This is a genomic window from Pseudomonas sp. MF08817 (assembly GCF_059862705.1).
Genome location: NZ_JCBCUY010000028.1, coordinates 1 through 56191, shown reverse-complemented (window position 1 = coordinate 56191; position 56191 = coordinate 1). Strand labels below are relative to the sequence as shown.

Sequence of the window (56191 nt, the reverse complement as noted above, 5' to 3'; positions counted from 1 at the left end):
CACCTGCGCCGTGGGCTGTTTGTCAGCCTGCTGGCCGCCGTGCCGCTGGCGTCCACCCTGGCCGTGGCCGCGTCGGCCCAGGCCGGGGAGGCGCGCCAATACAACATCCCGGCGGGTAACCTCGACCAGGCCCTGAACCGCTTTGCCAGCACGGCGGGCATTTTGCTGTCGGTGGACGCGCAATTGACCGCCGGCAAGCGCAGCCCCGGCCTGCAAGGGCGCTACGACACGGCCCAGGGCCTGGAGCAATTGTTGGCCGGCAGTGGCCTGCTGGCGCTCGAATCCCAAGGCAGTTGGTCGCTGCAAGCCGTGCCCCAGAGCGGTTCGCTGCAACTGGGCGCCACCCGTATCAACGCCGCCGAGGCCGCGGAAAGTGCCTGGGGCCCGGTCGAAGGCATCGTCGCCAAGCGCAGCGCCACCGGCAGCAAGACCGACGCCGCGCTGACGGAAATCCCCCAGACCATCAACGTCGTTACCGCCGCCGAGATCAAGTCCCGGGGCGCGCAAAGCATCGTCGAAGCCCTGCGCTATACGCCCGGCATCACCGGCGGTGGCTTTGACGACCGGGTGAAGTTCTTCGACGAACCGACTTCGCGCGGTATTTCTCCTACACCTCTTTACCTCGACGGCTTGCACCTGCCCTACGGCGGCGGCAGCACCGGTGGTGCGTTGCAGATCGAACCCTATTCCCTGGAGCGCATCGAGGTGCTCAAGGGGCCGGCCTCGGTGCTCTACGGGCAGAACCAGCCTGGCGGCATCGTCAACATGGTCAGCAAACGCCCAACCGAAACCGCCGTGCGCCAAGTGGTGTTGGAGGCAGGCAGCTACGACCATAAAAGCGTCGCCGTTGACCTCGGCGGGCCGCTGGACGAGGAGGGCAAGTTCCTCTATCGCCTCACCGGCCTGGCCAACGACTCCAATGGCGAGATCGACTACTTCGAGCAGAAGCGCCAGTTCCTCGCCCCCAGCTTTACCTGGAACGCCAGCGACGACACGCGCCTGACCGTGTTCGCCCAGTACCAGAAGGACGACGGCGTGCCCGAGGCCCAGGGCCTGCCGGCCTCCGGCACCCTGTTCCACAACCCCAACGGCAAGATCGACCGCGACGTGTTCATCGGCGAGCCGGGCATCAACAAGTACAACCGCGAGCAGTACGTGCTGGGCTACGAGTTGTCCCATCGCCTCAACGACGTCTGGACCCTCAAGCAAAACGCCCGTTACGCCACGGTCGACGACCACTACCGCGCGCCGTTGCACGGCTACCGCTTCGTCACCAACCCCCTCACCGGGGCCAACGACCAGCGTTACCAATCGCGCTTCGGGGTCAACTGGAAGCAGGAAAACCAGGTGTTTGGCGTGGACAACATCGCCCAGGCCGAATTCGACACCGGCGCCCTGAACCACACCGTGATCCTGGGCGTGGACTACTACCACTCCAACTCCGACTTCCACGGTTTGTATGACCGCAACGGCGCGGCCATCGACCTGTTCACCCCCACCTACGGCCAACGCATGAACTGGAGCGGGCCGCAGAGCTGGGACCGCACCATCGACCAGACAGGCTTCTACGCCCAGGACCAGATCAAGCTCGACCGTTGGGTGTTCGTCATCGGCGGGCGCTACGACCTGGCCAAGGGCGACAACTACCAGACCCTGTCGGCGGTGGAAACCCACAGCACCACCCGCGACGAAAAATTCAGCGGCCGGGGCGGCATCGTCTACCTGTTCGATAACGGCATCGCGCCGTTTGTCAGCTACAGCGAATCCTTCCTGCCGCAACTGGGCACTGGCGTGGGCGAAAAACCCTTTGAGCCGACCACCGGCAAGCAATACGAAGCGGGCGTGAAGTACCAACCGCCGGGGCAGAACAGCTTCGTGCAGATCTCGGCCTACCAGATCGACCAGGAAAACATGCTCACCCCAGACCTGGCCAACCCCGGCCATAGCAAACAGGTCGGCGCGCTGCGTTCCAAGGGCATCGAGCTGGAAGCCAAGGGCGAAATCAGCGAAGCCTTCAACGTGATCGCCTCGGTGTCGCGCAACGACGTCAAGTACACCAAGGACAACGACGGCCGCGAAGGCCGCCACCCGGCCAACCGCCCACCCGTGACCGCCGCGTTGTGGCTTAACTACACCCTGCTGGGCGACACCCCATTGGCCGGCCTGGGCGCGGGCATCGGCGCACGCTACGTGCGCGGCAACTACGGCGACGACTACGACGGCGCGTTCCAGATCCCGTCCTACACCGTCTACGACGCCAACATGAGCTACGACCTGAGCCAATCGCCGCTCAAACTCAAAGGCGTGAAACTGGGCCTGACCGTGCAAAACCTGGGCGACAAAACCTACGTCGCCAGTTGCGGGAGTTCGGTGGACTGCTACTACGGCGAAGGCCGCACCGTGGTGTCGAACTTGACGTATGACTGGTAAGGGCCACCCGCGCCGGGCGTGATGGCGGGCGCCTTGCCCGTGGCAACCCGTAACGCAAACTGACGCGCCTGGGGCACCTCGTGGTTGACCAGGCGCCGCCTCCAGCCAACGGGGCGGGTGGCGGGTGTTTGAATTCGGGGCAGTGCAGGCCAGGCGGGTTCGCCTGGCCTGCATTTAACGATCAAAGTGTTGGCCTGGACTGGTCCGGGCTCCAGAGCCAGAAGGTGTAACCGTAGTCGCCTTCCAATTTGGGAAAAATCGCCCCGTCGCGAAAATACTGCCGCGAACCTTCACGGGCGGGGCTGAACCACCAACCGGCGTGGGGGCACGGCTCGCCGCTGGCTTTGCGCGGCGGGTGCTGCGGTTCGCTACCCGGCGCGTCGGCCATGGCGTCGGGGTCGCTGTCTTCAAACTCACCTTCGAGAAGTTCGACGAAGTACCACTTGCAGGGGCGGTAAGTGAAGGAGTCGGATTGCACTTGATAACGAGCCGAAAAAATGGGGTCCGTAAAAACACCCTTATATTGGTTTTGTGCAATAAATTTCGAAAAACCGTCCTCATCGCCCCACAAGCCTGCGCGGCCCAAGGTTTTCAAGACATCCAGACCTAATTCATTGAATGTTTGACATTCTTCCAGTGTCTTCCACATCCCTTCGCCGCCTCCGGTCCAGGCAAATTGCAGGGCACCCAGAGGATCATCTTGAGACACATAGACGCCAGTACGTGGCGGAACTTCCCCGGTTTTACCTTCAATATCCATATGCACTTTGAATTTTGGCAACCGCGGAAACTGTCCTTTGATTTGCTGCCAAATTGACCAAAATGTCATATCGCTCCAGTCCCGCTCCATAACACCGTCAATCTTGTAACCGTACGAGAACACCTCATGGGCCCGTTCGCGAAACTCGTTTTCCTGTTCTGCAGTGGCCCATTGCATTGAAAACTCGCCCAGCATATGGGCGCATTGATTGGTTCCCGTGATGCCGTAGCACTGGTCGGCGCGTTTGGCCATATGCCACATGGTGCTTTGCCTGTAGGCAATCAAGGCTGGAAAACCACCGGTGCTCCAGTTGGCTGCGGTATCGCGCACGCCCCAGCGTTCGCTGACCATCAGGGGGTCGAGAATCGAACGGCGTTCTAAAAGCATCTCGGCCATAACGATCAGCTCCTCGATCTTCGGCAACAACGCATCCAAGTAACTTTGCGACGAGTAGTAATAGAGCATCGCCGCTTGGCGTTTTTGCCACAGGGACAGGTGATAAGTCGGGGTCATAGGATAAAGAGCGTTCATGTTGTGTGCCCGGACAGTGCAGGCCAGGCGGGTTCGCTTGGCCTGCATTTAACGATCAAAGTGCTGGCCTGGACTGGTCCGGGCTCCAGAGCCAGAAGGTGTAGCCGTAGTCGCCTTCCAGCTTGGGAAAAATTGCGCCATCGCGAAAATACTGCCGCGAACCTTCACGGGCGGGGCTGAACCACCAACCGGCGTGGGGGCACGGCTCGCCGCTGGCTTTGCGCGGCGGGTGCTGCGGCTCGCTACCCGGCGCGTCGGCCATGGCGTCGGGGTCGCTGTCTTCGAACTCGCCTTCGAGAAGTTCGACGAAGTACCACTTGCAGGGGCGTTCGGTGAAAGAGTGAACTTGTACTCGGGTACGAGCGTAGAAGTACGACTCTTTAAAGACGCCTTTATAGGGCGATTGCTCAATGAACCTTGCAAGTCCGTTTTCATCGCCCCACAAGCCTGCGCGTCCCAAGGTTTTCAAAGCGTCCAGGCCTATATCATTGAACGTTTTGCATTCTTCCAGCGTTTTCCACATACCTTCGCCGCCTCCGGTCCAGGCAAATTGCAGGGCACCCAGAGGATCATCCTGAGAGACATAAACACCGGTACGTGGCGGAACTTTCCCGGTTTCACCTTCAATATCCATATGTACTTTAAATTTCGGCAAACGAGGAAATTGTTCTTTGAGGTCCCGCCAAATAATCCAAAAAGTTAAATCACTCCAGTCCCGTTCCATGACACCGTCAATATTTCCTGCGTACTTAAATACGTCCTCTGCTTGATCGCGGAATACCTTTTCCTGTTCAGCCGTAGTCCATTGCATCGCATACTCTCGAAGCATGCGGGCACATTGGTTGGCGCCCGTAATGCCGTAGCATTGGTCGGCGCGCTTGGCGATATCCCACATTGTGTTTTCCCTGAACTCGATCAGGGCCGGAAACCCACCAGTGCTCCAGTTGGCTGCGGTATCGCGCACGCCCCAGCGTTCGCTGACCATCAGGGGGTCGAGAATCGAACGGCGCTCCAAAAGCATCTCAGCCATAACGATCAACTCGTCGATCTTCGGCAACAACGCGTCCAAGTAACTTTGCGACGAGTAGTAATAGAGCATCGCCGCTTGGCGTTTTTGCCAAAGCGACAGGTGATAAGTTGGGGTCATCGGATAAAGCGGATTCATTTTTTAAACTCCGTTACTTGGCCGGGCAAGTTGGGCAGACCGAGGCGCACATTGCTGAGTTGGGTATCAAAGTCGGTCATGCCCCAGGCGGTATCAAAGGGACCGCTGATGGCGGGGTGATTGATTTTTTCGCGCAGGCCTTCGTAGAACTCTTTTTCTCCTGGCGACATTTTGTTGTAGCGGTCGTAGGTCATTTCGGGGGCTGGCTCCATGCGGCCGGTCTGACGATCCACGCGGTAATAGGTCATCGTGTCGAATGCGCCTCCAATGCTTTCGCCGGTAGCATTTCGTACCTGACTGGCATCGAACTTGACCTGCTCCCAACCGCCCTCCAGATACCGATCAGGTAGGCCCTCCCGCGGCAATTTAACTTGAGATGCCGCGGGGCCTTTCCAGACCTTGAGGGTTTCCCCGGCCTTGAGTTCGTACACCACGAACTGGCCATTGACGTTCCAGTCCGGCCACACCGCCAGGTACTTGCGCCAGGCAGACTTGGGGTTGGCTGAATCCATGATTTGCTTGAACACGGCTTCCGTGACCCAGTCCTGGGCACTGGCGACACTGCCGGGGCTTATGATGCGGTAAAGGCGTAGGGGGCCTTTTAGAACAACCGCTTCCATTCCTTTTGCAAAGCTTGAAATTTGATCGTTATCAAGGCGGGGAAAGCCTAGGACGGCTCTTTTGTTGACCTCGTCTATGTAGTCTCCCGGTTTCAACGGCTTAAACTCCCTCGGCTTCCCCCGACTCAACCACCCCGGCAACGGCTTCGCATCCCGCATCAATTTCACCGCCCGCGCCTCGGGCAATCCGCCGTGAAAGTGCACATTCACCGTGTTCAGGATCGCCCGATGCTGCATCAGGTCTTCCATCTCCAACCGGCGGATCACGATGTCGAGGGCGTCGCGTATCGGTTGCAGGGCTTTGCCGATATGGGCGTTGGCTTGCAAACGCACGGCCTTGACCATGTTCAGGGTTTGCTCGGCCTTGGCGGCGGCCCCAGGGACGTATTTGACTTTGCCCAGCAAAGTGTTGAGCAGGGCAATGCCCCGGTCGAAGGCGTGCAGCAACCTCAAGACGTCTATTTGGTTGCGCACCTTTTTGATGGCGTCGGCCAGTGTCTGGAACACCTGGCCCCATTTCATGCCACGCCAGTACTTCACCACTTCCTTTTTACGCAGCAGGGTGATGACCCAGGTCATCGCCTCGTCCACGGCCTGCTCCACGGCATGGCCCCCCGAGCGGCGGATAAACAGGAAGAAGATTTTCAGCACGCCCTTGACCAGGGAACCGAGCACCGGAAACAGGCCGATCAGGGTCAGGCACAGGCCGACCCAGGCCCAGGTGTTGCTGTGGTCTTTTTGCAGTTCGCGGCAGTTGGCGACCAAGTCGCGCATGTCGCAGACCTGGTCCACCAAGGGCACCATGGAGACCGCCGCGTCGAAGGCGATTTGCCCGGTGCTGCGGTCTTGGTTGAAGTCCCCCTGGATCGCCTCCCACACCCAAAGGGCGGTATCGACACTGGCGTCGAAGAGTTTTTCCGGGGCGCCGGTGATGTACGCCAGGGCGACGCGCATGTTGTCGGCGGGGACAGTGGGTTCTGGGGTAGAGGATGGCGGCATGGCACGCACTCGCGCAGGACAAAACGCGATGCTAGCGAGGCAATTTATTGCGCGAAATCAGACCAAACGGACGCGATTGGTGGGAATCGGCCTACGACAATTCGTAACGCTGGCCGTGGTTATTGCGAACAGGCTCGTACACAAGGGGCCCCTTGGCGATGAGTACAAGGGCGAAAGCCTCCAGGGCCCCAGGCTGAGCTACTCCCCCCGTGCCAACGCCAACAACTGCTCGCGCCACCGCGCGTTGGCCGGCAGGGCCAGGAAGGAGCCGTTGAGCAGGGTGGCACGGGCCGGGTAGCAGAAGGGCGCGCCGTCGAGGTCGAGCACTTCACCGCCCGCGCCTTCGAGCACGCCTTGGGCGGCGGCGGTGTCCCATTGCGAGGTGGGCGCCAGGCGCGGATAGCAATCGGCCGCGCCTTCGGCCAGCAGGCAGAATTTCAGCGAGCTACCGATATTGGCCAGGTGCAGTTCACCCAGGCTGGCGCCCAGGCCTGCGAGCAGGCGTTCCTGCTCGGGGCTGGAGTGGCGGCGGCTGGCGACCACGGTGAACGGCTGTGCGGGCGGTGGTGTGTCGCGCACCCGGATCGGTTGCGCCTCGGCGCCCGGTTCTGCACGCCAGGCGCCTAGGCCCGTACCGCCGAAGTAGCAGCGGCCGTTGCTGGGCATCGACACCACGCCAAACACCACGCGGCCCTGTTCGATCAGGGCGATGTTGACGGTGAATTCCTCGCTGCCGCTGATGAACTCCTTGGTGCCGTCCAACGGGTCCACCAGCCACCAGCGCTGCCACGTGGCGCGCACGTTTTGGGGGATATCGGCGTCCTCTTCGGACAGTACCGGGATGCTTGGGTCCAGCGCCGTCAGGCCGGCGAGGATCAGGTGATGGGCGGCGAGGTCGGCGGCGGTTACCGGCGAGTCATCGGCCTTGGCGGTAACGGCCACATCGGCACGCCAGAACGGCAGGATCGCTTCGCCCGCCTGGTGCGCGAGCTCAATCACCGGGGCCAGCAACGGGTGGGGGAAATGTGGGCTCATGGCTGGAACACTCCGCGTTCGATCAGCAGGTCGCGGGCCAGGTACAGCGCGGCGAGGGCGCGGCCTTCGGTGAAGTCGGGGTTTTGCGCCAGGGCCGAGAGTTCGCGCAGGTTGACCCGGTCAACGCGCATCGGCTCCGGCTCGTCGCCTTCGAGGCGCTCGGGGTACAACTCGGTGGCCAGTACCACCTGGATTTTCTGGCTCATGTAGCCGGGCGACAGCGACAGCTCGGTCAGGTGCTCCAGTTGATGGGCGCCAAAACCGGCCTCTTCCTTCAACTCGCGCACCGCAGCGGCGAGGATGTCTTCGCCCGGCTCGATCAGGCCCTTGGGCAGCGACAATTCGTACTCGCCCGTGCCGCCGCAGTACTCCTCCACTAGCACCGCGTGCTCGTCGTCCACCATTGCCACGATCATCACCGCGCCATACCCGACCCCTTTGCTGACCAGCCGCTCATAGGTGCGTTCCACGCCGTTGGAGAAGCGCAACTGCAACTCTTCGACGCAAAACAGGCGGGTGGTGGCGACAACTTCGCGGGCGAGGACGGTGGGTTTCTGGCGCATGGCGGCTCCTATACATGAACGCGGTACTATACCCCGGCTTTTGTGAATGTCTGTGCCCCGTCTACCGTGCGAGAACCTCCCCATGCCCTTATTGCCCTGGCGCGACATCGATACCGTTCTGCTGGATATGGACGGCACGCTGTTGGACCTGCACTACGACAACCACTTTTGGATGGAACACCTGCCCGAGCGCTACGCCCAGCTGCATGGTGTGAGCCGGGCCATGGCCGAGTTGGAGTTGCAGCCGTTGTTCGAGCGCAACGCCGGGCAGTTGCAGTGGTATTGCCTGGATTTTTGGAGTGCGGAACTGAAACTGCCGGTGCGCGAACTGAAGCTGGAAACTGCCCACCTGATCGCCCTGCGCCCGGACGCCGACACCTTCCTGGCGGCCCTGCGCCGGGCCGGCAAGCGTGTGGTGCTGATTACCAACGCGCACCGCGACTCGCTGTCGCTGAAGCTGGAAAAGGTCGAGCTGGCGCCGTATTTCGAGCGGCTTATCAGCTCCCACGACTACGGCTTCGCCAAGGAGAGCCCGCACTTTTGGGATGCTTTGCACGCCGACATCGGTTTTGACCCGGCCCGCAGCCTGTTTATCGACGACACCTTGCCCATTCTGCGCAGTGCTCGGGACTACGGCGTGGCGCACTTGCTGGCGGTCAGCCAACCCGACAGCCGCAAAGGCCCCAAGGACACCGCCGAGTTCGCGGCGGTGGGGGATTATCGGGAATTGATCGAGGGTTTGTAGGCCGCAAGGGCCTAGCCAAAAACACTGTGGGAGCAGGCCCGCTCCCACAGGTTCAGATCTGCTTCAAGTGCAGGTTTATGCCTTACTGCGGCGGAATCCGCAGGCTCTGGCCCGGGTAGATTTTGTCCGGGTGCGAGAGCATCGGTTTGTTGGCTTCGAAGATTTTGTTGTAGAGGTTGGCGTCGCCGTAAACGGTCTTGGAGATCGCGCTCAGGGTGTCGCCTTTTTTCACCACGACAAAACGGGTGGCGGCCACGATGGGGGCGGCGCTGGTGACGGTGATCTGGTCATCGACCGTTTCCACGCCGGCAATGTTGCCCACGGCCAGCAGGACTTTCTCTTTCTCTTCCTGGGTGGCGACTTCGCCGGTGAGGGTGACGGTGCTGCCATCGACCTCAGCGTGCACGTTGGGGTTGCCCAGCCCGACCTTGCTGATGTGCTCTTTCAACTGCTCGCTGGCGTTGGCATTGCCGGGGGTCAGCAGGTCGATCAGTTTTTCGCCGGCTTCTTTCACAAAGCTGAAAAGACTCATGGTCACGCTCCTTAGGTTGAGGTCCGGGGTTGTTGCCCAGTCGCAGAAGACTAGACCAGCGGCGCGGGGCTAAGTTGCGATCCGACCAAATGCCTCGCTCACCTCCCAAGCGCGCTAGAATCCCGGGCCACTCGCGCCCAGGAAGTGAAGATGGACATCAAGCAGCTCAAATTCCTCATCGCCCTCGACGAAACCCGGCATTTCGGCCAGGCCGCAGCGCGGTGCCATATCACCCAGCCCACCCTGTCGATGCGCCTGCGCAGCCTGGAAGAAGAATTGGAGCTGCCGCTGGTCAATCGCGGCCAGCGCTTTGAAGGCTTTACCGCGCCGGGCGAGCGCGTGCTGGCCTGGGCGCGCACGGTGCTGGCGGCCTACGACGGTTTGCAGGCCGAGGCGGCGGCGTGTCGCGGCAACCTGGTGGGCACCTTGCGCCTGGGCGTGGTGCCGCTGTCGAGCTTCGACCCGCTATCGCTGATGCAGCGCCTGCACGCCGAGCACCCGAGCTTGCGTTTCGAGCTGTCGGCCTTGAGTTCGGAGCAGATCCTGGAGCAACTGGCGAGCAATCGCCTGGACCTGGGCGTGTCGTACCTCGAGCGCCTGGATACCGAGCGTTTCGATGCGCTGGCCCTGGGCGAAACCCGCATGGGCCTGCTTTACGATCAGCGGTTTTTCAGCTTCGGCGAAGCGCCGCTGAGCTGGGAAGCGCTGATCGAACTGCCCCTGGGCATGCTCACCAGCGGCATGCACTTTCGCCAATCCATCGACCACAACTTCCACAGCCGTGGCCTCAACCCGCAGCCGCTGCTGCAAACCGACGCCGTCCATCAGTTGCTGCAAGCGGTACACGGTGGCCTGTGTTGCGCAGTGATGCCGCTGGACGGCGGCCTCGAAGCGCTGACCGACCACCTGCGCCTGCAACCGATCGAACAGGCCAAGACCCTGGCGCGCCTGGGCCTGATTATGCGGCGCGGGGCGCCACGCTCGGCGTTGGCGGAAGCCTGTTTTGCGCTTTACGGGAAATCGGACGAGGCTGTTTGATCGACCGGATCTATCGGCACATCGGTAGTAGCAATTAGACGCGACACTTTGACGCGCCTAGGCTTACCGCTACTTAACCTGCCGGTACGCCCCCCATGAACGCCAAGCGCCCGGTTTGCGCGGCGCCCGCCCTGCCTGTGGCCGCGCCCGCCGCCAGCCAGCCCTACCAGTACAGCGACATTACCCAACACCACCAGGCCGGCACCGACCTGGCCGAAGAAGTGGCGCTGGCCATCGCCTACAACGGCATCAGCCAGGCCGTGATGCTGGTCACGCCCACCGACCTTGAAGACTTTATCGTCGGTTTCAGCCTCGGCAGCGGCATCGTCGAAGACGTTCACGACATCTATGACCTGCAACTGAGCGGCGACGGCTCCGCCCGCTACGCCCAGGTGCAGATCGCCAGCCGTGCCTTCTGGAACCTCAAGCAACAACGCCGGCAATTGGCCGGCACCAGCGGTTGCGGCCTGTGCGGCGTGGAAGCGGTCGAGCAGGCGCTGCCCGACCTCGCCGTGCTGCCCGGCGCACCGTTGCCACCGGCCCATTGGCTTGAAGGCTTGCGCCAACGCATCGGCCAATTCCAGCCCCTGGGCCAGCACTGCGGCGCGGTGCACGCGGCGGTGTTCATGGACGGCCAGGGCCAGTTGCTGTTGGGCCGCGAAGACATCGGCCGGCACAACGCCCTGGACAAACTTATCGGCGCCTTGGTGCGCCAGAACATTCCCATGGCCGGGGGGCTGGCGATTGTCACCAGCCGCTGCAGCCTGGAATTGATCCAAAAAGTGCTGCGCGCGGGCATCCAAACCCTCGTCAGCCTGTCGTCGCCCACAGGCCTTGCCGTGCAATGGGCGCGCCGACATCAGCTCAACCTCATCCATTTGCCGCAAAAAAGCGCACCGCGGGTGTACAGCCCCGCGCAGGAGACGCCCGCGTGAGCAATCATCACCAAGCCGATATTCCCCCCACCCCGCGCTACAAGCCCTACAAGGGTGCCGCCGGCGGCTGGGGCGCGTTGGTCAGCGTGGCGCAAGCCTGGTTGACCAGCGACAACGCTCTGAAAAACCTGCGCATGATGCTCAAGACCAACCAGAACGGCGGTTTCGACTGCCCCGGTTGTGCCTGGGGCGACTCGCCGGAAAGCGGCGTGGTCAAGTTCTGCGAAAACGGCGCCAAAGCCGTCAACTGGGAAGCCACCAAGCGTCGGGTCGATGCCGCGTTCTTCGCCAAACACAGCGTCAGCGCCTTGCTGGAGCAGAGCGACTATTGGCTTGAATACCAGGGCCGCCTCACCGAGCCGATGCGCTACGACGCCGCCACCGACCGCTACGTGCCCATCACCTGGGACGCGGCGTTCGCCCTGATCGGCAAGCACCTGCTCAACCTCGACAGCCCCAACCAGGCCGAGTTCTACACCTCGGGCCGGGCCAGTAACGAGGCGGCGTACCTCTACCAGTTGTTCGTGCGTGCCTTTGGCACCAACAACTTCCCGGACTGCTCCAACATGTGCCACGAGGCCAGCGGCGTGGCCCTGGCGCAGAGTGTCGGGGTGGGCAAGGGCACGGTGACCTTCGATGACTTCGAGCACGCCGACGCAATTTTCGTCCTGGGGCAAAACCCCGGCACCAACCACCCGCGCATGCTCGAACCGCTGCGCGAAGCGGTGAAGCGCGGCGCCCAGGTGGTGTGCGTCAACCCGCTCAAGGAGCGCGGCCTGGAACGCTTCCAGCACCCGCAGCACCCCATCGAGATGCTGACCAACGGCGACAAGCCCACCAACACCGCCTACTTTCGCCCGGCGTTGGGCGGCGACATGGCGCTGCTGCGCGGCATGGCCAAGTTCCTCCTGCAATGGGAGCGCGAGGCGCAGTTGGCCAACGCCCCGGCGGTGCTCGACCACGACTTTCTCAACGCCCACACCGCCGGCGTGCTGGAGTACCTGGCGGTGGTCGATGCCACGTCCTGGGAGGCGATTGTCGAGCAGTCCGGCCTGAGCCTGGCGGACATCGAGCAAGCGGCGCGCATGTACGCCAAAGGCAAGAACGTGATTATGTGCTGGGCCATGGGCATCACCCAGCACCGCCATTCGGTGCCGACCATCCAGGAAATCGCCAACCTCATGCTTGTGCGCGGCAACCTCGGCCGCCCGGGCGCGGGCCTGTGCCCGGTGCGCGGCCACAGCAACGTGCAGGGCGACCGCACCATGGGCATCAACGAGCGCCCGCCGGCGTTCTTTCTCGATGCCCTGGAGCGGCGCTTTGAGTTCAAGGTGCCGCGCCAACACGGCCACAACGTGGTCGAAGCCATCCACGCCATGCTCGATGGGCGCGCCAAGGTGTTTATCGGCCTGGGCGGCAACTTCGCCCAAGCCACGCCGGACAGCCCGCGCACCTTCCAGGCCCTGGGCAATTGCGATTTGACGGTGCAGATCAGTACCAAGCTCAACCGCAGCCACCTGGCCCACGGCAAGGAGGCGCTGATTTTGCCGTGCCTGGGCCGTACCGATATCGACGTGCAGGCCCAAGGCCCGCAAGCGGTGACGGTGGAAGACTCGTTCAGCATGGTTCACGCCTCCAACGGCCAGTTGCAGCCGCTTTCAGCGCAGATGCGCTCGGAACCGGCGATCGTCGCCGGCATCGCCGCCGCCACGCTGGGCGCCCACCCGGTGGACTGGAATTGGTTGGTGGCCGACTACGGGCGCATCCGCGACCTGATCGCCGACACCATCCCAGGCTTCAAGGACTTCAACGAGCGGGTGCGCAACCCCGGTGGCTTCTACCTGGGCAATTCGGCCGGCGCGCGGCGCTGGAACACCCCGTCGGGGCGCGCCAACTTCCGCGCCAACGCCTTGCCGCTCGACTTGGTGGACGAACGTACCCGCGCCACAGGGGTGCTGCCGGACCTCATCATGCAGTCGATGCGCTCCCACGATCAGTACAACACCACCATTTATGGCCTGGACGACCGCTATCGCGGGGTCAAGGGCCAGCGCAAAGTGCTGTTCGTCAACGAAGCCGACATCATCCGCCTAGGCTTCAAGCCGGGGCAGAAGGCCGACATCGTGTCGATCTGGAACGATGGCCGCGAACGCCGGGTCAAGGGTTTTACCCTGCTGGCCTTCGACATCCCCGCCGGGCAGGCCGCTGCGTATTACCCGGAAGTGAACCCGTTGGTGCCCCTGGAAAGCACCGGCGACGGCAGCCACACCCCCACCTCGAAATTCGTCGCCATCCGTTTGGAAGCGGCGAGCGAGACGGGGTTGATAATGGCCAGGTCGGCTTAGGCGAGGGGAGGCGGCGGGTGATGGCGCTCTCAGGATCGCCATCGCGGGCGAGCCCGCTCCCACAAAAAAGGCCGCTTCCTGTAGGAAAGCGGCCTGTCGCAAGCAGTAAAAGACCGACTGAAAAGTATTAAGTTCCATAGTTAAAACAATAACTTAGTGAATTGTGTACAAGTCGTGCTACTCGTCGGATTTCGATTGTAAGCCCCCCGCCACAGCCTCAGGATCGCGCCGTCATTCCCTTGAGGTTTCCCTGATGAAGTTCTCCTCGATTCTCTTGTTGTCCCTTAGCCTGGCCAGTGGCGTCGCCGCTGCCGGTGGCACCACCGAAGCAGGCGTGGGCGGCGCATTGGGCGGGGTTTTAGGCTCGGTGGTCGGTCAGTCTTTGGGCGGCAACACCGGTTCGACCATCGGCGCGGCGCTGGGTGGCGCGGGCGGTAGTGCGGTGGGTGCGGACAAACGCAGCCGCGGCGAAGCGGCCATTGGCGGCGCCCTGGGCGCGGCCGGCGGCAACGTGGTCGGGCGCAGCGTAGGTGGCAGCACCGGCAGCCTGATCGGCGCAGCCGCTGGCGGCGGCGCGGGCGGTGCGTTGGGCAACTACATGGGCAACAAAAGCGATGACGACGACCGCCGCCACAGCAGCAGCCGTGGCCGTGATGACCGCCGTTACTACCGCGACGACCACCCCGGCCGCGGCCACGCCTATGGCCATCGCAAGCACAAGAAGCACTATCGTCATCGTTGAGGGCATAACTGCCTGCCACGCCCTTGTGGGAGCGAGCCTTGCTCGCGATGGCGGTATTTCATGACGGCCTGGTAGGCCGCCATCGCGAGCAGGCTCGCTCCCACCGGGGGGCGCCATGCCCCTCCTTAACAATCACCCCACCAACCGCTCCATCGCTTCGCGCAGGCGCGCCGGGATGGGCACCGGTTGGTTGCTGGCGCGGTCGACGAACACGTGGACAAAGCGCCCCGCCGCGCAGGCGTCGGTTTCGCCGGCCTTGAACACGGCCAATTCGTATTGCACTGAGCTGTTGCCCAACTTGCCCACCCGCAGGCCAACCTCGATGGGCTCGGGGAAGGCGATGGAGGCAAAGTAGTCGCAGGCCGAACTCACCACAAAGCCCACCACCTCACCGTCATGGATATCCAGCCCGCCCACTTCGATCAGGTAGGTGTTCACGGCCGTGTCGAAAAAGCTGTAGTAGGTGACGTTGTTCACATGGCCATAGGCATCGTTGTCGTGCCAGCGCGTGGTGATGGGCTGGAAGTGGCGGTAGTCGGCGCGTTGCGGCATGGAGTCGGGCATGGGCGTCTCGGCGAGGGAAGGTGGCCCAGCACATTCGCCGATTGCCCCGCGCAACTCAAGCGCGGCACTGCACCAGGGTCTGGCGTTGCCCGCCGTCGACCTGGTTGGCGTCCGCCAGCCAGCGCTCAAACCCGGCCCTTACCGTTGGCCATTCGCCGTCGATGATCGAGTACCACGCGGTGTCGCGGTTTTGCCCCTTGACCACCATGTGTTGGCGGAACACCCCCTCGAAGGTGAAGCCCAGGCGTTCGGCAGCCTGTTTGGAGCGGGCGTTGGCGTTGTTGCACTTCCATTCCAGGCGCCGGTAGCCCAGGGCGAAGGCCTCGCGGGCCAGCAGGTAGACCGCCTCGGTGCTCTTGGGCGAGCGCTGCATCGGCGCGCCGAAGGCGACGTGACCGATCTCGATGCGGCCCTGGGCCGGGACGATGGACATCAGGCTCAACAGGCCCTGCGCCTGACCACTGGCGCGCTCGACCACGGCGAAGCTGTACGGGTCGCTGCCCGCCGCGTGGTTGGCCAGCCAGGCATCGAACGCCGCGCGCTCGGCAAACGGGCCGTAAGGCAGGTAGTCCCACAGTTTCGGGTCGGCGCCGGGGCCTTGCAGGGCGCGCCACAGGTCATCGCCATGGCGCGCGGGGTCGAGTTTTTCCAGGCGGATAAAACGCCCATCCAACAGTTGGGCCGAGGGCGGCGGGGCGCCCTTGAAGTCAGCGGGTGAAGTGCTCATGCAACTCTCCTAGAGGGCGTGGCGGAACTGGATAAAGCCTGGGCGCTCGGCCATGCGTTCGTACAGCGCGATGGCGGTGGCGTTGCTCTCGTGGGTCAGCCAGTGAACCTTGGCGCAGCCTGCCGCGGCCGCCGTGGCGTAGACATGCTCGATCATCTGGCGGCCCACGCCGGTGCCGCGGGCGGCGGCGCTGACGAACAGGTCTTGCAGGTAGCACGAGTTGCCGATGCTCCAGTTGGAGCGATGGTAGATGAAGTGCACCAGCGCCAGTGCCTGCCCGTCGTGCCAGGCGAGGGCGGCGTGGGTCGGCTCGGCGGGGTCGAGCATACGCTGCCAGGTGCTGTGCATGACGGCCTCTTCGAGTTCGGTGTTGTAGAACTGCAAATAGGCCTGCCACAGGGGTAGCCACGCGGCGTGGTCGGCGGCGGTGACGGGGCGGATCTCAATGGGATGCATGTTGGCTCCTTAACGCATCAGGTGGGCGAGGCTGTGGTCACGTACATCGGTGCTGGCGCCTAGGCCTTCACGCACGCCGGCGATGTCGGCCGCGCTGCGCTGTTGGCCAAGCTTGCGCAGGCCCTTGAGGCGCTGGATGGGCAGGGCGAAACCGACGATGGCCTTGAGCATGCCATCGATGTACTCGGGCGGCGCGTCGCTTACCGCCCAGGGCTGGGCGCGGCCGCGTTCGTGGTGGTCGGTGAGGCGGCTGACCAGCGCCAGCAAACCGTGGCGGTCGCTGAACAGCTTGGCCTGGCCATGGGCGTGCACGGCGGTGAAGTTCCAGGTGGGCACCACTTTGCCGTGCTCGGCCTTGCTCGGGTAGAACGAGGGGCTGATGTAGGCGTCGGCACCGGGGAAGACCACCAGCACCGGATTGCCAGCGGCTAGGTCGCGGCTTTGCGGGTTGGCCTTGGCCAGGTGCCCGTGCAGCGTGCCGTGCTCGCCTTGGCTGGGCTCGAACAGCAGCGGCACATGGCTGGCGTGCAGGCCTTGCTCGCCGTGGGTGATGACGATCGCCAGGCGTGTGTCGTGGATGTGCTGGTGCAGGTGCGGCAGGTCGAACTCGGCGGCGTCGGGAGGCGTGGTCATGGAGAAACTCCTTGGCGAATGCCTGCATCCTAGGCAGGCTAATGGTCCGTTGTAAGAGCCACTTAGGCGCCATTTCATAGGTCCAATGCCATGAGCCAGCCACCGCTGTCCTTCAACCCCGCCGGGATCGAACTCGACCGCCGCCAGGGCCTGAGCCTTCAGCTTTACCAGGCATTGCGCCAGCGCGTGCTGGACGGGCGCTTGAGCAGCGGCACGCGGCTGCCGGCCAGCCGCGACCTGGCCCTGGCGTTGACGATTTCGCGCAACAGCGTGGTGCGTGCCTATGACCAGTTGTATGCCGAGGGCTTTATCGAGAGCCGGGTCGGTGATGGCACTTATGTGGCGCAACTGCCGCAACGGCTGAGCCCGGCGAACGTGTTATCCACAAAACTATCCACAGGGTTTTCAACAGGCTTATCCCCAGGGTTATCCACAAATACGGTGGATTTACCTGGGTTTTCGTCCAGTAAAGTTATCCACAGCAGTGCCCTGGAGCGCCTTGATCGGCACTATTTGCCCGCCCCGGCCAGTGGCGCGCCGAAGGCGTTTCGGGTGGGTGTGCCGGCCTTCGATCTGTTCCCGTTCGAGGTGTGGGCCAAGCTGAATGCGGCTTTCTGGCGCAACCCGGATCTAGAGCAACTGTGTTATGGCGACCCGGCGGGGGACATGCGCCTGCGGGAAATGATCGCCGCGTATTTGCGTAACTCCCGCGGTTTGCAGTGCCGCGCTGAGCAAATAGTAATCACCAGTGGCGCGCAGCAAGGCATTAGCCTTTGTGCACAGCTGCTGGTGGAGCCTGGCGCCGGGGTGGCTGTGGAAAACCCCGGCTACCGCGCCGCTGGCCATGCCTTCGCTATTGCCGGGGCGCGGCTGCACGGCGTGGCGGTGGACAGCGAAGGCCTCGATTGCGCGGCGCTGGCGCGTTTAAGCGATTGCCGCCTGGCCTACGTGACGCCGTCGCACCAGTACCCCACGGGGGTCATCATGAGCCTGGCCCGGCGCCTGGAGTTGCTGGCCTGGGCCGAGCGCAGCGGGGGCTGGATCGTGGAAGACGACTACGACGGCGAGTACCGCTTCAGCGGCGCGCCCTTGGCGCCTTTGGCGGCGCTGGATCGCCAGGGCCGGGTGCTGTACGTCGGCACGTTCGGCAAAGTGGCGTTCCCGGCGCTGCGCCTGGGTTACCTGGTGCTGCCGCCGACCCTGGTGGACGCCTTCTCCCGGCGCCGGGCGCTGGATGTGCGGCATTCGGAGGTCAGCACCCAAGCGGTGATGGCCGAGTTTATCGCCGCCGGGCATTTCCAGCGGCATATCCGGCGCATGCGCCGCGCCGCCCTGAGCCGGCGTAACGCCTTGCTGGCGGGGTGGCCGGCAGACATTCCCGGCGTCGCCAACCTGCCCAGCGTGGCGGCGGGGTTGCACGTGATGGTGCGGGTCCAGAGCCTGGCCCGCGAGCAAGAACTGTTGGCCCAAGCCGCCCGCGTGGGGGTGGAAATCAATGGCCTGAGCAGCTATTGCCTGGGGGACGGGCCGCCCCAGCACGCGGGGCTGGTGCTGGGGTTCGCGGCGGTGCCCGAGGCGGCCATCGCCGATGCGCTGGCGCGCCTGCGCCGGGCCTGGCGCTAGGGCATAACCGGTTACCGCTGGCGGGCGTGTGGGCAGGGCTAAGTTGGCGGCTCCTATCATTGACGGAGCCTGCCGATGGAGCAGCCTGAAACCGCTATACCGAACGCCCCTGTGGATAACGCCATCTACCTGTCTGCGCGCTTGCCCCTGGAGCGCACCTTTGCTGCGCGCCCGACTTTGGCCGATACCGCGCGGGCTTTTTTGCAGCAACAACTGGCCGAGGATTTCCCCGAGCTGAACATCGACGTCGCCAAGGCGCAGCTATTGCTGCCGCAATGGGGCCAGGAGCAGGGCCGCGCGGTTTTCCTGGGCTACACCACATTGACGTTGGTTGAGGTGCTGATCCAGCAGTTTCTCCAGGTGGCCCCTGCGACTTGGCCACCCGACAGCCTGTTGTCGTTGACGCCCATGCTGGAAGCCCCGGTCGGTGTCGCTGTCGACCTGGCCGACCTCAAGGCCTGCCTCCAAGAGTGGGCGCCCCTGTTGCTGGAGCACTACCAGCAACGCCTGGTGGATTACTGGGGCGAACCGATGGACGACGGCTTTAGCCCCTGGTTGTGGATGTCCAACCTGTTCAAAAGTGATGTGCAACAAGCCGCCGGGTTGCTCGACCCCCTGGGGCAGGAGACGGTCCAGGCTGTCCTGGACTTCCCCCTGGCCTCGGTGCGTCAGCAACAGCCTGGGCTGGAGACGAGCCAGGCGTACATCTGCCTGGTGGATAACGCCGACCGCGGCCCGGTGGGTACGGTCATGGGGCTGGTGTTGACGCGCACCTTTGGTGAGCATGAGCGGGTCTTGCTGTACACGCCGGTGGCCGGGCTCGAGGTGTTCGGCTCTCTTGAGGCGCTGGAGGACACCTGGCTGGGCCAGCCCAGTGACGCCGACCTGCGCTTGCACAATTACGAGACGCCGAACGACATTTTCGACACCCTCGCCTTGCAGTTGCTGGAGCGCCAGTTGCGCCTGATCGAGGCCATCGAACCCAGCCATTACGCCGACAGCGCCGCCCTGGGCCAAGTTTTGGCCGAGATCGGCAGCGTGGTGAGCCTGTTGGGCGGGTTTGGTGTTGGCCATCAGCCTGCGGGCGGGTCGATCCCGCCGTGGTTGAGGCAGGCCGAGCCGGGCGAGCGCCAGGCAGTCAGCCGCCAATTGACGGCGTTGGCGCAGATTGCCGAGCACTCGGGCGGGCAATCCTACCTGCGGGGCATTCCAAGCATTGGCGACTATGGCGCCAAAGCCCTGAAAACCGAGTTGCTCAAGCGTTATCCGGGGCAGGTGGACCTGCGCATCGATGACATCGAAATCACCCTGTACCACGTCGTCAACACGCCATTTGAGGCCATGGACCCGCCGTTCCCGCCAGTGCGTTATGAGCCGCGCACGTCGGGGCTGGTGGAACTGGCGCTGCACAGTGCCAGCGGCTTTCCCCAGGTACGCGCCAGCGTCCGCTATGGCGGTGGTGAAGCGCCGCCGTGGCTGACCTACGATTTTTTACGCGAGTGGGCGGTGGCGGCCGATATCGGCGCGCACTACCCGGCGTTGTTACAACAGCGCCTGTTGGACGATCCGGCCGAGCGGACCTGGCGCCAGCAAGTGTTCTGCGACCACATGCAGGTGTTGCTGCCGTTGCAGGCGCTGGAACTCAAGGCCAAGGGCCAGCTCACCCCTGCCCAGTACGAGGCCGTGGTAGCGGTGTTGCGGCCCGATGCGGCCCAGCGGCGAGTGGGTGGCGTGGAGCAAGTGGTGCGGCCTTTGGCCTTTGGCCTGTCGGGGCTTTCGCGGCGTGACGAGGTGCGCGCGACGTTTTTGGTCGGCCCCAGGGACGTGCGCCAAGGCCCGTGGGTGCTGTATCAAGCCGGCAACGGGGGCGCCATGCGGGGTTTCGCGGCACTGGGCCAAGTGCTCGATGCGCTGCGCGAGGAGCCGATGCTGGCGGCCAGTGTGCTGGCCGCCATGACGCCCGAGGGGCGGGTCGTTTATGGCAACGACGGTTTTCGTCAGCCGCACCTGGCGCGCCTGCTGGAGAGCGATTGGGAGGTGAGCATACAAGCGCCGCAGGTCGAGCTCGACACCACGCCCCTGGCGCAGGATTTCTGCACTTCGCTGTACCGGGATGTCGCGGTGAAACTGGTGGAACAGGCCCGCCAGAGCGCGCTCTCGAGTGCCGACGACCGTTGGCAGCGCTATGAAAACCTGGCCTGGACCCTGTTTGACCTGTTTTTGCCCCTGGCTACGGGTACACCGGCCCGCTTGGGGTTACTGACGCAACTGGCGGCCAGCCTGAAGGCCTCTACCGATCCGCAGATCGAGCAGGCCCAAGGCATTGGCATGACCGTCGGCGTGCTGCTCAACCTGGCGCTGTTGCTGAGCCACGAACACCCGGGCGGGGTGCTTGCCGAGGAAGTGCCGGCGATGCCCCCCAGGTTATCCGCAGCGCAATTGCGTGAGGGCTTGCCCGCCGTGCTGGCGCGGCATCCGGGGGGCCAGGGGCGGCTGCTCTACGAGTACACCCAAGACCAAGGAGTTGCTTCGCCACGCCAGTTGCTGAGCTTGAACACCTTCCGTGCGCCAGTGGGCCCGCGCACGGGAACACGGCTGGAGGAGGACGGGCTCAAAGGCCTTTACCGAGAAGGCACGCAACTGTTTGCCCAGGTCGATGGTTACTGGTTCTACGTGGTGTCCACGCCCAACGGGGTGGTAATGGCCGACGCGCTCAACGGTCATCGCCGGGGCCCTTACCTGCAAGCAGATACCGCTGGCCGCTGGACGCTGGCCTCCGTCCCGCGTTTGCTGGGTGGGGTGAGCCAGAGGCAGCGCCTGGTGAAGCGTCTCGATAGCCTGGAGTTAGAGGGGCGGAAATTGCTCGCCAGCGTGGACGGAGAGATGGACGAGGCCCAACGCCTGGCTGATGCCGGGCACCTGAGTGCCGATGTGCAAGACATCCTCACGAGTAAGGTAACGACCTTGCGCAGCAAGGCGACGGATCTTGAGTCACTCGTTCCCCGCCTGGGCGACAAGGTGCCCGTGGCCCTGATCGACGGGTTGCGCAAGGGGGCCGCCCGCCTCGAAACGCTGGCGCAGGATCTGGTGGTGAGCATGGCGTTGAGTCGCCCGCCGAGCATCGCTGCGCTGTTGCGGCTGGGGGAGCTGCACCAGATCCGGAGTGTGCGCAAAAAAGGCGAGCGGGTGGACCTGTCCCAAGGCTCGGTGGGCGACTTTTTACAGGAGTACGAAATTCGCCTGCCTCAAGGCGTGTGCTGGTATGCCCACTTTCACTATCGACAGCGTGATGCGAACGTGCAGGACTATTTCGCCGGGCATCTGAAAACCGCCGCGCAGCGAGGCCAGGGCGTGGAGTACCAACGGGCGCAGCAGGCACAGGGCCGGGTGGTGGAACCGATTCTGCGGGTGCCGATCAGCAATGACGTGGCCCAGCGTCTGATCTTCAATCCGGCGTCCGAGCCACGCTAGCCAGGCCCGGGGCGTGCGCGGCACGCCCCGGGTACCTCAACTCTTGACGTTGAAAAACAATCGGGTGGCCTGCTCTAGATTGATTTCACTGCGGTAGTAGGCGATCCGTTGTTGCTCATCCAGCCCCTGCAAGGGCTCGGGGGCTGGCACCCAGATGCGTTCGCTGGAGGCGATCAGACGTGCGGAAATGAAGGCCTTGGCCGGTGTCCACGAAGTGGAATAGCGAAAGTGCGCGTACCACAGGACTTGGTGGGTCTTGGCGTCGCTGATGCTGTATTCGTCGAGGAAGTCGGGCTGTGGCGCCTTGATATGGCGCCGGGTGACGTTTTTCTCAATGATGATCCGCCCTTGGTTGTTCAACCATTCGAGGTTGGCGATGGTCGGCGGTTGGCGCTTGAGCATCGTCAGCATGTGGGTGTTGGCCTGTTGGTAGAGGCTGTCGATGGATTCATCCAGGGCCTTCTGGATGTTGGCTGCTGACCGTGAGCCGCTCTCGGTGGCATTGCTGCGGGTCAACGCCTGTTCGATGGCGTCGCGGACCGTCTCCAGGCGCTGGGCGTGTTGGTGAAACAGGAACTCGATACCGATGGCGGTGCGGCCCGGCAGGCTAGCAAGGGCGTTGGCGCGCTGCTTGAAGTCGGCCAGGCTGTCGAGCAGGGACTGGCCTGCGTTGAGGCTGGTGTCCAGATCCGGGGTGGCGGTGGGGGTGTCGACGGTTTCCAAGTGCTGGACCCAGACGCCCGGTTGTTTTTCATGGAAGGTGGCGATCACCTTGTTAGTCAACGGCGAGGTGATGTCCACCAGGCCGGTTTCCAGGCCGATCGCCGAGATCCGTGGCTCGCCGATGAGTACGCCGTTGTAGCGGGTTCTGATGAACTTGCGTCGTGGCCGTGGCGCGACGGACGGCGGGCGGGCTCGAGTGCGCAGCAGGCTGCGTTCGTTGTGCAGCCGCGCCAGGCGTCGGGTGGCGTGTTTGCGATATTCCTTGAGCCGCGTGCGCAGGTGGTCAAGCGATGCCTGAACGACGTGTTCCGTGTAATCCTCGGGTAAATCGATAATGCGTTCGTCGAGTACGTCAAATTGCTCAATCAGGCTGCCCAGGGTTTCGATGCGTTCATCCAGGCGGCTTTCGTTACGCTCTTGTGCAGTGTCGCGCAGGCTCTGGATGGCGATGTCGGCGGCATCGACGATCTGGTCGAGGGTGGTCCAGGCAGCCGGCATGCTGTGCACCGACTCCGGGGCCAGGCACAGATTGCGGGCCAGGGTCACTTGCAAGGCCTTGAGGTCATCGCTGCTGTAGGCGGGCAGGTGGCGTTGGGTTTCGCGCACCAGCAGCATGCCGTCGCGGGCCAGTTCCTTGAGTTCGGTGAAGCGTGATTGCACGTAGTCCAGGCGCGCGATCATGTCCTGGCACATCTCGTTCATTTCCCGGGCGTCGTCGATATGGCGTTCCTGGGGCGCCTGGGCCTGGCGCTCGATCTGTTCAAGGACCGCTTTGATCCGCGGGGTGAAAGTGATGAGGCGCTCCTGGATGCCGGCACCCGTGAGTTCCAGTTGGACACGTAGGTAGCCGATGGACTTTTGCTGATAGTCGGCTGTAGTGGCGAGGACATTGAGCGCCTTGAGCTTTTGCAGAGCGTTCTCGTAATCGGTGCGCTGGCGCTGGAGGGTTTGCAGGTACGCCTCGCGCTGGGCCGTGGCCGATGTGGACGGGGCATCGAGCAGTTCCTTGCGGCTTTGTTGCAGTTGCTTGCGGGCTTGGGCTTTGTTGCGCTCGAAGGTGGTGAGGTCGTTGCGCAGCGCCGTGGCCTGGGCTTGGGCCTCGGCCCGGGCTTTGACGATGATGGCCTTGGGGCCGCCGCCGCGCAGGCGCAGGCGGACATCGACGAACCATTCGCCCTTGGCGTTATGGGTCAGCAGTGGCCCGGTGCGGCCCTCCTGCCGGGGGTTGTGGATCATCACGTTGCCGTCTTCCTCCTGCACCTGGAACCAGCGTTCGCCTATAGGCGCGTAGAGCTTGTTATCGAGGCGGTAGAGATGCTGGTAAGGGCCGGGTGTGCGGTCTGGCTGGGCCAGGCCTTCGGGCGGGGCCACCCCCAAACCGTCGAGCAGCCTGACCAGGTCGTTGGGTGCCCGGTTAAGGGCTCCGCTGGTGACGAGCGGCGGGATGTGCCCGGGAGGGAGGTCCTGGGCGGGCATGGTAGCCAGTTGCCGAACCGGGCCTTTTTCCGCCTTGCCAAGCGGTTCGCTTTCTGGCGCGGCGCGCAGGGCGGGGCGATTGCGTTGGGCGATGTGCAACGTGATCGCCATTCCCAAATTGAGAAACAGGTCAGCCAGGACACTCCATTGGACAGCGGTGTCGTGCTGCTCCTGGGCGTCGGCGAGGGCTTGCAATTGATCCAGCACCTGCCAGATCCAGGCGCCGATGCCCACGGTGGGGCCCAGGAACGGCAGGGCGCAATTGAAGATCAACCAACCGGCGTGCTTGAAGGTGGCCCAGCGGCTATCGGCGTTGGACACCGACTGGCGGTTGGCCAGTTCCACCAGCGCCTTGGCGTTTGCGGTGAACAGAGCTGCGAAGATGTCGCCCGCCACGGTGTCTTCGCCCAAGGCCAGGGGGCCGCTCATGCTCCAGAGTTTGTCCGGTTCCACGAGGACCTCCACGACGGTCCAGGGCGAGGGTAATGGTGGGGGAAAGACGTAGCGAGCGTAGTCCTCGCGCACCGCATCCGGCAGCCAGGCCAGCACCGATTCGCGCAGGCTGGCCGATTGCTGGATGGCATAGATCAGGTTGGCCGGCGATGGGTGTTGGCTCAATGGCTGGTCCAGGAGCGGGCGGTACAGCAGGCACGGGCCGCTGGTCATGTCCCGGGGGCCAATGACGAACATGTTGGCGACCACGTCTGCGGGTTTGCCGGTGCGGCGCGAAGGGGCGAAGGCCAGCGGCCGGATTACGATGGTTTGACCGTTGACCCGCTGATCGGATGCTTCGCTAGCCATCAGCGCCACTACGTAGCGATAGCCGCGTTCGTCTATTCCCGCCTCGTTGCAAATCTTGCTTTGCAGGGCCAGGAGCGGCAGTTGGATGCGCAGGTGGTTGCTGAACAGCGCCTGGCGCCGTAGGGATTGCTGGGGGTCGTCGAGCAGCTTTTGCTTGACGAGCGCCGGGTAGGCGCTGCCCAGGTCCATGGCGGTGACGAGACCTTCGATGTAGTCCACGGTCATCCATTTGGGCACGCTGACTCCCTCGGCGCCCTGGATGCTTTTATTGCCCAAGGGCAGGGCAATCAAATTCTGCAAGGCCAGGTCGGCGAAGCTCAATAGCGTGGTTTGCACCTGGCCCGGAATAAATGAGCCCCACATCAACAGGCTTTCGACGCGCATCCGGTAGCGCTCCAGTTGCAGGGTCGTGGCTTGCGGATGGTCTTTGAGGATGGCGGCGCGCAAGGCGTCCAAGGCATAGGTGTGGATTGGCGGGATGTCGTCTTGGTAGGTTCGGCCCGCGTTGCCGCGGTGCAGGGCGGCAAGGTCCTTCAGGTGCCTTGAGTAAAAGGTCAGGTCGGCGGTTGAGGCGTCGGTCAGCCACTGCGGCATGGCGCTGTAGAACCACGACAGGTTGGGCTCTGCTGCAGCGCTTTGGCCCTCGCTACTGACCGGGCTGCTGAGCACGGCCTGGCCTGCGTCAAGCGGATGATCGGGGGAAAACCCGATGCGCTTGATGGCGTCGATCTGGTAGGCAATCAGGGCGCAGGCCTGCTGGTCGAAAAAATTTCCCTCGGGCTCGACCAGCCGCCACTTCAGTTTCTGGTAGGACAGCGATGAATCCAGATGCCCGGGCAGGGACAATTCCAGCTCCGCCATGGACTTGAACCATTCGTAGCCGTTCAGCAGGGAGTAGGTGAGGATGATGCGCCGGTCGTAAGTGTCGCCGATCAGCACCGCGATAGGGGGGGCTTCCAGGTGTTCGTTCTGGCTTTGTACCACCCGGTCGAAATCGATCAGGTACGCCCTGCTGTTGAAGGGGTCGTTAGCCTGGCGGTCGATGCGGTTCGGGTATTCGTGCAGCTTGCGCGCCAGGCTGCACTCGAGGTCGTTCCAGGTGTCGCTTTTTTCCACGCCCCACAGGCTGCGCAAGGAGCCGGCCAGTTCATGCCAGCGCGGTTGGCCATCGCTGTTAAGGCTGTTCCAGTATTCGATCTGTTGCTCCTGGTAAGCGCTGAGCATGACGGGGGCGAGGATGTTTATCAGGTTGGCGATTTCGCAGATGCGCACAGGCAACTGGGCCGCAGGCTCTACAACCGGTGGTTGGGTGAGGAAGTGGACGCCTTCGATGTAGATCAACGGGATGTCTTGCACCGACTGGCGGGCGAGGATGTTGGCCAGGGTTTCGTACTGGGTAGGCGTGGCGACGACCTGATCTTCGACAATGTCCCAGGCGGGGCTACCGACCAGGGTGGTGGCCGGGTCGATTTCCAGGGTTGGATACAGCTGCTGCAAGGGTTCGAGCAGCAATTTTGCCGCGACCTCACGAAAGGCCGGGCCGACGCACAATTGGGTGACGATGGCTTCTGTAGAGATCAGCGGCGAAAGGTGTTGAGGGGCGGGAGGGGTTGGTATGGGCATCGAGTATTCCTGTCTTGCCGTTGGGAATGGGGCACCGAAGGACGGATTGCGGTTTCCCAAGGCTAGGCAGCGGCAAGACAGGCACGGCGGTAACTATTTAGTGGCCCGGTTGCAGCTCCCCACACAGGTCCAGCTCCACCAGGCGCCGCACCTCGGCGGTCGGCAGGCTCGCCCCCAGCAGCGCGTGTAATTTGCCGAACGCCGCTTCGCGGGTCATGCCGCCGCCAGACAGCACGCCGACGCCGCGCAAACGGCTGCCAGCCTCGTAGACGTCCAGCGTCACGCCTCCTTCATGGCACTGAGTGATGGCCACGACCACGATCCCGGCGTCATGGGCCCGTTGCAGGCTGGCGAGAAAGGAGGGGTCGTCGCTGGGCCCGGTGCCGCTGCCGAAGCATTCGAGCACCAGCCCGGCGATACCGCTGCCCAGCACGGCGTCGAGGGTGGTGGCGCCGATGCCGGGGAACAGCGGCAACACGGCAACACTGGCTAGTTGCCTGGGTTGGCGATAGCCCAGCGCTGCGGGAAGGGACGAAGCCGGCACGCCGCCGCCCTGGCGGTTGAGGCGGGCGAACGGGTGGCGGCCGAAGCTGCGGATTTTCGCGCAGTGGGTGGGGGCCAGCAGTTCACCGTGGAAGTACAACTGCACCCCCGGCGCCAGGCCCTGGCCGAGGGCGACCAGCGCACCGCCGAGGTTTTCCCAGGCATCGCTGTCGGCCACGCCGGCCGGCAGCATGGAACCGGTGAACAGCACCCGCGCCGGCAGGCCGAGCAACTGGAACGCCATGGCGGCGGCGCTGTAGGCCAGGGTGTCGGTGCCGTGCAGGATCAGCACACTGTCGCAGCCCTGGCCATCCACCGCCTCGATCACCGCTTCGCGCAGTTGCTGCCAATACGCGGGGTTCATGTTGGCGCTGTCGATCAACGGCGTCATTTCGCGAAAGTGCCACGCCGGCACCACGAGGTCGGGTTGGCTGTGCAGGTGTTCGCGCATGCGCGCTTCAAAACCGGCTGCCGGGGCCAGGCCATGGGCGCTGGCCTGCATGCCAATGGTGCCGCCGGTGTAGAGCACCATCACGCGCTGGGCGGCGGGGTAGGCGTTGGGAAGCATGGGCGAGTCTCCGCGAGAGATGACGGGGGAGCGGGCCGGGCGGCGCTCTGCTTGCGCGCGATGGCGGTGTATCAGGCACGCGAGGGGCCGATTGGCCTGGCCACATCGCGGGCCAGCCCGCTCACAGAGGGTGCACTTTAGCTGAGGAGGGCGCCAGGGATCGACAGGCAAAAAAAAGGGCTTGGAGAGTGATCTCCAAGCCCTCAAAAGGTGAGAGGTGTCTAGTCCCTCAACCTGGTGAGCGGTGCAACAGCGTTTAGGCCTTCAGGGGCACCAGACGCGGGGCGATCATGTTTTCCGGGCGCAGGATGTCGGCGAGCATGGCGTCGTCGAGCAAGCCTTCTTCGCGCACCAGTTCCAGCACGCCGCGGCCACTTTCCAGGGCGATGCGGGCGATGCGGGTGGCGTTTTCATAGCCGATGTAGGGGTTCAGCGCGGTGACCAGGCCGATGGAGTGCTCCACCAGTTCGCGGCAGCGCTCTTCGTTGGCGGTGATGCCAACGATGCAGTGCTCGCGCAGCATGTCCATGGCGCGTTGCAGCAGGCGGATCGAGTCGAAGATCTTGAACGCGATCAGCGGCTCCATCACGTTGAGTTGCAACTGGCCGCCTTCGGCCGCGATGGTCAGGGCCAGGTCGTTGCCGATGATCTGGAACGCGACCTGGTTGACCGCTTCCGGGATGACCGGGTTGACCTTGCCGGGCATGATCGAGCTGCCGGGTTGGCGCGCTGGCAGGTTGATCTCATTGATGCCGGTACGCGGGCCGCTGGACAGCAGGCGCAGGTCGTTGCAGATCTTCGACAGCTTGACCGCGGTGCGCTTGAGCATGCCGGAGAACAGCACGAAAGCGCCCATGTCGGAGGTGGCTTCGATCAGGTCGGCGGCCGGTACCAGCGGCTGGCCGCTGATGAGTGCCAGGCGCGACACGGCCAGGTGCTGGTAGCGCGGGTCGGCGTTGATGCCGGTGCCGATGGCGGTGCCGCCCAGGTTGACTTCGGTCAGCACTTCCGGGGCCAGGGTCTTGAGGCGCGCCAGGTCTTCGCCCAGGGTGGTGGCGAAGGCGCGGAATTCTTGGCCCAGGGTCATCGGCACGGCGTCTTGCAGTTGGGTGCGGCCCATCTTCAGGACGTGGCTGAACTCTTCGCCCTTGGCGGCGAACGCCTGGATCAGGCTGTCGAGGCTGGCCAGCAGCGCGTCGTGGCCCAACAGCAGGCCCAGGCGGATGGCCGTCGGGTAGGCGTCGTTGGTGGACTGCGCCATGTTCACGTCGTTGTTGGGGTGCAGGTATTGGTATTCGCCTTTCTGGTGGCCCATGGCCTCCAGCGCGATGTTGGCGATCACTTCGTTGGCATTCATGTTGGTTGAAGTGCCAGCGCCGCCCTGAATCATGTCCACCACGAACTCTTCGTGGAAGTCGCCGCGGATCAGGCGCGCACAGGCTTCGCTGATGGCCGCGTGTTTGGCCGCACTTAAGTGGCCCAGTTCACAGTTGGCGTCGGCGGCAGCCTGCTTGACCATCGCCAGGCCCACGACCAGCTTGGGGTAGTGCGAGATCGGAACACCGGAGAGGCGGAAGTTGTTCACCGCCCGCAGGGTTTGGATGCCGTAGTACGCTTGCGCGGGTACTTCGAGTGCGCCAAGCAGGTCTTTTTCAGTGCGGAATGATGCAGCAGAGGACATGATGGAAACCATCTCAATATGGACCCGGTCTGTGCCGGAACGCTGCCAATGCTAGGCTTGGCGGCATTTTTGGGCCAATGCCATTAAATACTGGCCTATGCACAAACGGCATACGGTGGGTGTGACCCGGGTATGATGCCGAGCGTGTGACCTAAATTGGTGCGTGTGTCCGGGAGGACGTGATGAATCTGGAAAGTAAATGGCTCGAGGACTTTAGCGCCCTGGCCGCCACCCGCAGTTTCTCCCAAGCAGCCGAGCGACGTTTCGTCACCCAGCCCGCGTTCAGCCGGCGCATCCGCAGCCTGGAGGCGGCGCTGGGCCTGACCCTGGTCAACCGCTCGCGCACGCCGGTGGAACTGACGGCGGCGGGGCAGTTGTTTTTGGTCACCGCGCGCACGGTGGTCGAACAGTTGGGTGAAGTGCTGCGCCATTTGCATCACCTCGAAGGCGGGCAGGGCGAAGTCATGCAGGTGGCGGCCGCCCACTCCCTGGCGCTGGGTTTTTTTCCGCGTTGGATCGCCCAATTGCGCAACGAAGGCCTGAACATCGCCACGCGGCTGGTGGCTACTAACGTTGGTGACGCGGTGCACGCCCTGCGCGAGGGCGGCTGCGACCTGATGCTGGCCTTCTATGACCCCGATGCCGCGATGCAGATGGACCCGGAGATTTTTCCCTCCCTGCACCTGGGACACACCGAGATGCTCCCGGTGTGCGCCGCCGACGCCAGCGGCAAACCGCTGTTCGACCTCGAAGGCGAGGCCAGCGTGCCGTTGCTGGCCTACAGCGCCGGGGCCTTTTTGGGGCGTTCGGTGAACCAGTTGCTGCGCCAGCGGGCGCTGCGCTTCACCACCATTTATGAAACCGCCATGGCCGACAGCCTCAAGAGCATGGCCCTGGAAGGCCTGGGCATCGCCTGGGTGCCGCAATTGAGCGTGCGCGCCGAGTTGGCGCGGGGTGAGTTGGTGGTGTGCGGCGGGCCGCAATGGCACGTGCCGCTGGAGATCCGCCTGTACCGCTGCGCCCTGGTGCGCAAGGCCAACGTACGGTTGTTGTGGCGCAAGCTTGAAGGGGGCGCGGCGCACCCTCCGGCGAGCCAGCCCCCAGAGTGATTTTGTGGTGCCTGTACTGACTTCACGGTCAATAAAACCGCCACTTTGCGCCGTTTGACGGATGGTCAGCAAAGGGGCTGTTTATCTGTTTCATTGCGGTATACTGCGCGGCCTTCGGCCGGCTCGACTGGCCATAATTCGTACAACAAGCCACGCACATTGCGTGGCTTGTTGTTTTTTGACGCGCCTGCGGGCGCCCAGAGAGAAGAGGCACGACGATGAGTGCATTGGTTGGCGTCATCATGGGCTCCAAGTCCGATTGGTCCACCCTTAGCCACACCGCCGATATGCTGGAAAAACTCGGCATCCCCTACGAGGTGAAAGTGGTCTCCGCCCACCGCACCCCGGACCTGCTGTTCCAGTACGCCGAAGAAGCTGAATCGCGGGGCATCGAGGTGATTATCGCCGGTGCCGGCGGCGCGGCCCATTTGCCGGGCATGTGTGCGGCCAAGACCCACCTGCCGGTGCTGGGCGTGCCGGTGCAGTCGGCCATGCTCTCGGGCGTCGATTCGCTGCTGTCGATCGTGCAGATGCCGGCCGGCATCCCGGTCGCCACCCTGGCCATCGGTAAGGCCGGCGCGATCAACGCCGCGCTGCTGTCGGCGAGTATCCTGGGCGCCAAGCACCCGCAGTTCCACGCGGTGCTCAAAACCTTCCGTGCTGAGCAGACAGACAGCGTGCTGGACAATCCAGACCCACGCATCGCCTGAGGTTATTGACGATGAAGATCGGTGTAATCGGTGGCGGCCAACTGGGCCGCATGCTGGCCCTGGCGGGTACCCCGCTGGGCATGAATTTCGCTTTCCTGGACCCGGCGCCGGACGCCTGCGCCGCCACTTTGGGCGAGCACCTGCGGGCCGACTACGGCGACCAGGACCACTTGCGCCAATTGGCCGACGAAGTGGACTTGGTGACCTTCGAGTTCGAGAGCGTACCGGCTGAAACCGTGGCCTTCCTGTCGCAGTTCGTGCCCGTGTACCCGAGCGCCGAAGCGTTGCGCATCGCCCGTGACCGCTGGTTCGAGAAGAGCATGTTCAAGGATTTGGGCATCCCCACGCCGGCGTTCGCCGACATCCAGTCCCAAGCCGACCTGGACGCCGCCGTGGCCGCCATCGGCCTGCCGGCCGTGCTCAAGACCCGCACCCTGGGCTACGACGGCAAGGGCCAGAAGGTTTTGCGCAGCGCCGCCGATGTGGTCGGCACCTTCGCCGAACTGGGCAGCGTTGCCTGCCTGCTCGAAGGCTTTGTGCCGTTCACCGGCGAAGTCTCACTGATCGCCGTGCGGGCCCGCGATGGCGAAACCCGCTTCTACCCGCTGGTACACAACAGCCATGAGAGCGGCATCCTCAAGCTCTCCGTGGCCAGTACCGACCACCCGTTGCAGGCCCTGGCCGAAGACTATTCCAGCCGTGTGCTCAAGCACCTGGACTACGTGGGCGTGATGGCGTTCGAGTTCTTTGAAGTGGACGGCGGCCTCAAGGCCAACGAGATCGCGCCACGGGTGCACAACTCCGGGCACTGGACCACCGAAGGCGCCGAGTGCAGCCAGTTCGAAAACCACCTGCGCGCCGTTGCCGGCCTGCCGTTGGGTTCGACCGCCAAGGTCGGTGAAAGCGCGATGCTCAACTTCATCGGCAGCGTGCCCGACGTGGACAAGGTGCTGGCCATCGACGATTGCCACCTGCACCACTACGGCAAGGCGTTCAAGGCCGGGCGCAAGGTCGGCCACGCCAACCTGCGCTGTGCCGATGCGGCCACGCTGGAGCGCCAGATCCTCAGGGTGCAGGCGCTGATCGCCGAGTAACCCGTGTGGCATGGCGGGAACCATTGCGGCCCCGCCGCCCTCTGATGGCAGGATGCCAAAGTCTGGCTAGGCTTGGATCTATCTCACTTATCCAGAGGGCAATGCCATGGGAATTATCGGAACCATTTTTATCGGCCTGATCGTCGGCTTGCTGGCACGTTTCCTCAAACCGGGCGACGACAGCATGGGCTGGATCATGACCATCCTGCTGGGCATCGCCGGTTCGCTGGCGGCCACTTATGGCGGCCAGGCGCTGGGCATTTATGAAGCAGGCCAGGGTGCAGGCTTCCTCGGTGCGCTGGTGGGCGCCGTGGTGCTGCTGGTGATCTACGGCCTGGTGAAAAAGAACTGATTCATCGCAACAAGGCCCTCTGCGCTGCGCAGGCGTTGAGGGCTAGAATGCCCGGCGACCGTTCCTTCCTCTATTTGCCGAGCCCTTCATGCGCCGTCTTCTCCTGACTTTCCTACTCCTGGGCTGCGGCCTGGCCCATGCCAGCGAACTGGCGGAAACCGACTGGCTGGAGCTGATGCCCAAGTCGGACCAGCTCGCCCTGGAACAAATGCCGGACATCGACCACAACTCCCCCGAGGCCAATGGCACCTTCAACGAAAAGGGTGGCTTGAAGCAGAGCAAGGGCTTGCCGGCGGTGATGTACTCGAACAAGACCGTGGCGGCGATGAACAACAAGGCCATTCGCCTGGGCGGCTACCCGGTGCCGCTGGAAACCGACGCCAAGGGCCGTAGCACGTTGTTTTTTCTGGTGCCCTACCCGGGCGCGTGCATCCACGTGCCGCCGCCGCCGCCCAATCAACTGGTGCTGGTGCGCTACCCCAAGGGCTTGAAACTGGACGACATCTACACGCCGCTGTGGGTGACCGGCACCCTCAAGGTTGAAGCGGTCAGCAACGACCTGGCCGACGCGGCCTATGCGCTGGACGCGGCCAAGGTGAAGGTGGTGCAGGAGGCGGATTTGTAGGGGAAGGCTCTGTCATGAGTGGGAGCAGCGTCTGTGGGAGTGGGCGAGCCTGCTCCCACAGTGGATTGCCGCTGTAGTTGCGCACCCACAGAGTTGGCGCCGGTTACAGGGCAATGCCCATAACACTCACCCCCAGCGTATGGCTGGCCCCCGGCGCCAAGGTCACCACGTCGTCCAGCACATTGGCGGTTTCGATGCACAGCATGCGCTGCCAGCCGTCGTCGGCCATGTCGGCCAGGTGGGCGGCGCGTTCGCTCCAGGGGTTCCAGACCACTGCCGAGCGTGAGCCGCGGCTGGTCAATTGGATGCGGCGCTGCCAGTGCGGGTCGAGGATGCTCAGGTGTGGGGGCGCATCGAGGTAGATGCGGTCGGTTTCCCCGGCAAAGTGCAGGTCGCCCCGTTGGGTGAGGGTTTTCCAGTCGTCCAGGGTTTCGATGTAGCGGAGCCCGTCCACGCCTTGCACCTGCACATTGCGCACGTCGCTGACGGCGAAATAGGTGTGCAGCGCCTGGCTGAGGGTCACCGCGTCGGCGCCCAGGTTATGGCTGGTGAGGTCAATGTGCAGCTGCTCGTCGAGGCGGATGCTCAGCTTCAGCTCGACCCGGTGCGGCCAGCCCGGTAGGCCGGTTGCGGCTTGGGGCAGGGCGAAGTCGATCTTCAGCGCCTGGCCTTCGCTTTCGATGCCGCTCAGTGACCAGCCCATGGCACGTACCAAGCCGTGGGCGCTGGCCGGTTGTTCGCCGCTGTACATCGCCTGCACGCTGTGCGGGTTGCGCGCCAGGTTGCCGAACCACGGCCAGCACACCGGTACGCCGGCGCGGATGGCTTTGCCGGTGGTGAAGGTGGCGCGGTCGTTGAGCCACACCAGCGGCGGTTGCCCGGCCCGTTGATAACTGAGGATATGCGCGCCTTGCTGGGCCACCAGCAATTCGGCCCCCGCATGGCGGATGCGCCAGCAGTTCAGCTCATCGAGTTTTACCGCTTCAACAGTGGGCGTGGGCATGGTGCGCATCTCTTGGCAGGCAGGGGCGGGCGTTGGTTCAGCGGGCCCGGGAAGGTACCGAACGGGTGCGCCCGCTGCCGTCGATGGCGACGAACACGAACACCGCTTCGGTGACTTTGCGCCATTCGCTGGACAGCGGATCGTCGCTCCACACCTCGACCATCATCTGGATCGAGCTGCGGCCGATTTCCAGGGCCTGGGTATAAAAGGACAACTGCGCGCCCACCGCCACCGGCACCAGGAATGCCATGCGGTCGATGGCCACAGTCGCCACGCGCCCGCCTGCTACCTTGCTGGCCATCGCCGTGCCGGCGAGGTCCATCTGCGCCACCAGCCAACCGCCGAAAATATCGCCAAAACCGTTGGTTTCACGGGGCAGGGCGGTGATTTGCAAGGCCAGGTCGCCTTGGGGGATTGGATCTTCTTGTTCGAGCTCTATCATGCCGGAGGGCCTCTGACCCGTAATACATCAGGAGAATAGCCGTCTTCAGGAAAAACGATTCAGCCCCGAACATACTGCGTTCGTCACGTTCTTCATAAGGCGAACTAAGGAAAACTCTGCGAAACCGCCTGGCCCGGTGCCCGGGGGCGTCATTAGGCGTTTTCGCACAGCAATCCTTTGAGGTAGCAAGGCAGCGAGTATATCGGTGGATAGACCCCGCGACGACCGTCCGGTTCGCATTTTGGCCCTCTATTACGCGGCTGTATGTGCTTTTTAGAACAATTTGCTATCGTGCCGAACCCGCCCAGGCTTCAACCAGCGTTGTTGAGCTTGCAGAACCGACTATAAGAGAAGCCTTGCCATGACCAGCGTGCCCTCCAGCACTGCACAGCCTGTGCAGCCCGCCCGTCCCTTGACGCGCAACGATTACAAGACTTTGTCCCTGTCCGCCCTGGGCGGTGCGCTGGAGTTCTACGACTTCATCATCTTCGTGTTTTTCGCCACGGTGGTGGGCAAGCTGTTCTTCCCCGCGGACATGCCCGAATGGCTGCGCCTGATGCAGACCTTCGGCATCTTCGCCGCCGGTTACCTGGCGCGGCCCCTGGGCGGCATCGTCATGGCGCACTTCGGCGACCTGCTGGGGCGCAAGAAGATGTTCACCCTGAGCATCTTCATGATGGCCGTGCCGACCCTGATTATGGGTTTGCTGCCCACCTACGCGCAGATCGGCATGTGGGCGCCGATCCTGCTGCTGGTAATGCGCGTGATCCAGGGCGCGGCCATTGGCGGCGAAGTGCCAGGGGCCTGGGTGTTCGTGTCCGAACACGTGCCACGGCGCCATGTCGGCTACGCCTGCGGCACCCTGACGTCGGGGCTGACGGCGGGGATCCTGCTGGGCTCGCTGATGGCCACGGCGATCAACAGCCTCTATACCCCCGAGGAAGTCGCCGCCTACGCCTGGCGGATTCCGTTCCTGATGGGCGGCGTGTTCGGCCTGTTTTCCGTGTACCTACGCCGCTGGCTGCACGAAACCCCGGTGTTCGCCGAGCTGCAACTGCGCAAGGCCCTGGCCGAAGAAGTGCCGCTGCGGGCGGTATTGCGTGACCATCGCGGTGCCATCGTCATTTCGATGCTGCTGACCTGGCTGCTGTCGGCCGGGATCATCGTCGTGATCCTGATGACGCCCACCGTGTTGCAAACCGTCTACCACTTCGCGCCCACCACCGCGTTGCAGGCCAACAGCCTGGCCATCGTGTTCCTGAGCCTGGGCTGCATCGCCGCCGGCGCGCTGGCGGACCGCTTCGGCGCCGGGCGGGTGTTCGTGGTGGGCAGCGGCCTGCTGTTGCTCAGTTCCTGGACCTTCTACCACAGCCTGTTCAACCACCCGGACTGGCTGTTCCCGCTGTATTCGCTCACCGGCCTGTTGGTGGGCACCATCGGCGCCGTGCCCTATGTGATGGTCAAGGCGTTCCCGGCGGTGGTGCGCTTTAGCGGGTTGTCGTTCTCCTACAACCTGGCCTACGCGATCTTCGGCGGCCTGACCCCGATGGTGGTGACCCTGCTGCTCAAGGAAAGCCCGATGGGCCCGGCCTATTACGTGGCAATCATCTGTGGCGTGGGGATGCTGGTGGGTGCGTACCTGTGGAAGCAGGGGCGCTAGCAGTGAGGGCTTATCGCGGGCGGGCCCGCTCCCACACAGGCCTGCGTTGAACCTGCGGGCCCGCCCGCGATGAACGATGCCTCGGTAGCCGGCCCATAGCCAGATAATGGCCTTTCATCTAATTGTCATATTCCAGCCATAGAGTGTTCACACGGCCTGCTGATACTTGGCCCCGAATAACACACCCTATCTGCTAGGAGTAAGGCATGAAACTGAAGCGTTTGATGGCGGCAATGACGTTTGTCGCTGCTGGCGTAGCGACTGCCAATGCGGTTGCCGCTGTTGACCCTGCTATCCCGAGCTACACCAAGACCACTGGTGTGTCGGGCAACCTGTCCAGCGTCGGTTCCGATACCCTGGCCAACCTCATGACGTTGTGGGCCGAGCATTACAAAAAAGAATATCCGAACGTCAACATCCAGATTCAAGCCGCTGGCTCCGCCACCGCGCCACCTGCGCTGACCGAAGGCACCTCTAACCTGGGCCCGATGAGCCGCAAGATGAAGGACACCGAACTGGCGGCCTTCGAGCAGAAGTACGGCTACAAGCCGACCGCCATCCCGGTTGCAGTGGATGCCCTGGCCGTGTTCGTGCACAAGGACAACCCGATCAAGCACCTGACCATGGAACAGGTCGATGCAATCTTCTCCTCCACTCGCCTGTGCGGCGCCAAGGCTGACGTGAAAACCTGGGGCGACCTGGGCGTGACCGGCGACCTGGCCAACAAGCCAGTGCAACTGTTCGGCCGTAACTCGGTATCCGGCACCTACGGCTACTTCAAAGAAGAAGCCCTGTGCAAAGGCGACTACAAGCCCAACGTCAACGAGCAACCAGGCTCGGCGTCGGTTGTGCAGTCGATCAGCTCTTCGCTCAACGGCATCGGTTACTCGGGCATCGGCTACAAGACCGCCAGTGTGAAAACCGTGGCCCTGGCCAAGAAGGGCGGTACTGACTTCATCGAAGACACCGAAGAAAACGCCCTGAACGGCAAGTATCCGCTGTCGCGCTTCCTCTACGTGTACATCAACAAAGCCCCGAACAAGCCTCTGGCCCCGCTGGAAGCCGAGTTCGTGAAACTGGTGCTGTCCAAGCAGGGCCAGGAAGTTGTGGTCAAAGACGGCTACATCCCGCTGCCAGCCAAAGTCGCCGCCAAGGCACTGGCTGACCTGGGTCTGAAATAAGGCGCATAAGCCTGCATTACCCGGTGTAGCGCCGGGCCCACCCAGGCCCGCCTACACCCTTCAATTTTTCGGTCCGCTGCCAGTACCCACGGGCGGCGGATTTGTTGCGTCACTGCATTGTCATCTTTCTGTCATACAGGATCGCTAGGGTGTGCGCATGAATGATCTGGCCAATTCCCCCATGACTACGACTTCTCCTCCCAAGCGAATTGATTTCAATACGCCTGAGCTGCAACGCAAGCGCCGCATCCGCGCGTTTAAAGATCGCCTGACCCGCTGGTACGTTCTGGTGGGCGGGCTGGCCGTTCTCGCGGCGATCACCTTGATTTTCTTCTTCCTCGGCTACGTGGTGATGCCGCTGTTCCAGGGCGCCGACCTGACCGCCAAGGACCCGCTCGCCCCGGCCTGGATGCAGGACGCCGGCAAGCCCCTGATGATCTCGCTCGAAGAGCAGAACCAGGTTGCCATGCGGGTTTCCGACAAGGGCCAGGCCCTGTTTTTTGACCTCGACAGCGGTGCCGAACTGAGCCGCGTAAGCCTGCCGATCCCGGCCGGTGCCAGCGTCTCGTCCATCGGCGAAGACCAGCCTGGCAGCCCGCTGGTGGTGGTCGGCCTGTCCAACGGCCAGGCGCTGGTGTTCCGCCACACCTACAAGGTCACCTACCCGGACAGCAAAAAAACCATCTCGCCCGCCATTGAGTACCCTTACGGCGAAGCGCCGATTGCCCTCGATGAGCAAGGCCGCAGCCTGGAGCACGTGAGCCTCAATGCCACCGACACCACCCTGGTGCTCGCCGGCTCCACCGGTTCGCAGTTGCATGTGCTGTCGCTGACCAGCGAAGAAAACATGATGACCGGCGAAGTCACCAGCGAGCAGGCGCGCATCGACCTGCCGCAGATGACCGAGCCGGTCAAAGCCATCTTCATCGACCCGCGCCAGCAATGGCTGTACGTGGTCAATGGCCGCGCCCAGGCCGACGTGTTCAGCCTGCGCGACAAGAGCCTCAACGGCCGCTACAAACTGCTTGAGGACGGCGAGGCGCAGGTCACCGCCAGCACCCAACTGGTGGGCGGCATCTCGCTGATCGTCGGCGACTCCAAGGGCGGCCTGGCCCAGTGGTTCATGGCCCGCGACCCGGACGGCGAACAGCGCCTCAAGCAGATCCGCACCTTCCAGATGGGCACCGCGCCTATCCTCGAAATCACCGCCGAAGAGCGCCGCAAGGGCTTTGTCGCCCTGGACGCCGCCGGCAAGCTCGGCGTGTTCCACAGCACCGCGCACCGCACCTTGCTGGTGGACCAAGTGGTCGACGGCGCCGGGATTTTCGGCCTGTCGCCACGGGCCAACCGCGTGATCGTCGAAGCGGGCGGCAAGCTGCAACCGTTGCTGCTGGACAACCCGCACCCGGAAGTGTCCTGGAGCGCGCTGTGGAGCAAGGTCTGGTACGAGAACTACGACGAGCCCAAGTACGTCTGGCAATCGACCGCCGCCAACACCGATTTCGAGCCCAAGCTGAGCCTCTCGCCGCTGACCTTCGGCACGCTCAAGGCCGCGTTCTACGCGATGCTGCTGGCCGCGCCGCTGGCGATTGCCGCCGCAATCTACACCGCCTACTTCATGGCCCCGGGCATGCGCCGCAAGGTCAAACCCGTGATCGAGCTGATGGAAGCCATGCCCACGGTGATCCTCGGCTTCTTCGCCGGCCTGTTCCTGGCGCCGTATGTCGAAGGGCACTTGCCGGGCATTTTCAGCCTGCTGATGCTGCTGCCGATCGGCATCCTGGTCGCCGGTTTCACCTTCAGCCGCCTGCCCGAATCGATCCGCCTGAAGGTCCCGGAAGGCTGGGAAAGCGCATTGCTGATCCCGGTGATCCTGTTCGTCGGCTGGCTGTCGCTGTACATGAGCCCGTTCATGGAGAACTGGTTCTTCGGCGGTGACATGCGCATGTGGATCTCCCACGACCTGGGCATCACCTACGACCAGCGCAACGCTCTGGTGGTGGGCCTGGCCATGGGCTTTGCGGTGATCCCCAACATCTACTCCATCGCCGAAGACGCCGTGTTCAGCGTGCCGCGCGGCCTGACCCTGGGCTCGCTGGCCCTGGGCGCCACGCCGTGGCAGACCATGACCCGCGTGGTGATCCTCACCGCCAGCCCGGGGATTTTCTCGGCGCTGATGATCGGCATGGGCCGTGCGGTCGGGGAAACCATGATCGTGCTGATGGCCACGGGCAACACCCCGGTCATGGAAATGAACCTGTTCGAAGGCCTGCGCACCCTGGCCGCCAACGTCGCGGTGGAAATGCCCGAATCGGAAGTCGGCGGCAGCCACTACCGCGTGCTCTTCCTCTCGGCGCTGGTGCTGCTGCTGTTCACCTTCGTCATGAACACCCTCGCCGAACTGATTCGTCAGCGTCTGCGCAAGAAATATTCGTCGCTTTAACAAAGGTAGAAGTCTGTGAAACAGAACTCCCTGAAAGGTTGGTTCAAGAGCGGCGCCCCAGGCGTCTGGATCAGCGGTGGCGCGGTTTCCATCGCGGTCATCATGACCATCGGCCTGCTGGCGGTCATCGCGGTGCGCGGCCTGGGCCATTTTTGGCCGGCCGACCTGGTCCACGCCAACTACGACGTACCGGGCCAGGCCAATCACCTGATCGTCGGTGAAGTGGTGCAGAAGGAAGAAGTGCCACGCGCCCGTCTCAAGAGCGCCGGCCTGCCGGTGCCCGATGACGGCCCGGAATTCATGACCCGCGAGCTGATTAAAGTCGGCAACCGCGACATCAACGGCACGGATTTCACCTGGATCGTCGGCGATTGGCTGACCAACCAGACCACCCCGCGCGAGCTGATGGCGCTGGAGCGCCGCGAGTGGGGCAACTTCTACGGCTACCTGGTCAACGTCAAGGAGGCCGGCAAGGTGGTAGCCGAAGGCGAAGCAGCCTGGCCCGAACTGCAAGCACGCATCGAGCGCGTGAGCAACCTGGCCGCCCAGCTCAAGACCCTGGAAAAATCCGATATCGGCGCCATCAACGCCGGCCTTGAGCGGGTGCGCCTGCACGGCCGCAAACTGGAACTGGCCGGCACCCTCGACGCCGCCGCCCAGGCTGATATGGACGCCGACCGCGCCGAACTGAACAACCGCTACCAGGCCATCGAGGCACAACTGGCCGACCTGCACGCCCAGTTCAACCGCGACAGCCTCACCGCCCGCGACGCCAACGGCAAAGAAATCGAGATCGACATCGGCAAAGTGGTGCACGCCTACCAGCCGAACGCCATGGGCACCTTCACCAAAATTGGCTTCTACTTCAGCAAGGTCTGGGAGTTCCTCAGCGACGACCCCCGTGAAGCCAACACCGAAGGCGGGATCTTCCCGGCGATTTTCGGCACCGTGATGATGACCCTCATCATGGCCATGATCGTCACCCCGTTCGGCGTGCTGGCGGCGGTGTACCTGCGTGAATATGCCCGCCAGGGCACCATGACCCGGTTGATCCGCATTGCGGTGAACAACCTGGCGGGCGTCCCGGCCATCGTCTACGGGGTATTCGGCCTGGGCTTCTTCGTCTATGTGCTGGGTGGCTCGGTGGACCGTTTGTTCTTCCCCGAAGCCTTGCCAGCACCGACCTTCGGCACCCCGGGCCTGCTCTGGGCGTCCCTGACCCTGGCGCTGCTGGCGGTGCCGGTGGTGATCGTGGCCACCGAAGAAGGCCTGGCGCGCATCCCGCGCACCGTGCGCGAAGGCTCCCTGGCCCTCGGCGCGACCAAGGCCGAGACCCTGTGGAAGATCGTGCTGCCCATGGCCAGCCCGGCGATGATGACCGGCATGATCCTCGCCGTGGCCCGCGCCGCGGGCGAAGTGGCGCCGCTGATGCTGGTGGGCGTGGTCAAGTTGGCGCCGTCGCTGCCCCTGGACGGCAACTACCCGTACCTGCACTTGGACCAGAAGATCATGCACCTGGGCTTCCACATCTATGACGTCGGCTTCCAGAGCCCCAACGTCGAGGCCGCGCGGCCGCTGGTGTACGCCACGGCGCTGTTGCTGGTACTGGTGATTGCCACACTTAACCTGTCAGCGGTGTGGATCCGTAACCACCTGCGCGAAAAATACAAAGCGTTGGACAGCTGAAGCTGTTAGCGGCAAGCGGCAAGCTACAAGCCGCTTTTGCTCAAACCTTGTAGCTTGCAGCTAAAAACTTGCAGCTAAAACGTACGTTTAGTCACAAGCGGCAAGCTTCAAGCCGCCTTTGCTCAAATCTTGCGGCTTGCAGCTAGAAGCTTGCAGCTACAAACGGAGTGCGACCATGCAACACGAAACACACAGCCACGGCATCAACATGTCGGCCCTGGGCCGCGACAAGCAGAGCCTGAACCTGGACCAGGAAACCGTGGCCATTGAAGTGCCCGGCCTGAGCCTGTTCTACGGCGAAAAACAGGCGCTGTTCGACGTCAGCATGAACATTCCCAAGCAGCGCGTGACGGCGTTTATCGGCCCGTCCGGCTGCGGCAAATCCACGTTGCTGCGCACCTTCAACCGCATGAACGATTTGGTGGACGGCTGCCGCGTCGAGGGCGCCATCAACCTGTACGGCAACAACATCTACCGCAAGGGCGAAGACGTGGCCGAACTGCGTCGCCGCGTCGGTATGGTGTTCCAAAAGCCCAACCCGTTCCCCAAGACCATCTACGAAAACGTGGTCTACGGCTTGCGCATCCAGGGCATCAATAAAAAACGCGTGCTCGACGAAGCCGTGGAATGGGCGCTCAAGGGCGCGGCGCTGTGGGATGAGGTCAAGGACCGCTTGCACGAATCGGCCCTGGGCCTGTCCGGCGGCCAGCAGCAACGCTTGGTGATCGCCCGCACCATCGCGGTGGAACCTGAAGTGCTGCTGCTCGACGAACCCTGCTCGGCACTCGACCCGATCTCGACCCTGAAAGTCGAAGAACTGATCTACGAGCTCAAATCCAAGTTCACCATCGTCATCGTTACCCACAACATGCAGCAAGCGGCGCGGGTGTCCGACTACACCGCGTTCATGTACATGGGCAAACTGGTGGAATTCGGCGATACCGACACCCTGTTCACCAACCCGGCGAAAAAACAGACCGAAGACTACATCACCGGTCGCTATGGCTAGTTGGGGGGCAGCTACGGGCCGCAAGCTTTAAGCGGCCAGTAAGCGCGGTTCAACGCAGCGCCACCGATCAACTTGCAGCTTGTAGCTTGTGACTTACAGCTTTTGCGGAGCAAAACCATGATTTCGAAGGAAGGTTTAACCCATCACATTTCCGCCCAGTTCAACGCTGAACTGGAGGAAGTGCGCAGCCACCTCCTGGCCATGGGCGGGTTGGTGGAAAAGCAGGTCAATGACGCCGTGACGGCGCTGATCGAGGCGGATTCCGGCCTGGCCCAGCAGGTGCGCGAGATCGACGACCAGATCAACCAGATGGAACGCAACATCGACGAAGAGTGCCTGCGCATCCTCGCCCGTCGCCAACCGGCGGCGTCGGACCTGCGGCTGATTATCAGCATCTCCAAATCGGTGATCGACCTGGAGCGTATCGGCGACGAAGCCACCAAGATCGCCCGCCGGGCCATCCAGTTGTGCGAAGAAGGCGAAGCGCCACGTGGCTACGTCGAAGTGCGTCACATCGGTGACCAGGTACGCAACATGGTGCGCGATGCCCTGGACGCCTTCGCCCGCTTCGACGCTGAACTGGCCCTGTCGGTGGCCCAGTACGACAAGATCATCGACCGCGAATACAAGACCGCCCTGCGCGAGTTGGCCACCTACATGATGGAAGACCCGCGCTCCATCTCCCGGGTACTGAGCATCATCTGGGTGTTGCGTTCGCTGGAGCGCATTGGCGACCACGCGCGCAATATTTCCGAGTTGGTGATCTACCTGGTGCGCGGCACCGACGTGCGCCATTTGGGCCTGGCGCGTATGAAGGAAGAAGTTGAAGGCACCAGCGCTGAAAAGGCTAATGTTCCGGGCAAAGCTGACGATAAGTAAGGTTGCCCAGTAAAAGCGCCCGGCCCTCTGGCCGGGCGTTTTTGTTTGCGGTTTTTGAATTCATAGCACCCGCGAACGAAAAAAGTCCCGGCGTGACTGAAGAGTTTTGGCGAATTGCCATCAGCCAGCGTTATGCTTGCCGGGATTTTAAAAGGGGTGGTCGATGAGTAAGGTCAGTGTGTTGGTGGTGGACGACGCTTCGTTCATTCGTGACTTGGTGAAGAAGTGCCTGCGCAACTACTTCCCGGGCATCAAGATCGAAGACGCGGTGAACGGCAAGAAGGCCCAGGCCATCCTGGCCCGCGAGTCGTTCGACCTGGTGCTGTGCGACTGGGAAATGCCGGAAATGTCGGGCCTGGAACTGCTGACCTGGTGCCGTGGCCAAGAACAGCTCAAGGGCATGCCGTTCGTGATGGTCACCAGCCGTGGTGACAAGGAAAACGTTGTCCAGGCGATCCAGGCTGGGGTCTCCGGTTATGTGAGCAAACCCTTCACCAACGAACAACTGCTGACCAAGGTCAAGCAGGCGCTGAACAAGGTCGGCAAGCTCGACACCTTGATGAACAGCGCGCCAACCAAGATGAACTCGGCGTTCGGCAACGACTCCCTCAGCGCCCTGACCGGCGGCAAGGCCGAAGTGGTCAAGCCTTCCGCCCCGGTGGTGCCGTCCAAGGGCCTGCTCAACAGCCCGCCGGTCAAGTCCGCTGCGCCGAGTGTCACTGGCGGTCGTGGCCAGGGCCAGTTGCGCCTGCCCAGCGGCACCCAAACCTGCGTGATTAAGGCCTTGAGCATCAAGGAAGCACTGTTGGTGGTTAAACGCACCGACACCCTGCCGCAGATCCTCGACAGCGCCGTGCTCGACCTGGAGCAGGGCGAAAACGCTGAAATCGCCCGCCTCAACGGCTACCTGCACGCCGTTGTCGCCCACGAGCCCAAGCCCGACAGCGAATGGCTGCAACTGACCTTCCGCTTCGTCGACCAAGATGCGCAGAAACTCGACTACATCTCCCGCCTCATCGCCCGCGGCACGGCGCAAAAGCACTTCGTCCCCGGCGCCTGACCCTCGTAGCAAGCGGGCGAACCCGCTTGCTACATGGACAGACATCCCTTGGGGCTTTTGCAGCGTGCCTGGTTCGCGCCATCATCGAGCCTTTGCGTTGAGGAGATGCCAGCGATGATCTGCGAACTGTGCGAGGGCGTGAGCCAAGGCTTTGTCGAGGGCGGGCGGCTAGTGTGGCTGACCCAGGGCATCCAACTCACCCAGGTGGCCGACGACGCCACGGACGAAGAACGGCGCTGCTATCAACTGCTGCTGGGCTCGGGGCTGGTGTGGAAAGTCGATCACCTGGACGAATACGGCCAACCCTGGCTGGCCCTGCAATGGAGTGCCGAGCACTGGGAAACCCTACGGCCCGCGCCCGGCAGCTTTCGCTGGGTGGACACGGGCGCGGCTTACCCGGTACTGCAATTGAACGCCGCCGCGCCGGCGTCCTGAACTTGCAACATTGGCCCCCTACGCTGATGGATTGCAGCTGCTAGGCTGCTTTCACGTCTTTTCTGACAGAGCGTCGTCCCATGTTCGCGCGCGTGCTTGTTTTCTGTGGTCTGTGCGTGGTCGCCAGCTCGGCGGCGGCCATGACGATCTACAAGTCCACCGACGCCAATGGCGTGGTTTCCTACAGCGACCGACCGTCACGCGGGGCCCAGCCGTTCGTGTTCCGCGACCGCATGGTTGAACGCCTGGAGCGCCAGGTACGCCTGGATATCAAGCAGCACAAGGGCGTGGACAGCGTGTTCGTGCGCAATGACCTGTACGCCCCGGTGGAAATCGAGCTGAGCTTTGCCGGGTTGAAAAATGTCAGCGGCGCGCCGCCGGGGCCCATCCGCCAGATCCTGCCGGCGCGCAGCAACCAGCGCCTGGCGCTGCTCACGGCCACGCGGGCCGGTAAGCCGCTGGCCTACACCCCACGGCTGCGTTACTCGCTGGGCGACCCCTCAGGCGTCGCCCAGGCCTATCGCTACCCGTTGCCCTGGCGGGGCGGGCCGTTTCGCGTGAGCCAGGGCGCCAATGGCAGCTACAGCCATTTCGGCGCCAAGAGCCGCTACGCCATCGATATCGCCATGCCCGAAGGCACGCCGATCATCGCTGCGCGTGGCGGCGTGGTGGTGAAAACCGAGAACGGCCAGAGCGGCCGCGGCACCGACCCGGCCGGCAATTTCGTGCGGGTGCTGCACGACGACGGCACCATGGGCGTGTACCTGCACCTCAAGCGCGGTTCGGTGAGTGTGCGCGAAGGCCAACGGGTGGCGGTGGGCAGCGCCCTGGCCCTGTCGGGCAACACCGGCAACAGCAGCGGCCCGCACCTGCATTTTGTGGTGCAGCGCAATACCGGGCTGGGGCTGGTGTCGATCCCCTACCAGTTCAACCAACCGTTGGGGGCTTTGCCCAACTTTGCGTTGGGCGGGCAGTGAGGGCGTTGATTAATCGAGCATCAACACCTTGGCCAGGACGATTTTCGGGCCTTTCATCTTTTTGATGATGATGCGCAGCCCTTCGACTTCCAGCACTTCTTCCTCTTCCGGCACCCGCTTGAGGGTTTCGTAGACCAACCCGGCCAGGGTTTCGGCTTCGATGTGGTCCAGGTCGATGCCCAGCAGGCGTTCGACCTTGAACAGCGGCGTGTCGCCGCGCACCAGCAGCTTGCCGGGTTGGTAGGCGAGGATGCCGCGCTCGGTCTTGCGGTGTTCGTCCTGGATGTCGCCCACCAGCACTTCGAGCACGTCTTCCATGGTCAGGTAGCCGATGACATTGCCGTCGGCTTCTTCGACCAGGGCGAAGTGCGAGCCGCCCTTGCGGAACTGTTCCAGCAACTGCGACAGCGGCAGGTGCCGCGAGACGCGTTCCAGCGGGCGGGTCAGCTCAGCCAGGTTGAACGATTCGGGGATGTGGTCAAGGGCCGCCAGTTCCAGCAGCAGGTCCTTGATGTGCAGCAGGCCGACGAACTCGTTGCGCTCAGTGTCGTACACCGGGTAGCGGCTGAACTTGTGGCGGCGGAACTGGGCGAGGATTTCCTTGAGCGGCGCGTTGAACTCGATGCTCACCAGGTCTTCGCGGGAGTTGGCCCAATCGACCACTTCCAGTTCACCCATTTCCACGGCCGAAGCCAGTACGCGCATGCCTTGGTCGCTGGGGTCCTGGCCACGGCTGGAGTGCAGGATCAGCTTGAGTTCTTCGCGGCTGTAGTGGTGTTCGTGGTGCGGGCCGGGCTCGCCTTGGCCGGCGATGCGCAAAATGGCGTTGGCGCTGGCGTTGAGCAGGTAGATGGCCGGGTACATGGCCCAGTAGAACAGGTACAGCGGCACGGCAGTCCACAGCGACAGCAGCTCGGGTTTGCGGATCGCCCAGGACTTGGGCGCCAACTCGCCGACCACGATGTGCAGGTACGAAATGATGAAGAACGCGGTAAAGAACGACACGCCTTTGACCACTTCAGCCGATTCCACACCCACGGCGCTGAGCAGCGGCTCCAGGATGTGGGCGAACGCCGGTTCACCGACCCAGCCCAGGCCCAGGGAGGCGAGGGTGATACCCAGTTGGCAGGCCGACAGGTAGGCGTCGAGTTGGCTGTGCACGGTGCGCAGGATGTGCCCGCGCCAGCCGTTCTGCTCGGCGATGGCCTCTACGCGGGTCGAGCGCAACTTGACCATGGCGAACTCGGCCGCAACGAAGAAGCCGTTGAGCAGAACCAGGACAAGTGCAAAAAGAATCATGCCGAAATCGGCGAACAGTGTTGCGAAGGTCAAGCCAGGGGAAGGGTCCATGATGGAGTTTTGCGGGTTCCGTCTAATCAAAAAGGGGGTGTTACGGGCCTGCTGAGCAGGCGCAAGTCAGGCAATGTAGCGGCTGATAGGGCGCTTGCCTAGTGGCCTTTAGGTGCTGCGGGCAATCTGGGCGACTTGCTGGCGGCCATCGCAGGCAAGCCAGCGCCCACTTGAGGCTGGCGCCTTAACCCGCTCAGTCCGGGTCGGCCAGCAACACCCGCGTGACCTGCGCCGGGGCGAAATGGCAAGTGAACGTGCTGCCGTGGCCCGGCACGCTGCTGATTTCCATGCGCGCGCGGTGGCGCAGCAGCACGTGCTTGACGATGGCCAGCCCCAGCCCGGTGCCGCCGGTGTTGGAGTTGCGGCTCGAATCGACGCGGTAGAAACGTTCGGTCAGGCGCGGCAGGTGCTTGTTGTCGATGCCGATGCCTGAATCCTGCACGCTCAGGTGCGCGCCTTGCTCGTCGCCCCACCAGCGCACGCGGATGTTGCCCTCGGCGGGGGTGTACTTGACCGCGTTGAACACCAGGTTGGAAAACGCACTGCGCAACTCCGCCTCGCTGCCCTTGAGCGCCAGCCCGGGGTCGGCCTCCAGGGTGATGCGTTGGTTGCGTTGGCCGGACAAGGCCTGGGCGTCGTTTTTGATCGATTGCAGCAGGGTATCGACCGCCACGGGGTGGTTGTCGGAGGGGTAATCGGTGGCTTCGAGCTTGGCCAGCAGCAGCAAGTCGTTGAGCAACGTCTGCATGCGCCCGCCCTGTTGCTGCATTTGCTGCAAGGCGCGGCCCCAGCGCGGGTTCACCTCCTCGACGTTGTCGAGCAGGGTTTCCAGGTAGCCGCAGATCACCGTCAGCGGCGTGCGCAGTTCGTGGGAGACGTTGGCGATGAAGTCTTTGCGCATCTGCTCCAGTTGATGGATGCGCGTCACGTCGCGCACCAGCATCAGGTGTTCGTTGTTGCCGTAGCGGGTGATGTAGAGCTGGATACGCAGGCGATCGTTGGTGGGCGAGGGGATTTCCAGCGGCTCGGCGTAGCTGTCCTGCTCGAAATACTCCTTGAAGCGCGGGTGACGTACCAGGTTGGTCACGGGTTGGCCGCTGTCCTGTGGGGTCTTGAGGCCCAGCAGGGTTTCGGCGGCGCGGTTCCACCATTCCAGGTTGCCGTCGCTGTCGAGCATCACCACCGCGTCCTTGAGGGCGGCGGTGGATTCCTGCACGCGGTCGATCACCGCTTGCAAGCGCCCGCGCACCCGTTGATCGCGGCGTTGCAGGTGATAGATGCTGTCGAACACCTCGCCCCACAGCCCATAGCCATCGGGCGGTGGCTCGTCGGGTTTGTGCTGGCGCAGCCACTCGTGCAGGCGCAGGAGCTGCTTGAGAGTCCAGCCCAGGTACACCGCCAGGCCAATGGCCAGGCTCCAGCCGTAGTAGCCACTCATCAGCCCCACCAGCAGGCAACCGGTGGTTAACAGCAGCATGTGGCGGATCAGGGTGCCATGCCAATTCTGGTTCACTTTGAATCCTTCAAAGCAGCTGCAAGTTTTGAGCTGCAAGCTTCAAGTTAGAGCGATCCGGCTTTTTCTTGCCGCTGGCCGCTAACCACTCGCAACTGCCTTCAACCTTTTGTCGAAAAGCGATAACCAGTGCCACGCACGGTTTGCACCAGGTTCTCGTAAGCCTCGCCGAGGGCTTTGCGCAGGCGCCGGATATGCACGTCCACCGTGCGTTCTTCGACGTAGACGTTGCCGCCCCACACCTGGTCGAGCAGTTGCCCGCGAGTGTAGGCGCGTTCCTGGTGGGTCATGAAAAACTGCAGCAAGCGGTATTCGGTAGGGCCCATTTCGGCGGGTTTGCCGTCGATGGTGACGCGGTGGCTGATTGGGTCGAGCAGCAGGCCGCCGACTTCGATCGGCGCTTCGCCATCGGTGGGGCCGGCGCGGCGCAGCACGGCCTTGAGGCGTGCCACCAGTTCGCGAGGAGAAAACGGTTTGGTGATGTAGTCGTCGGCGCCCACTTCCAGGCCCTGGATCTTGTTGTCCTCCTCGCCCTTGGCCGTGAGCATGATGATCGGGATATCCCCGGTCAGCTCATCGCGCTTGAGGCGCCGGGCCAACTCGATGCCCGAGGTGCCGGGCAGCATCCAATCCAGCAGGATCAGGTCGGGCTTGCGGTCGACGATGATGGCATGGGCCTGCTGGGAGTTTTCTGCCTCCAGGCAGTCGTAGCCGGCCATTTCCAACGCAACGGCGATCATCTCGCGGATGGGCGCTTCGTCGTCAACGATCAGAATGCTCCTGCCAACCATGCTCAATCCTCTTGTCATTTAACTGTCTTGCGCCGCATTAGATAACGGAATTATTGCAGTCGTGTGACAGTATTTTTGGCCCCCGGCGTAGGAGGGGTTCCTGAACTAAGCTTGGAGTCCGAATCCTCACCACCACAAAAGGACGGTTTCCATGACTTACTCCTGCAAAGCCCTACTGGCCGCCGCGGCGCTCATTCTCCCGAGCCTGGCGCTGGCTGCCGACCCGGCGATGAGCCAGGACGGCGTGTTGGTCGATCACCAGGGTATGACCCTCTATACCTTCGCCAAGGATGCCGACGGCAAGTCCATGTGTAACGACAAGTGCGCCACCAACTGGCCACCGCTGGCCGCCGCTGCCACCGACAAGGACATGGGCAAGTGGACGGCGATCAAGCGTGACGACGGCACGATGCAATGGGCCTATGGCGGCAAACCGCTGTACACCTTCGTGATGGACAAGCAGGCCGGGGACAAGACCGGCGACGGCAAAATGGACGGCGCCTGGAAAGTGGCCAAGCCGTAGCTTGGGTCGAGTCGCCGCCCGCTCCCACAGTTGAAGAGTGCTACCCCTGTGGGAGCGGGCCAGCCCGCGATAGCGATCTAAAACACGGCCCCGCCCACAGCCCTCAACGCACCCCGTAATCCAGCACAATCCCGACGAAAATCGCCAACCCCGCCCAGTGGTTATGCAGAAACGCGCGGAAGCACTTTAGGCGGTCGCGGTCGCGGGTGTACCAGAACTCCCAGGCAAAGCAGCCGAGCGCCACCAGCAACCCGGCGTGGAACCAGGCGCCCAGCTCAAAAGCCGAACCGGCCAGCAGCAGGCCGCCCAGGGCCAGCACTTGTAGGGTCAGGATAATGGCGCGGTCGGCGTCGCCGAACAGAATGGCGGTGGATTTGACCCCGATGCGCAGGTCGTCGTCGCGGTCGGTCATGGCGTAGTAGGTGTCGTAGCCCACGGTCCACAGCAGGTTGGCGATCCACAACAACCACGCGGTGGCAGGCAGGCTGCCGGTTTCGGCGGTGAACGCCATCGGGATGCCCCACGAAAACGCCGCGCCCAGCACCACTTGCGGGTAATAGGTGTAGCGCTTCATGAACGGATAGCTGGCCGCCAGGGCCAGGCCGCCGAACGACAGCCAGATCGTCGCCGCGTTGGTCAGCAGCACTAGCAGGAAGCTGATAGCCATCAGCACCGCAAAAAACACCAGCGCTTCTTTAGAAGTGATCTTGCCGCTGGCCAGCGGCCGTTGTTCGGTGCGTTTGACATGGCCGTCCACCTTGCGGTCGGCCCAGTCGTTGATGACGCAGCCGCCGGCGCGGGTCAGCACCACGCCCAACACGAAAATCACGATGTTGGCCAGGGACGGCGAGCCCTTGCCGGCGATCCACAACGCCCACAGGGTAGGCCATAGCAGCAGGTAGATGCCGATGGGCTTGTCCATTCGCGTGAGCTGGACAAAGTCCCAGGCGCGGGGGTTGAGGTGGTTCAGGGATTTGAGCAGGCGTTGGTACATCAGCTGTTCTCCTCGGTGGCACAGGCGGCGTGCCAGAGGGCCGGCAGGAAGATTTCCGCCACCAGGACGCTGAGGGCGCCGCGATCGAACCGCGAACGGCGGCCCCACAAACCACTGGCCTGGCACTCGGCCGGCAGCCACTGGCGCGGGTAGTGGCAAACCTCGATGGCGCGCCGCTGGAACGCCTGGTCGCAGAACAGCAACTCGCCCAACGAGCGGCTGCCCAACTCGTCCATGTTCAAGCCGCCATCCTGTAAGGCGCTGCGCGCCGCCACGCTGCGGGCGAACACCCAGGCCTTGCCGTGGCCGCGCAGGTACACCTCGCGCACCCAGCCTTCGCTGCCGGTGGGCAGTTGCAGGGTGGCGCACTCGTCGTCGCGCAGCACCTGCCAGCCCTCGAATAGCGGGGTGACGCTGAAGGCGTCGTGGGAGAGCGCCGTCAGGCGCCGGGTCAGGGAGCCTTCGTCGAACAACCAGGCGAGGGTTTGCGCAGCGGGGAGGGGCGATAACTGGCTGCGGGGCAGCCAGACAGCGAGCATTGAATGCGGCACGGCGGGTCATTATTGGCAGCAAATGAGGCGGCGAGCTTAACATGCTGCCCGGCGATTTTGCCCGGTGGGCTGCGGTATGTGCGTCGAACGTGCTTGCATCTGTTGATCCCGATCAGTACAAAACGCCCTGAGCCGAACGGCAACCCAAGCCTTATCCCAAACCGTCTATCGACCGTTCGCGCCAGCAAAAGCCTGAGAAACCGAGGAAGTAAGCAATGAAGAAGTGGCAATGTGTGGTCTGCGGCCTGATCTATAACGAAGCGGACGGCTGGCCGGATGATGGCATCCTCGCCGGTACGCGCTGGGAAGACGTCCCGGCAGATTGGCTGTGCCCAGACTGCGGCGTTGGCAAAATGGATTTTGAAATGATCGAAATCGCCTGATTTCACTCATCCAACAACAAGGAGAAAGCAATGAGCGCACCTGTCGTCATCATCGGTACCGGGCTGGCGGGCTATAACCTGGCACGGGAGTTTCGCAAGCTCGACAGCGACACCCCGTTGCTGTTGATTACCGCCGATGACGGCCGCTCCTACTCCAAACCCATGCTCTCCACCGGTTTTGCGAAAAACAAGGAAGCCGATGGCCTGAGCATGGCCGAACCCGGCGCCATGGCCGAACAGCTCAAGGCCGAGGTTCGCACCCATACGCGCATCAGCGGCATTGACCCGGGCCACAAACGCCTGTGGATTGGCGAAGAGGCGGTGGCCTACCGCGACCTGATCCTGGCCTGGGGCGCGGAAACCGTGCGCGTGCCGGTGCAGGGCGACGCCGGCGAGTCGATCTTCCCCATCAACGACCTGGAAGACTACGCGCGCTTTCGCGCCGCAGCGGCCGGCAAGCGCCGCGTCCTGGTGCTGGGCGCCGGCCTGATTGGCTGCGAGTTCGCCAACGACCTGATCCTGGGCGGCTACGAAGTGCAACTGGTGGCACCGTGCGAGCAGGTGATGCCAACCCTGCTGCACCCGGCCGCCGCCGCTGCGGTACAAGCCGGGCTTGAAGGCATTGGCGCGCGTTTCCACCTGGGGCCGGTGCTCAATCGCCTGCAACGGGTGCCCGAGGGGCTTGAAGCGCACCTGTCTGATGGCCAGGTGATTGCTTGCGATGTGGTGGTATCGGCCATCGGCCTGCGCCCGCGTATCGACCTGGCGGCTGCGGCAGGCCTGGTGGTCAACCGGGGCGTGGTGGTGGACCGCCACCTGCAAACGTCCCACGCCAATATCTATGCCCTGGGCGACTGCGCCGAGGTTGATGGCTTGAACCTTCTGTACGTGATGCCGTTGATGAGCTGCTCCAAGGCCCTGGCACAGACCCTGGTGGGCAACCCGACGGCGGTCAAATACGGGCCGATGCCGATCACGGTGAAAACCCCGGTCTGCCCGCTCGTGGTCTCCACCCCGCCACGGGGCGCGGAAGGCAACTGGACCGTCGAAGGCCAGGGCGGCGACATCAAGGTGCTATGCCGTGCCGCCGACGGCCAATTGCTTGGCTATGCCCTCACTGGCGCGGCGCTGATGGACAAACTGGCGCTGAACAAGGAACTTCCGGCGTTGCTGGCGTAAATACAGGTCGTTCTGTCGGATACACCCCGCTTTTGCGCCGACAAAGCACCCAAGTAGACTGGCGCCCCTGTCGGGCGCGTGCCATCCTCACACCCGTCTGCCGCAGCGTAGAGCCTGCGGTGCCTTGGCGCCGCCCTCCGGGGGCGGCACGGACATAACAACAAAAAACCGTCAAAGAGGCTTCACCTATGCGCAAACCAGATCTCGCAGCCGCCATCGCTGAAAAAGCCGATCTCACCAAAGAACAGGCCAACCGCGTACTCAACACAGTGCTTGAAGAAATCACCGGCGCGCTGCACCGCAAGGACAGCGTCACCCTGGTAGGTTTCGGCACGTTCCTGCAACGCCACCGTGGCGCGCGCACCGGCAAAAACCCGCAGACCGGTGAGCCGGTGAAAATCAAGGCCAGCAATACCGTCGCGTTCAAACCGGGCAAATCGCTTAAAGACAGCGTCAACCCGTAACTCCCCCGCGGAATTGAAAAATGGGCACGCCAACCGGGTTGGGTGCCCATTTTTTGTGGGCGCGGATTAACCCCAGAGAGGTTTAAATGCGTGACCTGGTAGTCATCAGCCGCAAAAAACACACCATCTGCGCCTAACGATCAGTAACTGTGGTGTTCTTTAACCAACTCGCTAAACTGCGCCGGCCGTTCATTTTTCTATTGAGGCTGTGCCCATGAAATTTCGTTTTCTTCTGTGGATGCTGGGTTTGCTGATGGGCAAGGCCAGCCGCACCAACCCGGCGTTTCAGCAGCAATTGGGTGACAAGGAGCTGGTGTTCCAATTACAGACCCTGGACGGCAAGGTGGCGCGTCACTTCCTGGTCAAGAACCAACGCATCACCAGTAAATCCGGGCTGTACCCGGAACCGGCGTTCGCCATCGCCTTCAAGGACGCCGCCTATGGCTTCGCCACGATGCAGGCCAAGAACAAGCAATTGGCGTTCATGACCGGCATTCAGGACAAATCGATCCAGATCAAAGGCAACCCGGCGCTGGTGATGTGGTTCCAGGGCCTGACCAAATACCTCAAGCCCCGCAAGGCCAAGCCCAAGGCATGACAGTTGTCACAGCCTCGGGTTGGATTGATCGGGACTCCACTGCCAGAAAGTCGTGCCGAAGTTGCTGTCGCCGATGGCGGGGAAAGGAGTGCCTTGTTGGAAGTAACGGCGGGAATTGACTTGGGCGGGGGTGAACCACCACCCGGACTGGGGGCAAAGTTCGCCGGCGGCTTTGCGTAACACCGGCTCCGGTGGCGCGGTTTGGGCTTGTTTTAGGGCTTCGGCTTTTGCCACGCTCTCCATCGAAGGCACGGGCACGCCCGTGACCATGGTGGGGTCTTGATAACTTTCCAGGATGGGTAAGCCCAGGGCTCGTGCTTGTTCTTCTGCCTTGATTCGCAGGAGTAAGGCGCCTGCTAGGGTTGTGGCGTATTTGGCGCGTGTGGCTTCGTTGGGATGGCTGGCGCCGCTTAGGCTGTTAGTTGTTTGGAGGATGACATTCAAATTGTCAAGAATACGTCTTTTAGAACTCTCTGTACGGAAGTCTCGCATATAGCGGACTTCCAATAACATGCCTTCGGCCTGCCATAGCCAATTAAAGTCCCCCTTGAGATTTTGCCATTCCTCCCAGGTAAGTTGATAGTTAGGGTCGGCCAAAAGTGGCGATATCAACTTCGGGTCCATGTCGGTTGTTTGTGTTTGGTAGTTGCTTTTGAAACGATAGGTTATACGTCCAGTTAGGCGGGGGTCACTCAGCATAATGTATCGTTGCCAACCGACTGCTTGAATGCTGGCCTGAAGATTCATTACCAATTCATAAACCTGCCGATCATATGCTTCAAGCTGCGGGTCAGTCATTTTTTCAAAAAGTGGAGCGTCGGGAAGTTCGATGCTCATATCGACTTCGTCCACCCCATAAGTGTCGCGGGCGTTGTCGTAGAAAAGGACCATGTAGGCATAGGGGAATATTAAACCGTATTTTGGATGCCTAAGCTTTGGCTGAGCATTTTGAGCTGTATAGAACAGGACGCTGTTCACCCCGGAGCGTTGAATGGAAAAATTGGCACGTTGGACAATGGCATCACCTTGTTCGCCTAATGCGAACTCGAGCACACGAGTATTCATAAGGGAATTCCTATAGTTGGCGGAAGATCTATCAGTTGATAAATAGGTGCTCGCAAATTTAACGATAAGGACAGATATTAGTAGCAGTCCGACGCCCAGTAACCACCGGTGCTGATGTCGACGCATGATTAGGCCTCCTTCCAAGCTGCAATTACCTGCATCTGCTCAATCATGTAGAGGCGGAACTGGCCGTCAAAATCACGACCTTTTGTCATCAGATAATGGTACTGCTTGAGGATGGCCATTACATATTTCATCCTTGCCTCTGGGTCGTAGAGTTTTCCCTGCTTCAAACCCATAGTGACCGTCACGTCTTCTTCCGTAAGCCCATAGGGCTGTAACTCACGAATTTCAATCTCCCGGGTAATCATGGGCGCGGTATTAAATACTAATGTCGGATCCTTCGTTCCCACCAAGTTCCAAAGCCTGCGCCCCAAGTCATTACTATCGATAGCCAGTTCAAATTCAGGGTGGCTATAAATCATCGCTTGCAAGTGAATATTTTGTTCGTGCTTCAGAAAGTGCTCGGCGCTTTTGAAAGCTTGGTCTTCCTTGAATCTATTAGGCGTCGTTTTTTCAGCTGTCTCATATTCTTCAATCCAACGAAACCCCTCTTTCAAAGGCGCTGTCGCCCTGCACTGATTAATTTCCGCCAACGCTGCGGATTCCACGACACTTGGACACCCAGTCCACGATCATTTGGACACTCGTTCCACGCTCACTTGGACACCTGATCCACGCCCATTTGGACAGGCAGTCGGAGCGCAGCGACGCAGGTTTGCATTG

At 62.9% G+C, this 56191-nt stretch carries 49 protein-coding genes (1 of these 49 cut by a window edge); 27 read left to right on the top strand and 22 right to left on the bottom strand.

The window, feature by feature from the left end; genetic code table 11:
• Positions 1-2430, top strand: partial view of a TonB-dependent siderophore receptor gene (locus AC19YR_RS17795; RefSeq protein WP_095108626.1) — the 3' portion only. Its footprint begins 39 nt before the window's first position; 2430 of the gene's 2469 nt are visible here — the last part of the coding sequence; its start codon lies off the left edge, out of view; it ends in the stop codon at positions 2428-2430.
• 181 nt (positions 2431-2611) lie between these two features.
• Here AC19YR_RS17795 and AC19YR_RS17790 read toward each other — a convergent pair whose 3' ends face one another.
• From AC19YR_RS17790 to nudE, 5 genes are all read right to left on the bottom strand, one after another.
• Positions 2612-3721: a hypothetical protein gene (locus AC19YR_RS17790; RefSeq protein ID WP_500599478.1), complete on the bottom strand. Its 1110-nt coding sequence runs from the start codon at positions 3719-3721 to the stop codon at positions 2612-2614.
• Positions 3722-3776: 55 nt separating this feature from the next.
• Positions 3777-4886, bottom strand: a complete 1110-nt coding sequence (locus AC19YR_RS17785; RefSeq protein ID WP_500599477.1) for a hypothetical protein — start codon at positions 4884-4886, stop codon at positions 3777-3779.
• Positions 4883-6505, bottom strand: a complete 1623-nt coding sequence (locus AC19YR_RS17780; RefSeq protein WP_500599475.1) for a hypothetical protein — start codon at positions 6503-6505, stop codon at positions 4883-4885. The genes AC19YR_RS17785 and AC19YR_RS17780 overlap by 4 nt, the downstream gene beginning before the upstream one ends.
• A 198-nt stretch (positions 6506-6703) precedes the next feature.
• Complete coding sequence (gene cysQ / locus AC19YR_RS17775; RefSeq protein WP_500599473.1) at positions 6704-7540, bottom strand: 3'(2'),5'-bisphosphate nucleotidase CysQ; 837 nt, start codon at positions 7538-7540, stop codon at positions 6704-6706.
• Positions 7537-8103 (bottom strand): ADP compounds hydrolase NudE, encoded by a 567-nt coding sequence (gene nudE, locus AC19YR_RS17770; protein WP_095108630.1) that lies wholly within the window; start codon positions 8101-8103, stop codon positions 7537-7539. The genes cysQ and nudE overlap by 4 nt, the downstream gene beginning before the upstream one ends.
• An 82-nt stretch (positions 8104-8185) precedes the next feature.
• On the opposite strand from nudE, the gene yrfG reads away from it, so the two are divergent.
• Positions 8186-8848, top strand: coding sequence for a GMP/IMP nucleotidase (yrfG, locus tag AC19YR_RS17765; protein ID WP_095108631.1), 663 nt, complete (start codon positions 8186-8188; stop codon positions 8846-8848).
• An 82-nt stretch (positions 8849-8930) separates the two neighbouring features.
• Here yrfG and lysM read toward each other — a convergent pair whose 3' ends face one another.
• Complete coding sequence (gene lysM / locus AC19YR_RS17760) at positions 8931-9380, bottom strand: peptidoglycan-binding protein LysM (RefSeq protein WP_095108632.1); 450 nt, start codon at positions 9378-9380, stop codon at positions 8931-8933.
• A gap of 150 nt (positions 9381-9530) precedes the next feature.
• On the opposite strand from lysM, the gene AC19YR_RS17755 reads away from it, so the two are divergent.
• From AC19YR_RS17755 to AC19YR_RS17740, 4 genes are all read left to right on the top strand, one after another.
• Complete coding sequence (locus AC19YR_RS17755; RefSeq protein WP_095108633.1) at positions 9531-10418, top strand: LysR family transcriptional regulator; 888 nt, start codon at positions 9531-9533, stop codon at positions 10416-10418.
• A gap of 95 nt (positions 10419-10513) precedes the next feature.
• Positions 10514-11353: a formate dehydrogenase accessory sulfurtransferase FdhD gene (gene fdhD / locus AC19YR_RS17750; protein WP_095108634.1), complete on the top strand. Its 840-nt coding sequence runs from the start codon at positions 10514-10516 to the stop codon at positions 11351-11353.
• Positions 11350-13698, top strand: a complete 2349-nt coding sequence (locus AC19YR_RS17745) for an FdhF/YdeP family oxidoreductase (RefSeq protein ID WP_500599471.1) — start codon at positions 11350-11352, stop codon at positions 13696-13698. The genes fdhD and AC19YR_RS17745 overlap by 4 nt, the downstream gene beginning before the upstream one ends.
• A 253-nt stretch (positions 13699-13951) precedes the next feature.
• Positions 13952-14440: a glycine zipper domain-containing protein gene (locus AC19YR_RS17740; protein ID WP_500599470.1), complete on the top strand. Its 489-nt coding sequence runs from the start codon at positions 13952-13954 to the stop codon at positions 14438-14440.
• Positions 14441-14572: 132 nt separating this feature from the next.
• Here the strand turns inward: AC19YR_RS17740 and AC19YR_RS17735 are convergent, their stop codons facing one another.
• Genes AC19YR_RS17735 through AC19YR_RS17720 form a run of 4 tightly spaced genes read right to left on the bottom strand, consistent with a single transcriptional unit; the run spans position 14573 to position 16820 of the window.
• Positions 14573-15004: an acyl-CoA thioesterase gene (locus tag AC19YR_RS17735; protein ID WP_095108637.1), complete on the bottom strand. Its 432-nt coding sequence runs from the start codon at positions 15002-15004 to the stop codon at positions 14573-14575.
• A 55-nt stretch (positions 15005-15059) separates the two neighbouring features.
• Positions 15060-15731: a GNAT family N-acetyltransferase gene (locus tag AC19YR_RS17730; protein ID WP_500599468.1), complete on the bottom strand. Its 672-nt coding sequence runs from the start codon at positions 15729-15731 to the stop codon at positions 15060-15062.
• A gap of 9 nt (positions 15732-15740) precedes the next feature.
• On the bottom strand, positions 15741-16187 hold the full coding sequence (locus tag AC19YR_RS17725) for a GNAT family N-acetyltransferase (protein WP_500599467.1): 447 nt from the start codon (positions 16185-16187) through the stop codon (positions 15741-15743).
• A gap of 9 nt (positions 16188-16196) precedes the next feature.
• On the bottom strand, positions 16197-16820 hold the full coding sequence (locus AC19YR_RS17720; RefSeq protein ID WP_095108640.1) for an FMN-binding negative transcriptional regulator: 624 nt from the start codon (positions 16818-16820) through the stop codon (positions 16197-16199).
• A gap of 90 nt (positions 16821-16910) precedes the next feature.
• Here AC19YR_RS17720 and pdxR point away from each other — a divergent pair, with 90 nt between their 5' ends.
• Together pdxR and AC19YR_RS17710 are read left to right on the top strand one after the other, a co-directional pair.
• Complete coding sequence (gene pdxR / locus AC19YR_RS17715; protein WP_500599465.1) at positions 16911-18443, top strand: MocR-like pyridoxine biosynthesis transcription factor PdxR; 1533 nt, start codon at positions 16911-16913, stop codon at positions 18441-18443.
• A gap of 75 nt (positions 18444-18518) precedes the next feature.
• Positions 18519-21914 carry a dermonecrotic toxin domain-containing protein gene (locus AC19YR_RS17710; protein ID WP_500599463.1) on the top strand — a complete coding sequence of 1132 codons (3396 nt, stop codon included), beginning with the start codon at positions 18519-18521 and terminating at the stop codon, positions 21912-21914.
• A 36-nt stretch (positions 21915-21950) separates the two neighbouring features.
• Here AC19YR_RS17710 and AC19YR_RS17705 read toward each other — a convergent pair whose 3' ends face one another.
• From AC19YR_RS17705 to AC19YR_RS17695, 3 genes are all read right to left on the bottom strand, one after another.
• A complete protein-coding gene (locus AC19YR_RS17705) occupies positions 21951-26537 on the bottom strand; it encodes a hypothetical protein (protein WP_500599462.1) in 4587 nt (1528 codons plus the stop codon).
• 97 nt (positions 26538-26634) lie between these two features.
• Positions 26635-27648: an asparaginase gene (locus tag AC19YR_RS17700; RefSeq protein ID WP_500599460.1), complete on the bottom strand. Its 1014-nt coding sequence runs from the start codon at positions 27646-27648 to the stop codon at positions 26635-26637.
• A gap of 256 nt (positions 27649-27904) precedes the next feature.
• Positions 27905-29329, bottom strand: a complete 1425-nt coding sequence (locus tag AC19YR_RS17695) for an aspartate ammonia-lyase (RefSeq protein WP_095108998.1) — start codon at positions 29327-29329, stop codon at positions 27905-27907.
• Positions 29330-29511: 182 nt separating this feature from the next.
• On the opposite strand from AC19YR_RS17695, the gene AC19YR_RS17690 reads away from it, so the two are divergent.
• From AC19YR_RS17690 to AC19YR_RS17670, 5 genes are all read left to right on the top strand, one after another.
• A complete protein-coding gene (locus tag AC19YR_RS17690) occupies positions 29512-30438 on the top strand; it encodes a LysR substrate-binding domain-containing protein (RefSeq protein WP_095108645.1) in 927 nt (308 codons plus the stop codon).
• A 218-nt stretch (positions 30439-30656) separates the two neighbouring features.
• Positions 30657-31148 (top strand): 5-(carboxyamino)imidazole ribonucleotide mutase, encoded by a 492-nt coding sequence (gene purE, locus AC19YR_RS17685; protein WP_007920220.1) that lies wholly within the window; start codon positions 30657-30659, stop codon positions 31146-31148.
• Positions 31149-31159: 11 nt separating this feature from the next.
• A complete protein-coding gene (locus AC19YR_RS17680) occupies positions 31160-32242 on the top strand; it encodes a 5-(carboxyamino)imidazole ribonucleotide synthase (protein ID WP_095108646.1) in 1083 nt (360 codons plus the stop codon).
• Between the two features lie 106 nt (positions 32243-32348).
• Complete coding sequence (locus tag AC19YR_RS17675; protein WP_095108647.1) at positions 32349-32594, top strand: GlsB/YeaQ/YmgE family stress response membrane protein; 246 nt, start codon at positions 32349-32351, stop codon at positions 32592-32594.
• 88 nt (positions 32595-32682) lie between these two features.
• A complete protein-coding gene (locus AC19YR_RS17670) occupies positions 32683-33219 on the top strand; it encodes a DUF3299 domain-containing protein (RefSeq protein WP_095108648.1) in 537 nt (178 codons plus the stop codon).
• Positions 33220-33322: 103 nt separating this feature from the next.
• Here AC19YR_RS17670 and AC19YR_RS17665 read toward each other — a convergent pair whose 3' ends face one another.
• The gene (locus AC19YR_RS17665; protein ID WP_500599459.1) at positions 33323-34222 is read right to left on the bottom strand and encodes a D-hexose-6-phosphate mutarotase; all 900 of its coding nucleotides are present in this window, start codon (positions 34220-34222) and stop codon (positions 33323-33325) included.
• Positions 34223-34259: 37 nt separating this feature from the next.
• Positions 34260-34664, bottom strand: a complete 405-nt coding sequence (locus tag AC19YR_RS17660; protein WP_003176975.1) for an acyl-CoA thioesterase — start codon at positions 34662-34664, stop codon at positions 34260-34262.
• A gap of 361 nt (positions 34665-35025) precedes the next feature.
• Between AC19YR_RS17660 and AC19YR_RS17655 the strand changes: the two genes are divergently transcribed.
• The 9 genes from AC19YR_RS17655 to AC19YR_RS17615 all read left to right on the top strand — a co-directional run bounded on the left by AC19YR_RS17655 (position 35026) and on the right by AC19YR_RS17615 (position 45994).
• Complete coding sequence (locus AC19YR_RS17655; RefSeq protein WP_500599458.1) at positions 35026-36324, top strand: MFS transporter; 1299 nt, start codon at positions 35026-35028, stop codon at positions 36322-36324.
• Positions 36325-36530: 206 nt separating this feature from the next.
• Positions 36531-37505, top strand: coding sequence for a phosphate ABC transporter substrate-binding protein PstS (locus AC19YR_RS17650; RefSeq protein WP_095108650.1), 975 nt, complete (start codon positions 36531-36533; stop codon positions 37503-37505).
• Positions 37506-37914: 409 nt separating this feature from the next.
• Positions 37915-39948 (top strand): ABC transporter permease subunit, encoded by a 2034-nt coding sequence (locus AC19YR_RS17645; protein WP_500599500.1) that lies wholly within the window; start codon positions 37915-37917, stop codon positions 39946-39948.
• A gap of 15 nt (positions 39949-39963) precedes the next feature.
• Complete coding sequence (pstA, locus tag AC19YR_RS17640; RefSeq protein WP_095108652.1) at positions 39964-41634, top strand: phosphate ABC transporter permease PstA; 1671 nt, start codon at positions 39964-39966, stop codon at positions 41632-41634.
• Positions 41635-41809: 175 nt separating this feature from the next.
• Positions 41810-42643: a phosphate ABC transporter ATP-binding protein PstB gene (pstB, locus tag AC19YR_RS17635; protein ID WP_095108653.1), complete on the top strand. Its 834-nt coding sequence runs from the start codon at positions 41810-41812 to the stop codon at positions 42641-42643.
• 117 nt (positions 42644-42760) lie between these two features.
• The gene (gene phoU / locus AC19YR_RS17630; protein WP_095108654.1) at positions 42761-43522 is read left to right on the top strand and encodes a phosphate signaling complex protein PhoU; all 762 of its coding nucleotides are present in this window, start codon (positions 42761-42763) and stop codon (positions 43520-43522) included.
• 163 nt (positions 43523-43685) lie between these two features.
• Positions 43686-44582, top strand: coding sequence for a response regulator (locus AC19YR_RS17625; RefSeq protein ID WP_095108655.1), 897 nt, complete (start codon positions 43686-43688; stop codon positions 44580-44582).
• 114 nt (positions 44583-44696) lie between these two features.
• On the top strand, positions 44697-45017 hold the full coding sequence (locus tag AC19YR_RS17620) for a hypothetical protein (protein WP_095108656.1): 321 nt from the start codon (positions 44697-44699) through the stop codon (positions 45015-45017).
• Positions 45018-45097: 80 nt separating this feature from the next.
• Positions 45098-45994: a peptidoglycan DD-metalloendopeptidase family protein gene (locus AC19YR_RS17615; protein WP_500599454.1), complete on the top strand. Its 897-nt coding sequence runs from the start codon at positions 45098-45100 to the stop codon at positions 45992-45994.
• A gap of 9 nt (positions 45995-46003) precedes the next feature.
• On the opposite strand, the gene AC19YR_RS17610 is transcribed toward AC19YR_RS17615, so the two are convergent.
• From AC19YR_RS17610 to phoB, 3 genes are all read right to left on the bottom strand, one after another.
• Complete coding sequence (locus AC19YR_RS17610) at positions 46004-47344, bottom strand: hemolysin family protein (protein WP_095108658.1); 1341 nt, start codon at positions 47342-47344, stop codon at positions 46004-46006.
• Between the two features lie 193 nt (positions 47345-47537).
• Positions 47538-48821: a phosphate regulon sensor histidine kinase PhoR gene (gene phoR, locus AC19YR_RS17605; protein ID WP_256576582.1), complete on the bottom strand. Its 1284-nt coding sequence runs from the start codon at positions 48819-48821 to the stop codon at positions 47538-47540.
• Between the two features lie 137 nt (positions 48822-48958).
• Positions 48959-49648 (bottom strand): phosphate regulon transcriptional regulator PhoB, encoded by a 690-nt coding sequence (gene phoB, locus AC19YR_RS17600; RefSeq protein WP_095108660.1) that lies wholly within the window; start codon positions 49646-49648, stop codon positions 48959-48961.
• Positions 49649-49799: 151 nt separating this feature from the next.
• Between phoB and AC19YR_RS17595 the strand changes: the two genes are divergently transcribed.
• Entirely contained in the window at positions 49800-50171 is a 372-nt protein-coding gene (locus AC19YR_RS17595; RefSeq protein ID WP_095108661.1) for a COG4315 family predicted lipoprotein, read from the top strand.
• A 103-nt stretch (positions 50172-50274) separates the two neighbouring features.
• Here AC19YR_RS17595 and ubiA read toward each other — a convergent pair whose 3' ends face one another.
• Complete coding sequence (gene ubiA / locus AC19YR_RS17590; RefSeq protein WP_500599451.1) at positions 50275-51165, bottom strand: 4-hydroxybenzoate octaprenyltransferase; 891 nt, start codon at positions 51163-51165, stop codon at positions 50275-50277.
• Positions 51165-51716, bottom strand: coding sequence for a chorismate--pyruvate lyase family protein (locus AC19YR_RS17585; RefSeq protein ID WP_500599449.1), 552 nt, complete (start codon positions 51714-51716; stop codon positions 51165-51167). Before AC19YR_RS17585 ends, ubiA begins: the two co-directional genes overlap by 1 nt.
• Before the next feature lie 215 nt (positions 51717-51931).
• Here AC19YR_RS17585 and AC19YR_RS17580 point away from each other — a divergent pair, with 215 nt between their 5' ends.
• The 4 genes from AC19YR_RS17580 to AC19YR_RS17565 all read left to right on the top strand — a co-directional run bounded on the left by AC19YR_RS17580 (position 51932) and on the right by AC19YR_RS17565 (position 54340).
• Complete coding sequence (locus tag AC19YR_RS17580; RefSeq protein WP_500599447.1) at positions 51932-52099, top strand: rubredoxin; 168 nt, start codon at positions 51932-51934, stop codon at positions 52097-52099.
• Between the two features lie 30 nt (positions 52100-52129).
• Positions 52130-53278, top strand: coding sequence for an NAD(P)/FAD-dependent oxidoreductase (locus tag AC19YR_RS17575; protein WP_095108665.1), 1149 nt, complete (start codon positions 52130-52132; stop codon positions 53276-53278).
• 188 nt (positions 53279-53466) lie between these two features.
• Positions 53467-53742, top strand: coding sequence for an HU family DNA-binding protein (locus AC19YR_RS17570; RefSeq protein ID WP_095108666.1), 276 nt, complete (start codon positions 53467-53469; stop codon positions 53740-53742).
• A gap of 214 nt (positions 53743-53956) precedes the next feature.
• Positions 53957-54340 carry a helicase gene (locus tag AC19YR_RS17565; RefSeq protein ID WP_095108667.1) on the top strand — a complete coding sequence of 128 codons (384 nt, stop codon included), beginning with the start codon at positions 53957-53959 and terminating at the stop codon, positions 54338-54340.
• 6 nt (positions 54341-54346) lie between these two features.
• Here the strand turns inward: AC19YR_RS17565 and AC19YR_RS17560 are convergent, their stop codons facing one another.
• On the bottom strand, positions 54347-55405 hold the full coding sequence (locus AC19YR_RS17560; protein ID WP_500599444.1) for a hypothetical protein: 1059 nt from the start codon (positions 55403-55405) through the stop codon (positions 54347-54349).
• 128 nt (positions 55406-55533) lie between these two features.
• On the bottom strand, positions 55534-56076 hold the full coding sequence (locus AC19YR_RS17555) for a DUF2515 family protein (RefSeq protein ID WP_500599443.1): 543 nt from the start codon (positions 56074-56076) through the stop codon (positions 55534-55536).
• Between the last annotated feature and the right edge of the window lie 115 nt (positions 56077-56191).

What these genes read in the sequence shown, in the direction of transcription:
- AC19YR_RS17790 (WP_500599478.1), bottom strand. Translation starts at nt 3,721, where the DNA reads ATGAACGCTCTTTATCCTATGACCCCGACTTATCACCTGTCCCTGTGG.
- AC19YR_RS17785 (WP_500599477.1), bottom strand. Translation starts at nt 4,886, where the DNA reads ATGAATCCGCTTTATCCGATGACCCCAACTTATCACCTGTCGCTTTGG.
- AC19YR_RS17780 (WP_500599475.1), bottom strand. Translation starts at nt 6,505, where the DNA reads ATGCCGCCATCCTCTACCCCAGAACCCACTGTCCCCGCCGACAACATG.
- cysQ (WP_500599473.1), bottom strand. Translation starts at nt 7,540, where the DNA reads ATGAGCCCACATTTCCCCCACCCGTTGCTGGCCCCGGTGATTGAGCTC.
- nudE (WP_095108630.1), bottom strand. Translation starts at nt 8,103, where the DNA reads ATGCGCCAGAAACCCACCGTCCTCGCCCGCGAAGTTGTCGCCACCACC.
- yrfG (WP_095108631.1), top strand. Translation starts at nt 8,186, where the DNA reads ATGCCCTTATTGCCCTGGCGCGACATCGATACCGTTCTGCTGGATATG.
- lysM (WP_095108632.1), bottom strand. Translation starts at nt 9,380, where the DNA reads ATGAGTCTTTTCAGCTTTGTGAAAGAAGCCGGCGAAAAACTGATCGAC.
- AC19YR_RS17755 (WP_095108633.1), top strand. Translation starts at nt 9,531, where the DNA reads ATGGACATCAAGCAGCTCAAATTCCTCATCGCCCTCGACGAAACCCGG.
- fdhD (WP_095108634.1), top strand. Translation starts at nt 10,514, where the DNA reads ATGAACGCCAAGCGCCCGGTTTGCGCGGCGCCCGCCCTGCCTGTGGCC.
- AC19YR_RS17740 (WP_500599470.1), top strand. Translation starts at nt 13,952, where the DNA reads ATGAAGTTCTCCTCGATTCTCTTGTTGTCCCTTAGCCTGGCCAGTGGC.
- AC19YR_RS17735 (WP_095108637.1), bottom strand. Translation starts at nt 15,004, where the DNA reads ATGCCCGACTCCATGCCGCAACGCGCCGACTACCGCCACTTCCAGCCC.
- AC19YR_RS17730 (WP_500599468.1), bottom strand. Translation starts at nt 15,731, where the DNA reads ATGAGCACTTCACCCGCTGACTTCAAGGGCGCCCCGCCGCCCTCGGCC.
- AC19YR_RS17725 (WP_500599467.1), bottom strand. Translation starts at nt 16,187, where the DNA reads ATGCATCCCATTGAGATCCGCCCCGTCACCGCCGCCGACCACGCCGCG.
- AC19YR_RS17720 (WP_095108640.1), bottom strand. Translation starts at nt 16,820, where the DNA reads ATGACCACGCCTCCCGACGCCGCCGAGTTCGACCTGCCGCACCTGCAC.
- pdxR (WP_500599465.1), top strand. Translation starts at nt 16,911, where the DNA reads ATGAGCCAGCCACCGCTGTCCTTCAACCCCGCCGGGATCGAACTCGAC.
- AC19YR_RS17710 (WP_500599463.1), top strand. Translation starts at nt 18,519, where the DNA reads ATGGAGCAGCCTGAAACCGCTATACCGAACGCCCCTGTGGATAACGCC.
- AC19YR_RS17705 (WP_500599462.1), bottom strand. Translation starts at nt 26,537, where the DNA reads ATGCCCATACCAACCCCTCCCGCCCCTCAACACCTTTCGCCGCTGATC.
- AC19YR_RS17700 (WP_500599460.1), bottom strand. Translation starts at nt 27,648, where the DNA reads ATGCTTCCCAACGCCTACCCCGCCGCCCAGCGCGTGATGGTGCTCTAC.
- AC19YR_RS17695 (WP_095108998.1), bottom strand. Translation starts at nt 29,329, where the DNA reads ATGTCCTCTGCTGCATCATTCCGCACTGAAAAAGACCTGCTTGGCGCA.
- AC19YR_RS17690 (WP_095108645.1), top strand. Translation starts at nt 29,512, where the DNA reads ATGAATCTGGAAAGTAAATGGCTCGAGGACTTTAGCGCCCTGGCCGCC.
- purE (WP_007920220.1), top strand. Translation starts at nt 30,657, where the DNA reads ATGAGTGCATTGGTTGGCGTCATCATGGGCTCCAAGTCCGATTGGTCC.
- AC19YR_RS17680 (WP_095108646.1), top strand. Translation starts at nt 31,160, where the DNA reads ATGAAGATCGGTGTAATCGGTGGCGGCCAACTGGGCCGCATGCTGGCC.
- AC19YR_RS17675 (WP_095108647.1), top strand. Translation starts at nt 32,349, where the DNA reads ATGGGAATTATCGGAACCATTTTTATCGGCCTGATCGTCGGCTTGCTG.
- AC19YR_RS17670 (WP_095108648.1), top strand. Translation starts at nt 32,683, where the DNA reads ATGCGCCGTCTTCTCCTGACTTTCCTACTCCTGGGCTGCGGCCTGGCC.
- AC19YR_RS17665 (WP_500599459.1), bottom strand. Translation starts at nt 34,222, where the DNA reads ATGCCCACGCCCACTGTTGAAGCGGTAAAACTCGATGAGCTGAACTGC.
- AC19YR_RS17660 (WP_003176975.1), bottom strand. Translation starts at nt 34,664, where the DNA reads ATGATAGAGCTCGAACAAGAAGATCCAATCCCCCAAGGCGACCTGGCC.
- AC19YR_RS17655 (WP_500599458.1), top strand. Translation starts at nt 35,026, where the DNA reads ATGACCAGCGTGCCCTCCAGCACTGCACAGCCTGTGCAGCCCGCCCGT.
- AC19YR_RS17650 (WP_095108650.1), top strand. Translation starts at nt 36,531, where the DNA reads ATGAAACTGAAGCGTTTGATGGCGGCAATGACGTTTGTCGCTGCTGGC.
- AC19YR_RS17645 (WP_500599500.1), top strand. Translation starts at nt 37,915, where the DNA reads ATGCAGGACGCCGGCAAGCCCCTGATGATCTCGCTCGAAGAGCAGAAC.
- pstB (WP_095108653.1), top strand. Translation starts at nt 41,810, where the DNA reads ATGCAACACGAAACACACAGCCACGGCATCAACATGTCGGCCCTGGGC.
- phoU (WP_095108654.1), top strand. Translation starts at nt 42,761, where the DNA reads ATGATTTCGAAGGAAGGTTTAACCCATCACATTTCCGCCCAGTTCAAC.
- AC19YR_RS17625 (WP_095108655.1), top strand. Translation starts at nt 43,686, where the DNA reads ATGAGTAAGGTCAGTGTGTTGGTGGTGGACGACGCTTCGTTCATTCGT.
- AC19YR_RS17620 (WP_095108656.1), top strand. Translation starts at nt 44,697, where the DNA reads ATGATCTGCGAACTGTGCGAGGGCGTGAGCCAAGGCTTTGTCGAGGGC.
- AC19YR_RS17615 (WP_500599454.1), top strand. Translation starts at nt 45,098, where the DNA reads ATGTTCGCGCGCGTGCTTGTTTTCTGTGGTCTGTGCGTGGTCGCCAGC.
- AC19YR_RS17610 (WP_095108658.1), bottom strand. Translation starts at nt 47,344, where the DNA reads ATGGACCCTTCCCCTGGCTTGACCTTCGCAACACTGTTCGCCGATTTC.
- phoR (WP_256576582.1), bottom strand. Translation starts at nt 48,821, where the DNA reads ATGCTGCTGTTAACCACCGGTTGCCTGCTGGTGGGGCTGATGAGTGGC.
- phoB (WP_095108660.1), bottom strand. Translation starts at nt 49,648, where the DNA reads ATGGTTGGCAGGAGCATTCTGATCGTTGACGACGAAGCGCCCATCCGC.
- AC19YR_RS17595 (WP_095108661.1), top strand. Translation starts at nt 49,800, where the DNA reads ATGACTTACTCCTGCAAAGCCCTACTGGCCGCCGCGGCGCTCATTCTC.
- ubiA (WP_500599451.1), bottom strand. Translation starts at nt 51,165, where the DNA reads ATGTACCAACGCCTGCTCAAATCCCTGAACCACCTCAACCCCCGCGCC.
- AC19YR_RS17580 (WP_500599447.1), top strand. Translation starts at nt 51,932, where the DNA reads ATGAAGAAGTGGCAATGTGTGGTCTGCGGCCTGATCTATAACGAAGCG.
- AC19YR_RS17575 (WP_095108665.1), top strand. Translation starts at nt 52,130, where the DNA reads ATGAGCGCACCTGTCGTCATCATCGGTACCGGGCTGGCGGGCTATAAC.
- AC19YR_RS17570 (WP_095108666.1), top strand. Translation starts at nt 53,467, where the DNA reads ATGCGCAAACCAGATCTCGCAGCCGCCATCGCTGAAAAAGCCGATCTC.
- AC19YR_RS17565 (WP_095108667.1), top strand. Translation starts at nt 53,957, where the DNA reads ATGAAATTTCGTTTTCTTCTGTGGATGCTGGGTTTGCTGATGGGCAAG.
- AC19YR_RS17560 (WP_500599444.1), bottom strand. Translation starts at nt 55,405, where the DNA reads ATGAATACTCGTGTGCTCGAGTTCGCATTAGGCGAACAAGGTGATGCC.